Origin of the sequence: Reichenbachiella sp. MALMAid0571 (assembly GCF_040151475.1) — a bacterium.
Lineage (GTDB): Bacteria > Bacteroidota > Bacteroidia > Cytophagales > Cyclobacteriaceae > CAXBNB01.
On sequence record NZ_JBDKWG010000094.1, the window covers coordinates 1 to 57,139 of the forward strand.

The following is a 57,139-nucleotide window of genomic DNA, read 5'->3' on the forward strand; positions in this document are numbered from 1 at the left end:
CCTAAACTCAAATCTTAACCAAGTCTAAATACCTCCATTTTGTTAAATATAACTGTACCATGTCAATGAACAAACCCTCTCCAAATCCCTGCCGGATTACTTAAGGAGGCGCAAAAGTAATAGAGTTTTTATCAATTACAATGAACATCAATAAAATATCTCCCCTTATTTTCTAATCAACAATAAACCCAAAACTCAATATCCTGATACTCTATGTCTTATGATAATAAATAAAATTCTGCCTCATCAATCTAACTTATTTCAACCACACAATTACCTAAGGATAAAAGGCATGATGTTACAGTTTGTTTAAATTCGCATACGAATCATCGCCATAGCTGAACATACATGATAAAAGAATGGGAAATACCAAGTAAAGACGATAATCCTCTAGTCTCTGAGTTGGCCGAATTGCTAAATGTAAGTCCAATAATTTGTCAGTTGCTTGTTAGACGGGGTGTCAATTCATTTGACAAAGCCAAAACATTTTTCAGACCTGAGATTTCTGGTTTGCATGACCCTTTTTATATGAAGGATATGGACAAGGCAGTCGCACGGCTCAATGATGCTATATTTAACAATGAGAAGATCTTGATATATGGTGATTATGATGTAGATGGCACAACTTCAGTGGCATTGGTTTATAGTTTTTTGAGAGAAATATATGAAAACATCGACTTTTACATCCCGGACAGGTACTCTGAGGGTTACGGAATTTCAAAACAGGGAATTGACTATGCACAGGCATCTGGTACAACTTTAATCATAGCTCTGGACTGTGGAATAAGAGCAATAGACAATGTGAACTATGCAAACGAGAAATTCATAGACTTTATCATTTGCGATCATCACCTGCCGGGGGATAAATTACCTGATGCTGTTGCAATATTGGATCCTAAAAGAAAAGACTGCTTATATCCTTATGATGAACTTTCCGGTTGCGGAATTGGATTCAAATTTCTTCAGGGATTTTGTTTGCAAAACACAATAGACTTGGAGCAACTTTATAATTATTTGGATTTGGTGGCGGTGAGCATTGCTTCTGATATAGTACCTATGACAGGTGAAAATAGAATATTGGCATGGTATGGATTGAAAAAATTGAACTCCAAACCACTACCGGGATTTAAAGCACTAATAGATGTATCCGGTTTTAAGAACAAACTTGACATTACCAATGTGGTATTTGGAATAGGCCCCAGGATAAATGCTGCTGGTAGAATTGGTCATGCAAAATCTGCTGTAGAACTGTTGATAGCTGAAAACGATGAGCAAGCCAGCACTCTCGCTAAAAATCTCAACTTAAATAATATAGAAAGAAAAGAGTATGACGAATCCATAACATTAGAGGCTCTTGCTCAAATAGAACAAATCAATCAAACCGGAGAAGCCAAATCTAATGTACTCTTTAATACTGACTGGCACAAAGGCATTATAGGTATAGTTGCTTCCAGATGTATTGAAAAACATTACAAGCCAACAATAATACTTACCGAATCGAACGGATCTGCAACCGGGTCAGCAAGATCCGTCGAAGGTTTTGATATCTATGAGGCCATTTCATCTTGCAGTCATCTGCTAGAACAATATGGTGGGCATAAATACGCAGCAGGACTTACCATGCCTCTGGCAAATGTCTCAGAATTTCAAATGCAATTTGAAAAAGTGGTTTCAACCACTATTACCAACGACCAACTTATACCTAAAATAAAAGTAGATGCTGAAATAGATTTTGCAGATATAAATTTTAGCTTGTATAATATTATCAAACAAATGGGGCCATTTGGCCCTCATAATATGCAACCGGTATTTGCAACAAATAATGTCAGGTTAAAGAATAAAGCAAGAGTACTGAAAGACTTACATCTAAAGTTGTTTGTAGAGCAAGAAGGATCAGAAGTTTCCTTTGATGCTATTGGATTCAACCTCTCAGAATATAGCGACAAACTTGATTCTCCCTTTAGCATTGCTTATACCATAGAAGAAAATAACTATATGGGCAACAAAACCCTTCAGCTGGTATTGAAAGATATCAAAACGATGAATCAATAAACCCGTATCATTGTTAAATTACTACCTATATAGTAGCAAGCTATTCAGATTCTTATAGATAGGTTTTATAAACTCATTGTAAAATTTGAATTTAATAGATTAAAATTGCCAAGAGCAAGTTAATACTCAAAACAGATCGAGCACATGGAACTCCGAGCAGAAAGCCTCATAAAAAAATACAAAAAACGAACAGTGGTGAACAACGTCTCTGTCAAGGTTGAACAGGGAGAAATCGTTGGGCTATTGGGTCCCAATGGAGCTGGGAAGACGACCTCATTCTATATGATAGTCGGGTTGATCAAACCAAACGAGGGACATATCTATCTAGACAATGAGGACATTACAAACCTGCCGATGTATCGCAGATCGAAATTAGGCATTGGGTATTTAGCACAAGAGGCCTCTGTCTTCAGAAAGTTGTCTGTAGAAGAAAATATTCTTGCTGTTTTGGAAATGACAAAACTTTCTAAAAAAGAACAAAAAGAAAGAACTGAGGAACTGATGGAAGAATTCAGCCTGACTCATGTAAGGAAAAATATGGGTATGGTATTGTCTGGAGGGGAGAGAAGACGTACAGAAATAGCCAGAGCTTTGGCAATTAACCCCAAATTTGTATTACTTGATGAACCTTTTGCAGGTGTTGACCCCATTGCAGTTGAGGAAATTCAGACAATAGTTGCCAAACTTAAGAATAAAAACATTGGAATACTGATTACAGACCATAATGTACAAGAAACACTTTCTATAACTGATAGAGCATATTTAATGTTTGAAGGAAAACTACTCAAATCGGGATCTGCCGAAGAACTTGCTGCGGATGAGCAAGTACGAAGAGTATATTTAGGCCGGAATTTTGAGTTGAAAAGAAAAATTTAATTACGTGGAAATATTCAATTCAATATTGACATGGGTAATGAAGAAACGTATCCACCAGATCGAACTCTTCATGAAATATCCTCACGAAGTACAGGAAGAAATTTTTAAAAAGCTTTTGCGTACTGCAAAGAATACCGAGTTTGGAAAAAAATATGGTTTTGAATCCATTGATACTTTAGATAGATATCAAAGTCGTGTACCCGTACACCAATATGAGACGCTATTCCCCTACATAGAAAGACGAATGAAAGGGGAACAAAATTTGCTTTGGCCAACGGATGTCAAATGGTTTGCAAAATCTTCTGGAACTACAAATGCCAGAAGCAAATTTATTCCCGTATCGCAGGAAGCTCTGGACGATTGTCATTTTAAAGGAGGCAAAGATTTGATCTCTATATACGTCAATAACTTTCCTGAATCAAAAATGTTTTCAGGAAAAGGTCTTGCAATTTGTGGTAGTCATAAAATCAATGAATACGATCCAAGTTCCAATTCATACTATGGAGATGTCTCAGCAGTAATCATGCAAAATCTACCCCTGTGGGCACAGTTTGTCAGAACTCCTTCGTTAGAAGTAGCTCTGATGGAAAACTGGGAAGAGAAAATAGAAAAAATGGCAGAAATCACAGCAGATGAAAATGTAACTAATCTGTCTGGTGTTCCCACCTGGACCATATTACTAATCCAAAGAATCAAAGAACTCAAGAAAATTGATAGCATCCTGGATGTATGGCCCAACCTTGAGGTATTCTTCCATGGTGCGGTAGCCTTTCACCCCTATCGGCAATTGTTCGAACAACTGATTCCTAAAAATGAGATGAGATATGTAGAAACATATAATGCTTCGGAAGGATTTTTTGGTATTCAGGACAGGACTGATTCAGATGAATTGCTCCTGATGCTGGATTATGGTGTTTTTTATGAATTCATTCCTTATGATGAAATTCACAAAGAAAACCCTAAAGTAATAAGCCTGCCCAATGTAGAAATAGGTGTGAACTATGCCATGATCATTTCTACTAATAGCGGACTATGGCGATATAATATTGGTGATACTATTAAGTTCACATCCACATCTCCCTACCGAATCAAAATATCAGGTCGGACAAAACATTTCATCAATGCATTTGGAGAAGAATTGATCATCGAAAATGCTGAAAGTGCAATTACCAAAGCTTGTGAAGTAACCGGGGCTGTCATCGACAACTTCACTGCTGCACCTATTCACTTTGAAAAAAACAAAAAAGGCAAACACGAATGGGTAATAGAATTTAAAAAAGAACCTGAAAGTATGGAAAGGTTTGTTGTACTTCTGGATGAAAATCTCAGAGAACTAAATTCAGACTATGACGCCAAACGATTCAAAGACCTTGCTTTACAATTACCCCTGGTACATAGCGCAAAGTCCGGCACATTTTATACCTGGATGAAAAAAAGAGGGAAACTCGGAGGACAAAACAAAGTTCCCAGACTATCTAACACCAGAGAATATATTGATGAGGTATTGAAACTGTTGTAAAAGTGTCGGATTACATTTTAACAATGAATTGATCTATGTCATTAAGGGTAATCTTATTTTCATAAAACGCCTTACCAAAGACCACTCCATGAACTCCTAAATCATTCAATTTTTCAAAATCCGCAATATTACGAACGCCTCCACTTGCAAAAACATGGAGGTTCGGGAATTTTTTAATGATCTCTTCATACAACTTATATGAAGGCCCTTCGAGGGTACCATCTTTAGAAATGTCAGTAGTTTTCAAGTATTTCAATCCACGAGAATAGTAGTAATCTATATGACTGAAAAGATCTATTTTGGTTTCCTTTTGCCAGCCTCCTACTCTGATATTACCATTCAATACATCTGCACCCAAAGCAATTTTTTCTCTGCCATAAGACATTATCCAATCTTTGAAAAGCTCTTTATTGTACACAGAGATAGTTGAAGCGGTAATACTTTCCGCACCGGACTCAAAAGCCTTGGTTATGTCTCCATCTGTATGAAGTCCTCCGGTAAAATTTATATCCAGATTCGTATAGCCCGCTACAAGCTCTAGTATATGATAATTTATAATTTTTCCTGCCCTCGCTCCCTCCAGATCTACTAAATGGATTCTTTCAATGCCATGGTCTTCAAATTTTTTGGCTAAATCAATTGGACTGTCCTTATAGATAGTCTCCTTATCATGATCAGTACCCGTTAGCCTAACTATCTTTCCATTCAAAATTGATATAGATGGTACTAATAACATATAGGTAAATTGAGAAAGAAGTGAAGTATAAGGCACTCCTGTTTGCAATAATTAAGTTAAACCTAATTTACTCAATTTATTGGATTTTGACAAGCTTGAAGCCCTGGCCATGTACAGTCAAAATCTGAAGCGAATCGTCTTCTTTTAGGTGTTTCCTGAGTTTGGCAATATAGACATCCATGCTTCTGGCATTAAAGTAACTGTCATCTTTCCAGATGGATTTCAAAGCATAACTTCTATCCAAAGTCTGGTTAAGGTTTTGAACAAAAAGCTTCAGCAATTCATTTTCTCTTGATGTCAATTTGGTGTCACCAGAAGGTCCTTGCAATAACGATTGGTCATAAGAAAAAAGAAATTTACCCAATTCCACTTTTCCCGGCATACCACTTTTACTGGTGTTTTCTTTGTTCACCCGTTTGTTTATGGCATTAATCCTCAAAAGCAACTCCTCCATACTAAATGGCTTGGTCAGATAATCATCAGCCCCAATCTTCAAACCCTCAATGGTATCTTCTTTCATTGACTTGGCCGTGAGAAATACTATTGGGATTTGCTTGTCAACTTCTCTGATTTCTCTGGCTAGGGAAAATCCATCTTTTTTTGGCATCATTACATCCAATACACAAAAGTCAAAGCCTCCTTTTTCGTAAGTAGCAAACCCTTCTTCTCCATCTCTGCATAAAGTAGTTTCATGCCCCTTTAGGTGCAAATATTCTTTAAGGATTTGTCCAAGATTCGGATCATCTTCGACGATCAATATATTGAGGTTTTTCATTTCATATAAATTTAAAATACATGATCAAATGGGAGAAATATTCTGAAATTACTTCCTTTTTTCAGTTCGCTGGTAACTGCTATCTCTCCCCCATGGGCTTCTACCATATTTTTGACATAGGCAAGACCCAATCCAAAACCCTTTACATCATGGATGTTACCGGTTGGCACTCTGTAAAATTTATCAAAGACTTTGGATAATGCATCATAGGATATGCCGATCCCTTTGTCTATAATATTGATCACTATACCCTTTGCTGTATCTTGTGTGGAAATTTTTATTTCCGGTTTTTCCGGAGAATATTTATTAGCATTGTCCAAAAGGTTGACCATAATATTGGTAAGGTGCAACTCATCTGCTTTTAAAGATTGTTTTACTGCATTGAGTTCTGTCGATATTTTTCCTCCTTTACTGGAAATCTGAAAAGAGATGTTCTCCATTGCTTTTAAAATAACATTGTGAACATTGACTTCTTCCAACTTCAAATTCAAGTCTTGCCGCTCGATTACAGCCATTTGCAATACTTTTTCTACTTGCAGTCCAAGTCGTTTGTTCTCATCATTAATTATCCCAAGATAACGGTCTCGCAAACCAATAGTGCCATTTATGTCTTTGTCCCGCAATGCCTCACAAGCCAAAGAAACTGTGGAAATTGGTGTTTTAAACTCGTGGGTCATGTTATTGATAAAGTCATTTTTGATTTCAGAAAGTTTCTTTTGTCTGAAAATCGTGAATATGGCATAAGCAAAACAAAAGATGATCACCAAAATAAGTACAACGGAAGAAGTCAGTGTGAACCATATCTTTTTAAGCAAGAAGTATTGTTGTCCCGGAAAATTAATAAGTAGATATCCCGCCTCTCCCATAATATCATTGGGAAAGAGGTTTGACCTCATGTCTGTCTGTAGCAAAGCTTTTTCGCTTTCAGTTACTTTTTTTATCACCAAATCTTCTGACAGAGGATCCAATACCGCAAAGTCAAATGAAATATCGATTCCCTTATTTTTCAATCCAATATTCAATAGAGAATCCAATTCGCTAAACTCTAACCTTTTATCAACAGCCTTTTTTCCAGATAGCAATTCACGCATGGCCATTTGAACGTATTCAGATTTCTTGGCCACTTTTTTTAGTTTTTTTTCTAATGCTCTATTGGAGCGAGCAGAATCTGTTCCGTTGATGTTGACTACCTGCTTGTTGTCATCTCTAAAGTCATCTCTAAACTTTATAGAAACATTGTCCAAAGACTTGGTGTCATCATCAGACTCAAAATAAAAATTCAGGCCTAAAGGGAATTGAGAAGAATCTTTTACAAAATCTTCTATTTCTATTACTTTTTTCTCAAAAGTACTTTCAATCAGTTCGAGTTCATTTGGATTGGATTCAGACTGATTTCGCCATACAAACTGAGTGTGGAAATTATCGACTGCAATTAATAGTGCTTCCTGTTTTTCGAGCTTTTCAGAAACATTATTCAACACTTCCTGAACGTCTCGTTTAAAAGCCTGCTCATTTGCTTTTATCACATTGTCTATCCAATACAGCTGGAAAATCACCAATGCAATCAATGACAAAGTCATCAGTGCCGTAATCCAACCTATTGCCTTGTTATTCATGTATCAAATTTACGATATGACAACAACAAAAGATTTTCTTTAACTTTTTTTAACAAAACAGAGAGGCCATTTAATGCTATAAATGTAAGTTTTCAGGGAAATAGAAGTTAGATCAGAGATTTTTTCAGGAAACAATACGTAATATCTCCTGAAGCTCATATACTTCATGCATCACTTCTTCGCTATGATGAATCTTATCAGGATTGAAATACACCTGATCCAAACCAAAATCTCGTGCTCCTTTAATATCGGTAGTTAAATTGTCTCCGATCATAATAGAATGTTGCAGATTGGCATTTGTTGCTTTAAATGCAAACTCGAATATTCCACTAAAAGGTTTTTTTGCACCTGCTGATTCCGATGTGATTACATATTTGAAGAATTTGGACAATCCTGACATTTCAAGTTTCGTTCCCTGAATGTCATTAAAACCATTTGTAATAATGTGTAGATTGAAATTGCCTTCCAGTTCGTCAAGTAGCTCTAGTGCCCCGTCGATAAGATTTGGCTTTTGCGGGCACTCATGCAGATAATCATGATTAAAGCGTAAAACCTGATCCTGAGGAAATAATTTTTGATTCACTCCGATCTTTTCAAAAACCATATTGAATCTCTGAGTCCTTAAGAAATATTTACTTACCTCTCCTTTGTTGTATTGATCCCAAAGGTCTTCATTAATAGTGAGAAAAGCTTCTAAAAGCTTTTCCTTTTCCAATGCTCCTGTTGCTGAAAGTTCATACCTGTCATAAAGTTCAAACAAGGTTTGTTTGGCACTGGTATTGTAATCCCACAGTGTGTGATCCAAATCAAAAAAAATATCCTTATACCCCATAGTTTTCAATAAGGAAGTTTAATCTTATTGATAGACAATTCACGGTTCGAATTGAGAATTTCGAACGTTTCGTAATCTTTGAGTAAAACTGTGTCTTTATTTAAAAACTTAAAAATACGATCTACTATATCCAGGACTTCCTCCTTTACATGGTAAAAAACCCATTGATCCTGCTTGCGAAAGCTCAATAGCCCTGCGTGCTTTAGGTAAGTTATGTGCCTTGAAGTTTTGGTCTGAGTAAAATCTAAAATCAATTCCAAATCAGAAATGCACAACTCCTCGTTTCTATAGAGCAGGTACATTATTCTCACTCTTGATTCATCAGAAAACGACTTAAATATCTGAGTTCCAAATTGCAAATTAAAATTCTTCAGTTTCATTCTTTACCAACGATTAGTTCAATAGAAATACATTAAAACTTAATATATAGAACGTATTAAAAATCTGTAATTCCAGATTATATTTTAGAATAATCAAATCGGATCATTAGACCACCAACTCATTTTGAAAACAGTATCTCAAATTTAAAGATTAATAGTTTGTACCTGGCTGGCTGGTCATCCAGACTTGGGTTAGTGAATAGAAGTTACATTAAAGGTAATTAATTTGAGGTTATGTATTAATAAAAAAGGAGAATTTGACCTGAATAATTTACCAGTCAACTCATATTTTTAGTACTTTAGCAATGTGAGAAAACTTTTTCCTCTAATTCGGCATTGTAAAAGTAAACCGAAAACTGTGAAGCTATATTTATTAAGCCTATATATACTATTGTCACTGACTATATCTTTTGAAGCTTTTGCTCAAGGTGGCTCAAGGGTAATTCAATTCTCAGGGATTGTAGTAGGTGAAGACAGTACTTCGGGTGTTCCGGGGGTCCATATTTATGCTCCTAAAGCCGGAAGAGGAACAACCACCAACCCTTATGGTTATTTTTCTATGCCAGTGCTTGAGGGCGATAGTTTAATTATAAGTGCAGTAAGTTACACTCGCCAGTACTTAACTATACCAAAGGGAGAAAGTGAAAATTACACGGTAATAATTGAACTGTCAAAAGACACCACCTATCTGCCGGAGTTGGAAATATTTCCATACCCTACAGAAGAATTGTTCAAAGAAGCCATACTGGCACTTGAGCTGCCTAATCAAGGAGATCTGGACAACCTGCAAAGAAATCTTGATGAAGCAATGTTGAGGAAAATGTTTGCTAATACCGCTATGGGGCCAAGTGCAAACCACAATTATTTTGTACAACAGCAAATGTCAGCCTGGAACAACCGATTCCAACCCACTTCCATTCCATTACTCAATCCATTTGCCTGGAGTCAATTTATTAAGTCAATCAAACGTGGAGACCTAAAAAAGAAAAAGTAACTAAACTGCTATTCCCAGTTGTTTTTCTAAACAAAAATTCACTAGGAATTTCGAATTTTCACCCAACTCCAAATTGCCATCTTTAAATTGAACAATTTCAAGTGATTCCATTCGAATCAATTCATATTTTGCTTCCAGATTAAGACAAAATGGAAGTCTGTGTTTTGGGATGCATCCATCTTTAACCAAAGCCAACAGTACGGAGTTAAAGCTGGTATTTCTGAATGCCACATCTTTCCAAAGGTTGTTATTTGTAACTATCGTAGTTTTCATAATGCAATATCAAAATTCCATCATTTTACAATAATGATGTTAGACATTGACACAACTGATATTGATCATCTAATCCATCTCAAAAAGTCCAATAACAAGACTTATCAGGGATAAATCAATTAATGACCTTCTAAATATTAAATTCCCTGTGTACTAATAGTAATTTGAGCTAACGAAATTCGTTTTTGATAAAATTTGATTTAATTCTTTAATAGATTTACAGTTCCAACGACTACAAGCAAACCATAAAGTTGAGATACAATAATTCCTTATTATTAAGCTTACTATTTTTGATCCTATTGGGAAGTTGTGCTCCTGAAAGGAAAAACTTGATGAGCAACACTTTTCACAATACAACTGCTCATTACAACGCTTACTTTTATGCCAATGAACGAATAAAAGAAATAGAGCAGGCTATAGAAGATGGGCATGAATGGAATTACAACAAAATTCTTCCTATTTTCCCCCAGTTTGATTCTACACTAGCCACTAGCATGGCCAGCCAGATTGATGACTGTGTGAAAAAAGCATCAATAGCCATTCAAAGACATCCGGAATCCAACTGGGAAGACAATAGTTATGTGCTTGTTGGCCTGGCCAGGTATTATAGCATGGATTTCGGTAATGCCATAGAAACATTTAAATATGTAAATACCCATAGCGAAAATGACAATACCCGTCATGAAGCTTTGATCGACCTGATCAATACCTACATCAAAATGGAAGAAATGAAGAATGCCGGGGCAGTATCTGATTATCTCAAAAAAGAAAAACTAAATAAAAAGAATCTCAAGGATTTATACCTATCAAGAGCAGATCTATTTCAAAGGCGTGAAGACCTCAATTTCATGGTTCAAAACCTGACACAAGCAGAGCCTTTGATTACCGATCATCATGAGCGAGCCAGAATCAGTTTTATAATAGGGCAGGTCTATCAACAACTAGGTTTTGACGGGGAAGCGTATCAATATTACAAAAAGAGCTTGGCCAGTAACCCAACTTATGAGTTGTCATTTTATACGAAACTGAATATGGCTCAGGTAACCGAGCTGACCAAAAACAATGATATAAAAAAAGTAAGGAAGTATTTTAAAGGCCTTCTTTCTGATGCAAAGAATGTAGAATTCAGGGATAAAATTTATTATGAGATGGCCAGATTTGAAGTCAAACAAGGCAATCTCGAACAAGGCATAGAGTATTATAACTCCTCTGTTCAGGCTAGTACCAAAAACAAACGACAGAAAGCCTACTCCTATCTTAGCCTGGGTAAAATCTACTATGATAGCCTTGCAAACTATAAACTTGCAAAGTTATATTATGACAGTACCATTTCGGTTTTGCCTCAGGATGAATTAGAATATGAGTCAATTTTGGAAAGGCAAAAGATCCTTGAAAATTTTGTCAATCAGCTTACCATCATTCACGATAATGACAGCTTGATCGCCCTATCAAACCTGAGTACTGATTCTTTGAATGTATTTCTTGATACTTATATTACTCAAAAAGAAGCGGAAGAAAAGGAGAAAAAAGAAAAAGCGATAGCCAAGATAAAAAAAAGGAACAATGTTTCTCTAAACAATTCTTTCAATGATGAATTTATTCCCATAGGCAGTACAAATTTCGATGAATCTGTCTGGTATTTTTATAACAAATCAGCAGTTGAAAAAGGGAGATATGAATTTGAAAGCAGATGGGGAAACAGAAATCTTGAGGACAATTGGAGACGATCTAATAAGTCTTTGCAAACTATTCAGGAAACTACCACTGCCAATGACAACCAAGCCAAGATTAAGGCCAGCGATGATGAAAATACCAATGATGAAGAAAAACCTCTTATTGACAAAAATGAATTAATAGCAACTATTCCCTACAAGGAGGAGCAAAAGGCAAAGCTACTGGCAGAAGTAGAAGAAGCACACTATCAGTTGGGTAACATCTACAATTTCAATCTGGAAGAAAAAAACAATGCTGCCAGTACTTTTGAAAAAATGCTGGTGCGGTTTGAAGCTACTGAATACAAACTGGAAGTAATGTATTTACTCTATCTTATCTACAAAGATTTGAGTAACATTACCAGATCAGATTATTTTAAAAACACCCTGATTAATGACTATCCTAACAGTGTCTATGCCAAAATTATTATCAATCCTAACTATCGTGAAGAAAGTGAAGCTGCAAGTGGAAAACTGAAAAAAATATATGCCCAGGCATATCAGATGTATAAATCCGGAAACAACAAAGCAGCACTTGCTACTGTCAACAACGGATTGGAGATGTATCCCGACAATGACTTTGTAGATAACATGCAGCTTCTGAAGATTTTACTCATTGGTAAGATGGAAAATTTCTACACCTACCAATATGAGTTGAATAATTTCATCAGGACATACTCAGAAAGTGAATTGCTCCCCTATGCCGACTCACTGGTTAAGGCATCCGAAAATTTTCAAATTGAACTGATTAACAGTACAAGGGCCAAGTTCATTACCAACCTGAACAAATCGCATTATTTTGTATATACCTATAATAAAGATACCGAAACATACGAGCTATTATTGGAGATATTCGGTAAACTCATAGCTCAGCATGAATTAAACTTAAGCGTTCAAAGTTTGATCCTCGATGGTAAAAATTCAATGATCTTAATTCAGGAATTTAAGGACAAAGAAGCAGCAATGACATTTGACCAATTAGTCAAAAAAGTAAACCCCGAGGATCAAATCAAAAAATCAGGAATATTCCATGATTTCATTATTACCAAAGACAATTTTGACATTTTATACAATACAAAAGAGTTGGATTCATATTTGACATTTTACAGAAAAAACTACTAAATCAATGGCCAAATTCACTCGTCGTTTTATCATAGTTTTATGGACAACACTTATTCTTGGTCTAATAATCTCATTCGGTACATTTTACTCGGTCAGTATAGATGCTTTTGGATTATTTGGTGGCCTGCCAAGTTTAAAAAGTCTGGAACGGCCTGACCCTGACTTATCTTCTGAACTCATTTCAGCAGATGGTGAATTATTAGGAAAATACTACCGAAGCAACAGAACCCCGGTATCCTATCATGAACTTTCTCCAGAACTCATCCAAACGTTGATGGTTACCGAAGACGTCAGGTTTACACAACACTCAGGCATAGACCTCTTGGGTTTAGCCAGGGCTCTATCTGGAGTGCTAACATTCGAATTTAAAGGGGGAGGAAGCACACTCACCATGCAACTGGCAGAAAATCTCTATAAAACCATTACAGAAAACCGGGGGAGCTTATACAAATACCGGAAAATTGGACAGGTCATTACAAAAATCAAGGAATACATTATTTCTGTTCAATTGGAAGCATCATATACCAAAGAAGAGATATTGGCGATGTATCTCAACACCATAGAATACGGTAATAACTCCTATGGAATTCAAGTTGCAGCCAAAACTTATTTTAACAAGCTTCCGTCAGAATTGAATTATAAGGAATCTGCAATTCTGGTTGCATTAATCAATGCCCCAACCAGATACAACCCTGTAAGGAATCCGGAGGTAGCCACAGCCAAAAGAACGGAAATTCTGTACAATCTTTATAAATATGACAAAATATCTAAAGAGGAATATGATACTTTAAAAGTATCTGATCTGGGACTAGAATTCAAAGTATCTGATCACAACACTGGCCCAGCACAATACTTCAGGTCAGTCATTGGCAATTACCTAAGGTATTGGGCTGAAGAACACGGGTATGACCTCTATGCAGACGGTTTGAAGATCTATACAACAATAGACAGCAGGATGCAGCAGTATGCAGAAAATGCAGTGGAAAAACACATGAAATACCTGCATAAACTATTTATTGACCATCTCAAAGGTGATGCTCCCTGGATAGACCATGATGGCAATGAAATGATGGACTTTGTAGAAAATGCCATAAAGGGTACACCCTATTATAAATCATTGGCAAAAAAATATTCAAAAGACTCTGATTCGATAGAATACTACCTTAACCAACCTAAAAAAATGACCGTGTTTTCATGGAATGGAGAAATAGACACCACCATGAGCATGATTGATTCTTTAAAATACTACAAGCACTTCTTACAAACGGGCTTTATGGCTATGGATCCCAAGTCAGGACATATCAAAGCATGGGTAGGTGGCATCAATCATGAACATTTTAAGTACGATCATGTGAAACAAGGACATAGACAACCGGGATCTACGTTCAAACCTTTTGTATATGCTACTGCCATAGAAGCCGGATATTCACCTTGTTTTCCGGTAGCTGACCAAGCAGTAACTTGGTATCTGCCAGGACAAGATCCTCCTACCTGGACACCTCAAAACAACGACAATGGAAAATTTAGCGGTGAAAAAATGACAATCCGTCAGGCAATGGCACGATCCATCAATTCCATTACCGCCTACATCATGCAAAAAGTAACTCCACTCAAAGTGGTAGAAACTGCGAAAAGATTAGGCATAACAAGTCCGCTAGATGCAGTTCCTACATTATGTCTGGGAGCTGGAGGAGAGGTATCCGTATATGAAATGGTAGGGGCGTACTCCACTTTCGTCAATAAAGGCATTTACACCAAGCCACAATTTATTACCCGAATAGAAGATCAAAATGGAGTAGTACTCAAAGATTTTTATCCGGAACGAAAGGAAGCATTAAGTGAAAAAACTGCCTATCTTATGCTGCACATGCTCAAAGGTGCCACGGAAGAAGAACACGGTACAGCAAGAGGATTGGGATGGGAACTCCTGAATGAAAACGAAATAGGAGCCAAAACCGGTACTACCCAACGCGCTTCTGATGGTTGGTTTATGGGTGTCACCAAAGACCTGGTAGCAGGGGCCTGGGTAGGAGGTGACGATAGAAGTATCCATTTCAAGTATTGGGCTTTAGGACAAGGTGCACGAACTGCTATGCCTATCTGGCAAAATTTTATGCTAGACGTATATAATGACCCATCACTCGGAATAGAAAAAGGATCATTCCCCGACCCAACTTTCGAATTGGACGTAGAATTGGATTGCAACAAGCATTTAAATCAGGAATCCGATTCATTGAACATTGAACTGGATGATATCGGCAGTGGCGTATTTTAAGTAGCACAACAAATGGATCTCAAAGACATCCGGGAGCACAATTTCAAGTCTATACCAACAGATCCGGGAGTTTATAAATTTTACAATAAAAACTCCCTGCTGATATATGTAGGAAAAGCCAAAAATTTAAAAAAAAGGGTTTCGAGTTATTTCTCCTTATCTAAAACGAGTAGCAGAAAAACCCAAACTCTGGTCAAGGAAATTGCCAACATTAAGTTCTCCATTGTCAACTCTGAATTTGATGCCCTTCTCCTGGAAAACAACCTCATAAAAGAGAACCAGCCCAAGTACAATATTTTACTCAAAGACGATAAAAGTTTTCCATTCATTTGTATTTCAAACGAACGGTTTCCCAAGGTTTTCTCTACTCGTCGGTATAATATAAAAAAAGGAGAATTCTTTGGCCCGTACACCAATGTGAAAGCAATGAACAGCGTACTGGATCTTTTGAGGAAGCTATACAAAATCCGAACATGCAGCCTTTCGTTAACACCATCCAATATAGAAAACAAAAAGTTTAAAATCTGTCTGGAATACCATATCGGAAACTGTTTGGGCCCATGTGAAGGGCTACAAACGGAATCCTCATATCTCGATGAAATAGAACAATGCAGGCACATTCTTAAAGGCAATATTTCCATTGTTCTTTCCTATTTTAAAAGCAAAATGAAAGAAGCTGCCGAAACGCTGGAATTCGAACAAGCCAACTCTTACAAATCAAAACTGGATTTATTGGAAAAATTCCAAGCTAAATCAGTTATTGTAAACAAAAAGCTTAAGAATACCGACATTTTTTCTGTGCTGTCAGAAAAAAGTAAAGCCATAGTCAATTACATGCGAATTGATAATGGCTACATAAATATTTCTGACACATTTACGATCAATAAGAAGCTTGAAGAAACAGATGAGGAAATTCTTCCTCTCATTATTGTCAACACTCAACAAAAATACAAAAGCAGCAACCGTCTGATTATCTGCAACCGGAAACTCGAAAATTGGGATGAAAACGTCAGAGTAGTAAATCCAATAAGAGGAGACAAAAAGACCCTGTTGGATTTATCCTTAAAAAATGTGCTAATATTTAAAAAAGAACTTTTAAGGCAAAAGGGTGAAAAAGAAACCAACTGGCAAAGAATCCTGAAGCAGATGCAGCAAGATCTTAAATTAAAAGCCCTTCCGGCACACATAGAATGTTTTGACAATTCCAATATTCAGGGAACCAATCCTGTTGCTTCTATGGTCTGCTTTAAAAATGCCAAGCCTTCCAAAAAAGATTACAGGCATTTTAAAATCAAAACTGTAATCGGTCCGGATGATTTTGGATCAATGAAAGAAATAGTAACGAGACGATATAGCAGGTTGATAAATGAAAATATTCCTCTACCCAATCTGATTATTGTAGATGGAGGAAAAGGCCAGCTCAACGTAGCTGTTGAAGCTCTGAAGGAACTCGACATATACAATTCAGTTCCTATAATTGGAATAGCCAAAAGGCTGGAAGAAATATATTATCCGGAAGACACTATTCCATTACATCTTAGTAAAAAGTCTGAGTCTCTCAAATTAATTCAGCAATTGAGAGACGAAGCTCACCGTTTTGCCATTACATTCCACAGAGATTTAAGGTCTAAAAATGCACATCAATCTATTCTTGATGAAATCTCTGGCCTTGGTTCAAAAACCAAGCAAAAACTACTAACGAAATACAGAACATTAAACAAGATCAAAGACGCTGCACAAGAAGAATTGGAAGAATTAATAGGAAAAAGCAAAACCCAATCTCTATTGGAGGGCATAAAAAAAGTCCCGATTGCTCAGGACTCTTAAAATCTTTAATATAACCTTGGAAATTAGAATTCCCACAATTCATTTTCGAATTCCAGCATTTCATGTTCAATTCTTTGTGATGCCAAAATACCATCTCTACGAGATTTGTTATAGATATCAACAATTCTATTGTCCTTAGGATTAGCAAACTTAATAAGGTTAGAGCTGAAGAGACGCAAGTCAAATGCCTCGGCAAAGTTTCTATGTTCAGATGCATTCTGAACATTGTACCATATTGCTTCTCTTGGCATACTTCTAAAAACTTCTACCAAGTCTTTGTATCTGAATGATGCCAAAGGCTTTTCGAACAATGCCGGGTTTTTGTCAGCAGGAAGTAACAGCGTAATTGCCTGAATGTCATAGTACATTCTAGATCTGTTCCTGTCAAAGAACATATCTTCTTTGATCTCAACGATAGAAAAATCAGCAGTTGCAAATTCATCATTTACTTCTTCCACTACTTCCTCTTCCTCTCCAAATCCACCGAATCCACTATCTTCTTCCTGGCCAAATCCCATTGCAATTTCCTCTTCAGTCAAACCAGTCTCTTCCTGAGGGTACTTTAGACGTTCCAAAAATGTCTCTTTAGACATTCTGGTAGTCACAGAATCATTCGTATAAGGAAATAACAAACCAGCCTTAACAGCTTTGATAATCACTGTAGAAAGCTCACCATTTCTGGAATAGAAAGGCCTGTTTTGTTTCTCTTTCAAATCCATCCTCCTCCACAATGTCTTCTTAAACATCATGTAAGATTCGTGAATAGGATAAACCGAATGAGGGTTATAACCCGGGTCAACTTCCTGCGAATAGCTTACACCTAAAGAAGCTATCAACATGAATGCACTTAAACAAATTACATAACAAAACTTTTTCATAACACCTGAATTTTATTTTATCGGGAAAGAAATAATCTTTCCGCTATAATTAGTGAAATCCTCAATCTCTTTTTTGAAATTCTGACGTTGAACTTTTTTCGTTTCTATTACCAATTGATCGCCGGGCCGAGCCTGACCAGCCAATTGGGAAATGTTCAGGTTTTCACCACTGATTTTAGCAGAAGTAACTGCTCTGCCAGACCTTACTAAAGTAACCTCAGACTGAGCCACTCTGAACCTGGCATCATTTGGCAAAGATTGCTGGAAACTTTCGTCTGGGATTGCCTTCAATTTTAACCCTTTTAGTTCTCGTACTGAAACTCCTGACTTTTGACTTACAGGTCTGTTCCCATTAAATGCCTGTACTTCAGGAGCAGGAATTCTGTTTACTCCAAATTCACGGCTTCCTATCACATTACCATTACTGGAAACAGTCATGGTAACTTTAGCCGACTGTGGAATAATTGTCACAAACCCTCTTTCAGCACCTTTGATATTGCTACCTCCTTTAGTGGTGAAAACCGGATTGTAAGAAGTACCCAAAGCAGGCACCTGAACATTCAATTCGTTTCCACAATTGAGGTACAGTTTTGATACTGAAGCAGACTGAATCTCCATTACTGGCTTAGAAACATAGTACTTAATAGTATCAACAAAAGTAGTATCCCTTCCACCTGGAAGAGGCACTTTAATTGCCGCTATATAACTTTTTTGCGCAATTCCTTCCTTATCATAAGCTCCTGGAGTAGCAGTAAATTCTACTTTTCCTTTACCTCCTATTACTTCAATTTCTTCACCATTGTAAGTCATAGTAGGAGTAACAGCAGAAGAAGAAGCAGCTATAAACAGCTCTGCTTCATACTTTGTACCAGCAGCTACAATGTTAGAAATTGGTTTAACCATAGGAACAATTTGGTCAAATTTCAAATCTTCTGCTCCTACTTCGGCCGCCAATGCTTCAAGTGCCTTGGTTTCCAAAGTAATCACATCATTTTGCATTTGGCTAAGAGAAGCCAATGCTCCAAGCATCGGAGTGTTGTGACCAAAATTAAGTTCAGCAAAACCCTTTTGGTTTTGATTGGGATCATCAGCAAAAACACCAATATCTTTTGCATCCTTTGCAATGTCCTTAATTGATTCGTCACCAGTAGCTTCTTTTAGAAAATCAGAGTAAGCATTCAATTTTGATTTCAACTCATCTCCTTTTTTTTCTTTGTAGAAAATTCTTGGTGCAGTATCAATGTCTTTCTGCCCAACCAACTTACCATTTTCATCATATCCACCTGAAGCCTCAATTAGAAGTTTTTTGTACTCTTCAACTTCTCCCAGAATTTTTGATGTCTGTTCTCTAACCAGTTTTGCTTTATCTAAAACAGCAACATCCTTTTCTCTATTTCCCGCATCACTAACTGCCTTCTGGATACTTTCTACCTTATTCTGGTTTTCTCCTTGATTGTCCTTATTCGTTTCCTCAAATGCCTGATTTATAAACAGGAACTTTTCAAGTACACTATTACTTACCTGCAACGCTAATAGAGCAGTCAGTACCAAGTACATCATGCCTATCATCTTGTCTCTTGGGGATTGTTTTCCTCCGGCCATATTTTATACTCTTTAAGTTTATAAATTAATGGACATATTATTTAGAAGGAGCAGAAGGAGCACTTCCACCACCTCTCATGGCAGCAAGCATATTACCATATACTCTGTTTAGAGAAGTAATATTATTGTTCAGTTGTCCCATTTCGTCACTGAATTTCTTAGTATCTTCTCCAGCTTTTGCCATACTTTCCATAGCTGCAGTTACGTTCGAATAGAATTTATTCATTGCTTTCACATGATTGTTAGCATCTTGCAATTCCATTTCATATACTGCGTTCAATGCGCCAAGATTTTTTGTAACACCTTGTACCTGAGTATGATATTCTTTAGCATCTTTAGAAGCGTTGGCCATATCAGCCATAGCTGTTACTGTAGAAGCATAAGATTTGTTCATTTCCAATAAAGAATTAGAAGCAGTTTTTACGTTTTTAGCATAGTCATTTGTGGCAACCGCAGCATCACTCAGGTTCGCCATATTTCCTGCCGAAGTAGCCATGTTTTTAAGTCCCTTCCCTAAGCTTTCAATCAATTCCGGACCAATCTTAGCATCAGCCATCATTTTATCTAGTTTTTGAGATACGCCCGGGCCATTTGCAGCAGCAACTTGCGCTCTTGGAGCTGGAGGTCCACCTTCATAGTCATCTGCTAATTCCGGATAAACTTTAGACCAGTCCGTTTCGGGGTGTTTTGGTTCAAATGCACTTAAGAAGAAAATAACTGCTTCTGTTGTTAGCCCAATTCCCAACATTTCTCCCGCACCGGGTAAATGAAGAATTTTAAACATAGCACCTACAATTACAACTGCAGCTCCTATACCATACACTTTGGGCATTATCGTGGTAAACAACAATTCTGAAAATCCACCTTTTTTTGCGCTCATATTATTAAAGATTTTAGGTTATTAATTCGTTTTAAGTTTATTGATTAAAATTCATTTCCACCAGATCGTCCCAAATGTGTCATTGCACACCTGAATCCAATAGAAGCTCTTGTTGAATCCTTGTATTCATAAGTTCTGGTTCCTGTTTCAAGATAATAAGCAATATCTTTCCAAGATCCTCCCCTGATTACTTTTTTAGTTATTTTTTCGTCAAAATATGTAGGGTTCAAATCCCATACTAAAGGCATTGAAGAAGGGTTAAAAGCATCTTCACACCATTCTGCCACGTTACCAGACATTTCATAAAGACCGTAATCATTTGCAAAAAATGTAGCTACCGGTGCAGTATAGGCAAACCCATCATCAAAGTAGTTTCCCCTTCCTGGTTTGAAATTTGCCAACAAACAACCTTTTTGGTTTCTGATGTAAGGGTTACCCCAAGGGTATTTAGCCATATCTCTACCACCTCTTGCTGCGTACTCCCACTCAGCTTCTGAAGGCAATCTAAAGTTTGGCATTGGAAACAATCCTTTTTCTGCTCTGAATGAGTTCAAATGATCCGTTCTCCATTTACAAAAATATTTTGCCGCTTCCCAATCCACACCTACAACAGGGTAGTTGTCAAATGCCGGGTGAGACCAGTAATACACCATTAAAGGATCTCCCATATGGTGAACAAAATCTCTTGTCCAAACAGTAGAATCAGGAATTAAATCTTCAAGAACAAACCCATCAGGTAAATCTACTTCTGATCCTTCAAGGATATCTTCAGTAAACTGACGGTACTCATTGTTAGTAATCTCGGTATCATCCATGAAAAACGGACCGATTGTTACCTGCTTGTTAAAATTAATCTGGGTTGCCGGCACATCTTCATCCGCCTGTCCCATGTGAAAAGTACCTGGAGGAATGGCTACCATGCCATACGGTCTTGACATTTCCCAACCCTCTCTACCGGGAGCACCAATGAGCTCTCCGTTATCATCGAACCCTGTACCTCCGCCAAAAAGACCACCTATGATTCCGCAACCTTGCAGACCAAAAACAGCCAAAATGAGCAGTAGAGACGAGCTCTTTAAAACACCTATTTTATTCATAACACAAAATTTAAAAATCATACTTTACTATAACATCTATACCTAGAATATATTGCATGGTTCAAACCATAAATATAATCCATAGATATTAATTACATGAAATTAATTCTAAAAATTATATCAAAGACGTTTAAATATAAATTTTAGCAGCTCAAATTGTAGAAATATTATTAAATCGCAAAATTTTTTTCTCAAAATCTGAAACGCGGCGTTCTAATTATCTTTTTGCTACCCGTAGAAATATTCGGCAAATTGTATCTAATATATATCTCATGAGAAGTGGGCTGCTTGGCTTTTTGCTCGCCAACTACATAGTCGAATGCATAACCCACTCTCATCTTGTTATCTTCCAAAAATGAGTACCCCATCAACAAAATCAAAGCTTCACTATCTCTGTAAGAGACCCCTCCCCAGACCTTTTCATCGTAGGTAACAATACCACTCAAGTCAAATGAATAGTTAGTTAAGTCTGTTTTTATCAAGACCGAAGGAGTAAATACCAGATTGTAAGACACCTTATAATTATATGATCCGGATATGTTGACATTTCTCTTGATTTGATTGCGAAACTCAGCTGACGCCTGACTCAATCCAAAATCAAAAGAAGGGCTAAGCAAGTGATTGACTCCAATACCTAGCGAATAATCCTCAGTAGAATAATAAGCTCCAAAACCCATATCAACAGCCATTTGGGATTCTTTGGTTCCGGTGTTTAGAGGATCGGAAGGATCATTAAATCGAAATTGGGAAAAATCTATAGACTGAGAAATGATTCCGGGTTTTAGCCCGATACTCAATTGCCCCCGACGAACTTTTTTATGATAGGCAATCGCTACTTCCATACTCAGGTTTGAAAGCGGTGCTAGTCTATCATTAATGAAATTAAAACCAACACCAAGATCCTTTCCCTTAAACTTAATAGGAGTAGAAAAAGAAACCAACTGGCTGCTGGGTGCACCTCCATCTCCATCAAATGAAGAACTATACCCCAGCCATTGGGTACGGTGGATTGCAGAAACGTGTGATTCTCCGTCAACACCAGCCCATCCTGCGTTGTAAAATAACGGATTGAGCATATACTGACTAAATTGAACATCTTGCTGAGCCAACACTTGAACACTAAAGGCAAGAAACATTAAAACCGCTGGTAAGATTCTTTTCATTCAACTATAATTATTAAACAGAACCTAATCTCTATTTAATCGAAAAGGGAATTTATATAACCTATTCAACATTCCCAATTTTTACAGAAAATGTGATAGAGAAATATGTTTCTAAATAATCAATAGAGGCCAATACCCTTATTAAAAATCCAAAATAAATTAAAGAAGATGAGTTTAACCGAAAAGACCGACTGACTTAGCTTATGCTATTGACCTTCTTTATGTAAAGTTCCAATGCACCAGTCATTGATGGTGCATTGGGCAGTGGTGCTTCAATGTCCAAAATCAAACCAGCATCTTTGGCAGCCTGTGCAGTAGTTGGTCCGAATACGGCGATTCTTGTATTGTTCTGCTTAAAGTCAGGGAAATTCACAAACAACGAATTAATGCCGGAAGGACTGAAAAAAGCGATAACATCATAATTGACATCAGCTAAATCAGAAAGATCACTAGCTACAGTCTTATATATAATAGCCTCAGAGCAGCTATATCCATTTTCATTTAAGAAGGTCGGGATATCATCTTTTCTAATGTTAGAGCAAGGGAAAATAAATTTCTCATTTTTGTGCTTTTTCAACACTTCAATAAGGTCACTTGCTGTTCTTGAACCTGTGAAAATTTTTCTTTTTCTTATTACTATATATTTCTGAAGGTAGTTGGCTGTTTGTTCTGAAATGCAGTAATATTTCATGTCAGATGGTATCTCAACCTTGCTTTCAGCTGCTAGCCTAAAAAAATGATCAACAGCATTTCTACTGGTGAAAATCACTGCAGTATGGCTAAGAATATTTATTTTTTGCTTTCTGAATTCCTTAATATCTACAGGATCAATTTGGATAAATTGACGAAAATCAATTTTAATATTGTACTTTTCTGACAGGGCTGTATAAGGAGACTTAGCGTCAACTGGTTGTGGCTGAGAAACAAGAATTGTTGAAACTTTATTCAATCTTTTTTTATCTTCAGTTAATATACCTTCACTCATTCTTTTGGACCTTTTAGAGAAATATAATTAATTAATGCAAGAAAAATTTTAAGACTATAATAAGTGGGATAATTTCTGTGCCGCAAATGTAAGAAAATAAATGCAGATTTTTGTAACCGGATAATTTATTTAACTTAAATAAAATTAAAACAGGTCGCATTAAAAGCATTAATACGACGATTATAAGAAATGTTGTTCGGTAATCTTCAAGGTAAAATCCCCCCATTGATAAGTTGACAACAGACAACCCAAAGAATATAACTGTCAGAAACAAAGTAATCCTGAAATAGTCATAATACTGAACCAGGTGAAATTTCCTGAGCCTATATATTTCACTTACAATCCGCACCAAAAAATACTTAAAAATCATCAGGACAATCAATGCTACTGACACTCCAATTCCCAGCAATATTAAGTTCGATGTGGTATCTATTCCATATTGTTCGGAAAGTTTATCTGATAACATCAACACTATAGTCACTATTGTGAAACCGGAAGCCACACCATATAAAAGCAACACCAATAGATTGGTGGTAGAAAACACTCCTATAGAAAACAACCCTTCTGATTTGGGCTTAAAGGAAAATGATTTTTGAAATGAAAAATATTCAAAAAACACGTTTTTAAGTCCTCTTCTTACAAAAAGGACAATTGTCAATATTATCAGAATAGAAATGATAAAAAAATCATTATTGTTTAATTTCTCCCTTAAGTCAATGGTATATCCCCCTTGGTTAGAACTCCATGAAATTGGGGAATTCATATCAATAATACTCGCATCTACCTCTGCAAAATTAACATCTTCCCCATAGAGCGATATCTGTATCTTATCTTTAGAATACACACCCATGAGGCTATCAATGCTATACTTTCTTGTACACTCTCTGGTTGATACGAAAGTGATTCTATCTTCAACTAATACAGAAACTCCTTTCGGCATTTTCATATCAAGGTAGTAATCTCTATATCTGTTCAGGTCTAAAAAGAAATGAATAGCCGTTGGTTTATTCAATCCTTCCACATAAGGCAAAAATGATTTGCCTGCCTCTGTAGTAACCAACCATGATGACCGCAAATCTTCCACCTCTTCATTTTGAGAAAAAGAGCGGTTGATGTTAAGAGACAAAATCAGGATAATAAGAGCTATCCGATGTATAGTTTTTGACATGAAAAACCTTTTGTTCAGAAGTGCAAAATTAGGTCAATCTGTCAAATTCAGACTATATACTTTGGATAATAATAGAAGAAAACACAAGTCGTAGATTCAGCTATGCTAGAATTTCGCAGTATATCCGAAATGGATTTTGGACTGATCAAATGAAAATCCCTGATTCCCGGAACGCCCAAGGCCGTATATGATGCTAAACTGACCTCCATTGGAATTTATTTTCATTCCAACCCCCGCACCGGACGGTTTATCGGTGATAGCTCCCGAGTAAATTTCCCGTTCCAACAATGCCTGGTCAAAAAACAAAAACAGATACGAACTGGCCTCCAAATACAACTGCCATTCAAGATTCACAAGGCCATATTTTGAAGCATAGAAGAAATTCTCATTGAATCCTCTTATGGATTTCAAACCACCCAATCGAAACAGGTCATTCAAGAAAAGATTTTGATTTTCTAAAAGACCTCCTGAGAATTTGAAAAATAAAATGGAGCTTTTTCCAAGAGGCATGTAATTGGCAAAGTCTGCTCTAAACTCATATTGATCGGATTTGCTTTGATTGTTGGGAGCAGAAGAAGTTATGGTTTTCAAACCAACTTGAGCATTCAGGTGCGTGATGTATCCGCTTTTTGGTATTTGAATATTGTCAAGTGTATTGATTTCCAAACCAACACCATAGTTGTTTAATCCAAAATCCCCATTGTCAACTGCCAAATCTTCTAACCGGTTTCCATTTTTATTTTCATAAAACAAATTCAATCGAGTGCTGGCAGAAAGCGAATAATTCAACCCCAGAAGTAATAACCGATTTGAAAATGCAGTGTTTTCCTTAAGCTGATTAAAGGATAACCGCAGATAAAAAGGAGAACCAAAGACAAATGGATGCTCATAGCTTACATCCAGTTGCTGAGTTTTTGTGGTAATTTTTTTCCAATGAAAATCAAAATATTTCCCCGCTTTAAACAAATTCTGAAGCTCAAAATTCAACTCCCCTGTGAGCTCAGGCTTACGGTTTTCAGCTCCCGGAATCAGTCCCAGTATTCCGTCAAAAATGTTGACTTTCCTTTTCGATAGTGATAGTCCGACTTTTGCTTTTTGAAGTCCAAAATAAACACCTGGTTCTTTTTCCAATTGCAAAAAAGGCAACCTGCTCAGCCTCTTTTCAATTTCATCTATTCTTTTTTGAGAAAATGCTTCATCATAACTTATTCCTAAATACCGGGAAATGAATTTAGAATTTACCAACTGTGCATCATTGACCTGAACAGAATCAAAAGTAATCCTTCTTCCCGGATCAGCATTCAACTCACAAAGCAAACCGGAACGATCAACATCAAATGAATCGAGTTGGACTTTGGCAAAAGGGTAGCCATTGTTTTCATAATAAGAAAGCACCTTTTGATACAACTTTTGAATTTCTGTAGATCGATAATCTATTGGCAATTGGCTTTGAGATAAAGCCAATTTTTTACTATCACTTTCGGTTAAATTTGTATGAATTATACGAATATATTCATACTTTTTTCCTAGGAACAATTTGACAGTAACTGTCTGATTGCCGAATGTTAATTCATCTAAACTAGCAAGCCAATAACCCTCTGCCCTCAGTTCAGCAACTCTATTTTTCAACAGCGTTTGAATTCCCAAAGAGTCCAGACTTCTAAGGTCAATTTCGTTCTTTCGAAATACATCATCCGTATCTCCGATTATCTCTAATTGATAGTTGCTCTGCGCATTTGCCCAATAATTAACTGTGCAAAAAGCAGTAATACAAAAAATATGTTTGATCCATTTTCCCAAAAGCGATTGGTTAGATTTGCTGCTAAAATAATCATTAGTGGCTGGAATTTACATTCATATCCCTTACTGCAAACAAGCCTGTCATTATTGTGACTTCCATTTTTCAACTTACCTGAGAACTAAACCTGATTTGGTAGATGCCATCTGTAAGGAAATCAGACTACAAAAAAGCTATTTGTCAGGCGAACCAATCAAAACAATATATTTTGGTGGTGGCACACCGTCTTTGCTTTCTTCTTACGAACTGGAAAAAATCCTAAATACTATTACTGAAAATTTTTCTGTTTCTAAAAACCCAGAGGTAACTCTGGAAGCAAACCCCGATGATTTGTCCGAAGAAAATTTATACACTTTCAAATCAAGGGGAATCAACCGCCTGAGCATTGGCATCCAATCATTCAATGATAATTTTCTCCATTTGTTCAACAGAGCTCACACATCACAGATGGCAACAAAGGCTGTTAGCAAAGCTAAAAATGTGGGGTTTGATAACATAAGTGTTGACCTCATTTTCGGAGTTCCGAATCAGACCCTTCAGCAGTTTCAAAAAGATTTGGAAAAAATCATTGCTTTAGACACCCAGCACATTTCAATATACGGCTTGACAATCGAAGAAAACACCACATTTGGCAAGTGGAAGAAAACAAACAAGATTCAGCCAATCGATGAGGAAGTTGCTGCCAGCCAGTTTGAGTTGATTATGGATGTACTAGCCAGTAGCGGATTCCACCAGTATGAAATCTCCAATTTCAGCAAACCGGGATTTGAATCCCAACACAATTCCAGTTATTGGAAAGGTGAACAATACTTAGGCCTTGGACCGGGAGCTCATTCATTCAATGGAAATTCCAGACAATTCAACATCCGAAATAACAGCAAATACATTAAAGCTATTGATGACGGGCAAATTCCATGTAATGTTGAATTGCTAACTAATAATCAAAAACTCAACGAGTATATTCTAACCAAAATCCGGACTGCAAAAGGAATAAGCCTTAAAGAAATAAAAGACCGTTTCAACTTTGATTTTGCAGGAAACTATACCGATAAGATTTCTCTTTATAAAAATCAGGGGTTGATCGAATTATCAGAATACCTGATGCTTACCAGAGAAGGGAAGCTGGTAGCGGATAGCATTACTGAAAATTTCATTGTGGATTGATGCTTTGCTTATAAAAGATTTTTCATGCTTCGTAATATATTTATATTATTGTACCTTCGTTTGACTTGCACAGGTTAACACAATAATGAATACAGAACTTAAAGCCATTATGCTGTTGAAATCTTTGATCTTCCACTACCATGGACTGGATGAAGATGAAAAAAAAATTCTGGATAAATCGGCTGAAGAATTAAAAGCACATGAAGAATTGGAATGGGCCAATGGTTTCATTGCAGAAGATTACCTCTCGGCATTCGAAAGGTCACGTGACTTTCTGAACAAAATAATTGGCCACCTGCCAAAGGAAAAAAGGTTGGGTTATCTGTATTCTGTATGGCAAGACAACAACAAAAAAGGTTACCTGACAGAAATGGAAGCAACCGCCATGCTCAACCTTGCCCGTGACTGGGAAATTCACAAAGACTTGATGAATCTTATTAAAGAGTAAATACTAAAGGCTCATCTTTTCTTTAAATCTGGATGCCTGCCTTCTGCTTACTTCCACTCTTTCTCCCCCTTTTAATTGAACCATAAGTCCACCATTAAACCACGGTTCAATAGTATCCACCCAACCTAAGTTAATAATGTGTTTTCTACTGGCACGAAAAAAAGATCGACCATCCAGCTTTTCATCCAAGGCATTGAGTGACTTGTGAATCATTGGGCGAAAAGTCTCAAAATACACTTTGATATAGTTACCATCTGATTCGAACAAACGAATATTTTCCAACTTTACAAACCAACATTTCTCTCCATCTTTCACAAACACCTGATCGGATGACATCAGCTTATGTGTCTGCTGAACAAACTGGCTGGAGGAAACTGGTTCGTCTTCTTTTAGCTTGTTGATCGAATTGGTGAGTCTTTCGGCATCAATTGGTTTAAGCAAATAATCCAGGGCATTGTATTCAAACGCTTTCAATGCAAACTGATCATAAGCAGTGGTAAATATTACTTTAGGTACTTTTTCCAGACTTTCCAGCAATTCAAACCCTGTTTTTCCAGGCATCTGAATATCCAAAAAAATTAAGTCAGGATTCAGCTCATTGATCTTGTCATAGGCATCATCAGCATTCACAGCCTCCCCTATCACTTCGATTTCGGTAAACTCTGCAAGTAATGAATTCAGCTCCTTTCGTGCCAGACGTTCGTCATCAACTATCAACGTTTTCATGTGTTTCTCTTTGTTTTTCAAATGTCACATCCGGTATTTCCAGTCGGGGAATCACTATTTCCGTCAATACCATTTCTTTATTTTCGTTGGAGATCTCCAGCCTGGCAGTATCACCGTATATCAGCTCCAATCTTTTCTTTGTATTGATCAGACCATAGCCTTCATTACTTACTTTTCCATTGATGTACTGTCCGCTGTTTCTTATATTTATCACCAGATTATTTTTCAGTAGCTGAGCCTGTATCCTTATTTCTCCTCCATATTTCAACTGGGCAATACCGTGTTTGATTCCATTCTCTACCAGTGTCTGCATCATCATTGGAGGTACTTTTACGGATTTTGTTTCCAACTGGATATCATAAGTCACTTTCAGCCGTTCCTCATACCTGATAGATTCCAACTCCAGATAATCTCTAACTATGTCTATTTCCTCTTCAAAATTTATCAATTTCTTTTTATCCATAGACAAAGAATTTCGCAGGATATTGGACAATCGGGTAATAGCTGACTTTGCTTTAATTGGATTTTCATCCACTAACCCCCTAATGCTATTCAAGGCATTGAAAATAAAATGTGGATTGAGTTGAGACTTCAGGTGGTTGAGTTCAATCTCATTGATCACCGCCTCGTACTTCAGCGACTTATTGTTTTGTTGGAAATAATGAAAAGTAAAATAGATAAGCGACCAAAGAAAATACATTGCCGTTGGGCCAAGTATGCCTAATGAAATATTCACAGAATTTAACTCTACCGAAGTAATCAAAATACCAAGCAAATAGGAAACAAAAAGCAAATACAGATAATTTGCCATCCCCAAAACCAAATCAGCAAACAAAGCCATTGGTATCAGTTTAAGCGGAGTGATGGTCACCCAATTTCCCTTTTTGATTAAATACCTTAAAAAATGAGTTGAACCTATATAAAATAAAATCTGTAGGATTTCGACTAAAATATCGGCGAGGTTCAGGTGATTTCTGAGAAATGAATAGGCCAGGATATTTGCAAAACCAAACAACGACCACCCGACAATCTGGCAAACCCAATAAATTTTGATTTTTGACATAAAAGCTATTCAAAATTAACTGTGTCAAATATAATCAAAGGTGTTGGACTTAACCGATCACTTTATTTCAGCGGCAATCTCTTCTTTCAAATGGACTTGCTCTTTAGGTGACGGGGGTCTCTTAAAAGGTCGGATGATTAATCTGGTACCACGGTCATAAGTAAAGTAATTCCATAGCCAGTTGCCGAAAATCACAATTTTGTTTCTGAATTCTACGATCAAAAACAAATGTACAAACATCCAAAGCATCCAGGCAAATAGCCCTCCAAACTTCAATCCTCCACGGAGTTCGGCTACAGCTTTGTTCCTACCAACAGTAGCCATACTTCCTTTGTCTGTATAGCTGAATGCCTTCAATAGCTTGTTGTCCATAGTTCGGCTAAAGTTCTGAGCCAACAATACTCCCTGTTGCATAGCTACAGGTGCCAGCATCGGGTGACCCTGAGGAGCATCTTCTGATGCCATATATCCCATATCACCAATGGCATATATATTATCGTGATTTTTTACTTTGTTGTACCTATCCACAAAATACCTTCGATCATTGGACAGGTCAGATTTAATTCCTTCAATAATGTTGCCCTGAACTCCGGCTGCCCACACCAATGTTTGAGCGGGAATTTGCATTCCATCATTAAGGGTTACCGTTTTGCCGTCATACGCCTTTACGATCTTGCCAATAAGCACATTCACATCAAATCGCTTCAAATACTGATAAGCTTTAATGCCGGATTTTTCTGACATTCCCCCCAACAACTTGTCTTTTCCTTCTATCAGGTATATCTGCATTTTGTCCAGATTCAATTCCGGATAATCCTTGGGTAATACATGCATTTTCAGCTCCCCCAAAGCTCCTGATATTTCTACTCCGGTTGGGCCTCCACCAACTACCACATAGTTCATCAGGCTTTGTACTTCTTCCGGATCGTTTTTGATCACAGCCTTTTCAAAGTTTTGCAAAATCTGACTTCTCAGGTTAAGGGCATGAGGCACCTGTTTCACTGGGAAGCTCTTTTCCTCAAAATCTTTATTTCCGAAATAATTGGTGACTGAGCCACATGCCAACACAAGGTGGTCGTATTTGATAGATCCGATGCTCGAATGTACCAGATTGTTATGCACATCTACTTCGGTTACATTGGCCATTCTAAAGAAAAAGTCCTTCTTGTAGCTCAGAATTTTTCTAAGCGATCCGGCAATAGAATCCGGCTCCAAACCGGCAGTGGCCACCTGATACAACAAAGGTTGAAAAGTATGGTAGTTGTTCCTGTCTAGCAATACCACCTGAAACTTAGTTGTATCTATTTTTTTAACGAATTTGATTCCGCCAAACCCTCCTCCTATTACCACAATTCTTGGCTTTTCGCTTTGAGGAATTTGCATCAACTCCTCGTTTGTACTCTGTGCTACCATCTGTGTAGTTTATTAACTCATATATCTCATACGAAGTGCAAAACTATGGGTTAATAGAATGATAAGGTTTATTTTTTGTGGTTATGTTTTTATACATTCGTGATTTATGTGATAAAAAAACCGCTAAATCAATTTGTACGATAAGACTCCTTTACATTACAACAAAAAGCCTGATTACAAATCAACCCGCTCCACACCATTCAGGTCGGTAGTGAGTATCTCCGACATGTAATCGAAAAAGGGACGCATGGCAACAAAGGTGTTGGCTATTTTTAAATGGAAATATTTGCTTAGTACTTCTTTATCTGTAAAATGGTGAGTAACAATAAACTGCTTATGCCGAAGCAAGTCTATAGCAGAGTCCTCTATTGAAAATCCCTTTGGTGAGGTTTTGACTTTTTCTCCCTGAAGTGTGCCAAAGGCATCCTTAAACTTCTTCTCCTCCAGAACCGCTCTTAACGAATCAGGGTCAGCCGTGATTTGTTTTCTAATGTGCAACAAATCTTGCGGATTTGGCCCCCAAAAGCCACCTTCTACAAAAGTATTGCCGGGCTGAATTTGAAAATAGTAACCTCCTCTCAGGTATTTGGTAGCTCGCCGAAAGCCACCGCCCAGGTTGTTTTTGTAAGGCAGCTTGTTTTTAGAAAAACGCACATCCCGATAGATACGAAACAAGCTTTTTTTGCCCGATGGAGTTTCAATCTGATCGTGCTTATGCATTTCAGCTAACACTCCATCTGCCAGGCTTATCATTTCGTTGCAGGCACTTTGGTATTCGTCTTTATGAGCAGTAAACCACTCCCGGTTGTTGTTCTGGTCTATTTTAGAAAGAAAATCTAAGGTAACAGAGAGGTTGTATGTTGAAGCCATAGACTGATAAATACGCTAATATGATACTGGTATTACTACCTATTTTTTTGATCTATTAAAACAGGTGGTTTTGTTAGTTTAGTATAGCAAAATCCAAGGTAGAAAGTTCAAAGTAATGCCATAGTAAGTATTAATAAGATCAATCCATTTTTCATATTTAGTGGGGGTTTGTTGATGATTTTTAAATCCTTTCAAATATTAAGAAAATATAAATCAAAGCACCTTCACCTGATACCCGTCTTTTTTTAATATTTCTCCAACCTTTTGGCGATGATCACCCTGAATGAGTATCTCCCTGTCTTTTACATTCCCTCCAACTCCACATTTATTTTTCAAGGCTTTCCCCAACTCATTGATGTCTTTCGTCAAACCCACAAAACCGGAAACCAGTGTCACTTTTTTCCCGCCCCGGTTTTTCTTATCCAACATAACTTTGAGGTGTTGCTGATTGTTCATAAGTGTTTCCTCTTCCTGCTCTTCGTTTTCATCATAAGAAAAACTATCGTCGGTGGAATACACGACTCCAATTCTATTCTTAAAACTATTACTTTTTTTCGCCATTTAAGCCTTTCTTATTTTTCTTCAATTCTAAAAGTCCATACAGGCCTGTTACTATGGTTGGCTACATCTTCTGCTATACTACCCGATAAAAAGTGGAATACTCCCGTTCTGCCGTGGGTTCCGATAGCGATCATATCGGCTTCTATATCCTGAGCAAAGCAAATAATTCCATCTTCTTCCTGAAAATCATTGTAGATATCCATGGTATAATTCTCAAGACCTTTAGACGTAGCAAATTCCTCCATCGTCTCAAAATCCTGTCTTGTAGTCGTAAAATTATTTGGTGTATTGACTGTGACCAGGCTTAGTTTAGCCTCGAACAATGATTGCATTTCTTTGATATAGGCAACAATACCTTCACCAGGCGATTTAAAATCAGATGCAAATACAATGTTTTTTATATCATCAATACTTGTTTTAGATTTTATGGTCAGAACAGGGCACTGAGATGTCCTGATTACTTTTTCGGCATTTGACCCTACCAGTAACTCTTCCATACCTTCTGTGCCTTCTGTGCCCATAACTACCAGATCAGTCTCCGTCTTGACAATATCTTCTGTGATTTCCACAAATGGATTACCCACTACTACTTTGGTTTTGATATCAATCCCTGAAAATTCTGGCGAATTTCTCAAGTCTTCCATTTTGACTTTCACCGAATCAATCATTTTTTTAATGTAAAGATTTTCCATCGGGTCATAACCGGTAATACCCATTGAGTTAAATGTAGATACAGATGGGTGTTCGATGATATTCAGCAAAAGGATTTGACAATTGTCTCTTTCAGCTAATTGTCTGGCAAACTCAAGGGCATGTCCTGATACTTCTGAAAAGTCGGTGGGAACAAGTATTTTTTTCATATTATGAATTAATTTTAACTTTTTTTTAACGAAAAATAAAGATACGTAAAATTATATGAACTGGAAAAAACTAACAGAGGTAGAGGCTTTAGAAGAAATTAAATCCAAATCATTTGACAATCCAATCCTAATTTACAAACACAGCACAAGATGTAGTGTGAGTAGCATGGTACTCAACCGTCTCGAAAGGTCTTGGGACGATCAGGAAATGCAAAATATAGAAATTTATTTTCTGGATTTAATCGCTCATAGAGATGTCTCAAATCAAATCGAAAGTGTTTTTGGTATTTCTCATGAGTCTCCACAGATATTATTGATCTCGTCCGGTAAGTGTGTTTACAATGCTTCTCATATGGGCATTTCCTATAGAGAGTTGAAAAACGAACTTGGAAGTACCACATTGGCAATGTAAAACACCTTGTTTAAATCGACTCATCATCGGTCAGTTCAGTAATAAGCTGACCGATCTTTTCTGCTTTTTTCCCATACAAAAAATACAAAAACCAATAAAGCAGCAAAATCGCCAAAGCAAATCCCCCAAACAGGAGCACTATAAACCAACCTTGAGAAAAATACTTTTCCGAAAAAATATCCGGGTTGGCAAAATACATCCCTGTCATAAAAAGAGGCAATGCAAGTATCACATTTGCCACTTTGTAATGGGCAATAAACCTGTTGATCATACGATACACCGTATGCAAATACTCCAGCACACTATTATCAATGGTTTTCTCACTCAGTTTTTTTATCAGCCTCCTGTAGTAAATAAAATAACCCACGTCCACCACAAACAAAAACATGGCAACTTCCCATTTCAAATCAAAAGTCATATAAAATGCTATACCAGTAAGTACAACTAAGTTGATCCACATCTCCAGCTTAAGTGCTTTGACAAATTTTTGGATAATGTTGACCGACCCCCTGTCAATGATTTTCTCTACCATCTCAGCATTAAATTCTACAGATTGATCCTCTGCTTCTTGATTCCAAGCTTTTTTAATGTCTAAATCTTTCATTGATTATAGATTTTAACTGATTTTTTACTCGATTGACTTTCGCCCCCACATTCGTAATGGTGATTCCCAAAATTTCCGCCATCTCCTTATAGCTCTTGTCGTCAAGGTACAATAGTATCACAGCCCTGTCCGATTCCTTCAATAACCTGATGCCACTGTAAATTGATTTCAGGTTTTCTTCATCTGTATAGTCGGTATCGTCCTTGAAATCTAACGTTACGTCACGTACAGTAGGAATTCTCTTCTTCTTTATCCTAAGCTGTGAAAGGCACACATTGAGGCAAACCCGATAGACCCAGGTAGATATTTTTGAAGCTCCTCTAAAAGAATCGAAAGATTGCCACAATTGGACAATACACTCTTGCTGATAATCATTAAAGTCCTCAGAATTGTCCGTATAAGCCCGACAGATTTTAGTAATAATCTTCTGATTGTTGTTCAATAAATCCTGAAACTCTGGCTTCATAAAAGCAGGACGGTTTATCTAATTCTACTCCAATATCATCTATATAGATAAAAGATGTTCTAATAGACATTTATTTTATTGGCATTCTTTCAAATGGCTTTGATCTGTCGAATATATACCTGTAAGTGTGGTGTGTCTTTCCTATTTCTCCGCCGATCTGCTTCACCACAATAATCATCTTACGATTAAAATCTCCAATCCAGTTCATTTCCAAAATAGGATATCTTCTATAATCCTTCTGCACCATTTGCGCTGTAGCCATTACCAGCGCACCATCTAGTCCTTTTCCCTGATGTGCAGGAGCCACGCCAAACACCAAACCAAGCATTTTCTTATTGGTTTTCCTCCATTTGTGCCATACAAACTTGAGCTTGCCAATTAAATCCAACTTGCCATTCACATACTTAAAAATCTGATTTACTTCTGGCAGATTAATATAAAAAGCCACAGGATCTCCCTTATAGTAAGCAAACCATATTATCTTTTCATCAATGATGGGTTTCATTTGCTTCATGATAGCATCGGCCTGTTCTTCAGACATCTCTGCCACCCCATCGTGATTGGCCCAGGCGAGGTTATATACTATTCTGAAATCATTGGCATATTTTTTCAGGTTTTTAAGCTTCATGTGCTCAAAGCTATAATCCGGATCCTGATTTAGGATGTCAGCCTTTTTCATAATCCTGGGATCAAACGGATCAAATGTATTTCGAATAAAGGTGAATTGTTTGAAATATACCTGAAAACCATAGTTTTCTACCAACTGTTGGTAATAAGAGAAATTATAATTGCACTGGTAGTTTGGTTCTATATCAAATCCATCAATGAGCAGTCCCCACCACTTGTCCCTGTCACCAAAATTGATAGGGCCATCCATTGCTTCCATTCCTTTTGACTCAAGCCAGTTTTTGCAGGCATTAAAAAGAAAGTCAGCAGTCGGTTGATCGTTGATACACTCAAAAAAACCCATACCACCAGTAGGCTGGTCATTGTTTTTGTTGGCAGTTTTGTTATTGACAAAAGCAGCTATACGACCGACCGTTTTTCCATTTTCCTGAGCTATCCACCTGATACATTCTCCAAACTTGAAGGTTTTATTTATACTTGGGTCAAAAACTCCCTCCACGTCTTTATCCAATGGACGAATCCAGTTGCTTTCGTTTTTATAGAGACACACTGGCAAGCTTAAAAATTCCTGAATTTCCCCTTTTGATTTTACTTCAACTAATTCCATATATTCCGTCTGGCATTTTGCATTTAGCTGTAAAAGTAGGTAAAATCCAAATTTAAAAAATTGCGAAAAATATTGAACGTCGTTTTTAGACCTAACAAGAATCTATATGAAAAATAAATTAAAAAAATGACGATCAATTTTTGCAATTAAAATAGAGACAAATATATTTGCACTTCGAAAATCAGAACGGCAGGTTTTGATGCCAAAAATGGTCCGTTCGTCTAGGGGTTAGGACGCCAGGTTTTCATCCTGGTAACAGGGGTTCGATTCCCCTACGGACTACTTTTAACAACACCAAACAAAAGCCAACTTTACATAAAGTTGGCTTTTTTAATGCCTTAAACCCACTTTTTTAAAGGTTTACTTTACGTTCTGTTTCGTTTGTTTTTGGTAATTGTTTGCGCATTTGTTTTCAAATTTTTATTGACTAGGTTTGAAAATTATGGGCCATACAATTGTAGCATTAGTCAACAGAAGCAACCGGAAAAATAAGTCCGGCCGCTATAAAATTCAGATCCGGGTCACGCTTGACAGGAAATCAAAATATTTTTCACTCGATGAAAGCATTGAGTTGAAATATTGGTCCGGCAAATACAACAACTGGATTAAAGAAAACCACTCTCATAATTTCAAAATCAATAAGCTAATCGCTACCAAGATAAATGCTATTGAAGGCTATATTTTCGATCAAAAGAATTTTGGGTGCAGCATAAGCCTTAAAGGTATCGAAGAGTTTTGGAATAGAAGGGGAGATAGAAATATACTCAACGACTATATAGATAACTACCTCCATGACAGAAAATTCAATAGCCTTAACACTGTTAAAAAATATAAGACTCTACAGAAGCACCTTAGCAACTTCAATCCAAAAATTCCCATGAACTCCGTAAATGAAGCCCTCCTTCAGGAATTTGGGAAATACCTTACTGGGCTTGGATTGGCTGGAGCCACTGTGTTGAAGTATTTCGATCCATTAAAGAAGATATGCCGCAATGCAGTGAAGAAAGGATACATGATCCGTGACCCTTTTTATGAAGTTGTCCTGGGAATAGAAAAATCCAAACCACATAGGGAGTATCTGGAATTGGTAGAAATTAATTTTATTAAAAATGTGCAGCTCCCTACAGAACGGCCAGCACTTGCTAATGCCAGAAAACATTTCCTTTTTTGTTTTTATGCCGGTATATATTATTCTGATTTAAGAAAGCTCAAATGGGACGAAATAATAAACAGTAGTGAGGGCTATATGATAGAAGGAACACGACATAAAAACGGTGAACAATTTTATTCTCCTATATATGAATTTACTCATGCCATTGAAATTATTGAAATGCAAAAAGGCTTAGATATGGTCTATGTATTCCCCGATCTCATTAGCGAACAAAAATATAATTACCACCTGAAACAGATTGCCAGGCTTGCTGGCATTGAGAAAAACCTTACTAATCGACTGGCCAGGCATTCATTTTCCCAATATTGGCAAGGGGAAAAGGGTATCCCTGTACATTTTGTTCAAAAAATGATGGGCCATACCGATATAGCCACTACAAAAAGTTACTACGACACTACTCCGGATGAAATAATCCAGGCAATAAAAACATTAGCCTTTAAGAAATAAACCTTACCAACTCTTAACCAGGGATATCAATGCCAGGGTTGAAAAATTTGACTTCAGAAAGCTGGGCTTATAGAAAAGATAGAATGGTTTGGGATACATCCCAAATTGAGCCTTTTAAAAAAGGCACTATGGTTGTGGCAATGTGGTGTAGCTGTTTGCTGTTACTTTAGCAGTCAAACAATTTGCTTATTATAGGTTCAAGGTTAGAACCTATACCATGTCTAGCTTGGTAGAGACAAGCCTTACTGATATCAGGGTTTTCTCAAAGTTTGTCAAAATGGATTAGGATTGGTGAAGGACAGGAAGTGATTGAGAGAATTGAACTCCAGGAGTGCCAGGCTCTTCGTAAATGTGACATTACTCTATATATCTAAATTATGTCGCATAAATGAAACATAATCAGTAATATATGTGTTAAACTGTACTATCCTTATAAAACCATTGCATTATTAAAAGAGAGGTATTATGTTTACAGTTGGATAAAATTTGTTTGCTTGAACCACGAATACAACCGCCAATATACTATGGAATGTCTATCACCAAAGTCTGAAATTAGCAATACTTTTTCTGCTGTTAGAGAATTTTCATTTAGAGAGAAAAAACGTACTTATGATGAAGAGCGAATAAATTTAATATTGGATGCAATATTAGAATTTAAATCGTCATTATCTGAAAAAACGAACAAACTAAATGATCTCAATGAAAATATTGAGAAACTCACTTGGGAAAATGATTTGGATGATGAATGTTTAATGCTCTTAAATGACTTAATTTCCTCAGCCAAAGACCTCCATTCCTCATTAATAAGGCAATATGTTGGGATGAAAGAATTTAGAGCGAAGGGTATTGCAAAGGATGAAATCAAAGATTTCAAAAACTCAATAGACGACTTGAAAGAAACATACACAGATTTGGAATCTGCATTCTTTTTTCTTCCGAAAATGCCAGAATTTATTGAAACTACCAAAGAATTTGCCCTTGTCTAATGGATATTTACTGCATTGAAGAATTCAAAAAAGAATTCGAGCAGCTTATCTCCAAAAAAAATTACCGATCTCTTACAAAAGATATAATTGAATACTTCTTTGATAAGAATATTGATGGGTTAAAATCAGGCACCAGGTTAAATAACAATGATGAAACACCCTATATTAAAAAGAGGATAGGAGGTCGGGGAGGTTTTCGATTGTACTTTCTCCTCATTATTAGGAAAGAGTCCCTATATCTCTTATTTGTTCATCCGAAAACTGGGCCTGATGGGTCTCAAAATATTACTGATGAAGCAAAAGCCAAACTTTATAAAAGAGTATTGGAATGTATTAAATCTAATTTTCTTTATCGACTGGAAGTTGAAGGCAATAAATTGAAATTTGTTGATTGTAAGGTGAAACCATGACGATTTTAGCAGATCAGTCCCTTTTGAAACTCCTTACTAATCGACTGGCCAGGCATTCATTTTCCCAATATTGGCAAGGGGAAAAGGGAATCCCTGTACATTTTGTTCAAAAAATGATGGGACATACCGATATAGCCACTACAAAAAGTTACTACGACACTACTCCGGATGAAATAATCCAGGCAATAAAAACATTAGCCTTTAAGAAATAACCCTTACCAGCTGTCAACCAGGGATATCAATGCCAGGGTAGAACGGTTTGACTTCAGAGAGCTAGGGCTATAATAAAACTACCAACTCCAAAATGATAGGTGCAGCCATTTTATACTGTGGCACATCTGCCTCGATATTCTACAGACACCTTCACCTGATGATAGGTACAGCCTTTTTAGAAACTGCCCCAAAACCACAAAATTTTGAGCTAACTTAAATAATATTGTATTCAGCGAACTAGGAATTTCAGTATGGCCAGAATAAAAAAAATTTCCGTTAGACATTTTTTAAACAAACGGTTACCACCACAAAAATTTGATAATAATGTTTTGAGGTACCCACTGTATATAAGGTTACGATACAATAATAAACCAGTAGAAGTTAGAAGCATATTAGCATCTATTTCATGGCATTTGGATTCTCAAGATCACAAAATTTATAGTTTTTATTCAGAGGTTGATTTTTGGGATAAAGGGTATTTCACCGAAGAGGAATTTGATAATCTATCAGAGCGTCTAAAAACAAACCTCCAAAAGGAAATTTCGGGGTGCGAATGGCTCTTTTATCATTATCTAAATAAAAATATCAATATACTGGATTATGATACGAAGCGAATTTTGGAGATTTTCCTTAGACCTACATTTTTAGCACTTGAAGATTATTTAAAAATACTGCTTGCTTCAACATTAAATGAGACAATTTATAAACCATTTTCGTCTTGGCTAATAGCACCTAAAATTGAGTTTTCGAAAGTTTTCATGATGCTTAAACAAATATCCAATGATGGTATAAATAGTACAAATTTTTATCGGAAGATAATTAAGCCCTATGAGGAACATAATATCTTATTAGAAGATGTTTATGAGAATTTCACAAAAAGAAATCTGTCCTTATTATATGAATGTATGTTCAAAGATGATTCAAATATTCACCAGCATATTGATGCTAATTACGCTAAATTGACCGCTCAACAATACAGAACAATTCTGAAATTAACAGGTGATTTTTACTACCGGCAGTTGGGTTTTATGTTATAGTTCAATGTAATAAACAAATTAATTTCACGAAATATTTCAGGATTCGTTAAAAAGTGTTTAAATTTGAATTATGCTAATCAAAAAACATATTTCGAATGGAAACTATCATATCCAACAAGTCGGTTGAAGAATTACCTCTAAAGGAAGAGCTCAGACAACTAAAAAATAACCAAGAAAGAATTCTTGGAGCTTTAGAGTCTTATAAAATCATCCAGCCTCCAGAATATTTCACTGTATCTGAATTTATGGAGAAAGCAATGATGGGCAGATGGAAGTTCAATCAGTTAAGAAGCAACAATACGATAAAAGTAATTCAACGAGGTAAAAAACTTTTCGTACCTGCAACTGAAGTGCGTAGATACTTCGAAGGAGAAATGGAATAAAAAAGGGCACATCCTGCAAGATGTGCCCTTTTTCAATTAAGCAAATAATTATTTTTTACACTTTAAATCATATAAAGATGAACAAATCTAAGGAAAAACTGTACCCCATCAAAATTGATGGCTTGAACTCAATTGAGGATCGTGAATATTTCCACGATCACCTGCTTAAAGCATCCGATATACTCACCGATCGCATGAAAAATGACCATCGTCAGGAGTATCTGGAGGCTATCTACTTTCTAAATGAAATCCAGGAATCTTTTAGTCCTCACAATGAAGACTTACCTGATATAGTGCTGGAGGATGTAAAATCTGCCTGGGATTTACAACTTTATAACAGGGGCCTCACTACTGCTATAAGCTTCATAATTGGGACAAATCAGGGAGAAGACAAGGTAGATGTCTATGATACAATTTACTGCCTTAGCAAGCTGAACAGAGCTATTGCCTTCACCTGGGAAGTATTCAATAATCCAAAACGAATCAGTGCCTAACACTGAAAGTATATGCCCCTTGCCAATGCCGGCAGGGGCATTTTTTTTAAAAAACACATGAGCACTCTTGAACAGATATTAGCGGAGCAGAAAAACAAGCTAGCCACTGCAAGCAATGGAGAGTTAAATGAAGAATTAAACAAAAGAGAACGATCTAACTTGATTTTTCCCCTTGATGCTTTTCATCCTAAAATTAAGCCCTTTATTGAAGTTCTTGTGAATGAATTCGATATACCCAGATCATTTATTGGCCTGTGCTTATTGAGTGTTTACAGTACATCAATAGGTGCATCTTATCGAGTTGTATCTAAAATTGGAAATCCTATCTCCCTTGCTATTTGGGCATGTATGGAGGGGATATCAAGCAGTGGCAAATCTTACGCAATTGACGTAATTTCAGATCCGCTATATCAAATTCAAAAACTATATGACCAGGAATGGGAAAACGGTCAGGAAGCTGAAGAAAGAGTGAATCAAGAACTGAAAACTGTAGTGTATAGAGATTCACATATATCCACACTTGTAAGGTATGTCATGCCCGACAATCCCAAAGGGGTAGTAAAACATAGTGACGAAATAATGGAATGGCTGAATGGTATGAACCAACTAAGCCGGAAAGAAGGTACTGATGAACAGTTTTGGCTTAGTACGTGGAGCGGCCGTGCATACAGTGGCATCAGGTCTCGAAAAGACAAATTTGTACTACCAAGCCCATTTGTAAATGTAATAGGTGGAATTCAACCAACCATTACCTATAAGCTGTTTGCAAAAGACCGGGATACTACAGGCTTTATTTTTCGATTACTCTTTGCGGTTCCTGAGGAAGTAAGGGTTGCCAGTCCTAACCTCAATTATACCATGCCAGATGAACTTATGAAAATACATGCTAAATGTATTCATAGTTTATACACCGGACTGCCAGTTTATGAGAGCTACGAAGAGCCAAAGATATGCAAACTGGATTCTAATGCTATCAGAGAGTTCAATGAGTGGATCAAAATAAAAACACACAAAATCAATAGAATGGAAGATATCAGGGATAAAGAAATTCATTCTGGTGTATTGGGTAAGGTAAAAGAATACGCACTTAGGTTTTCAGCTATATTAACACTGGTTGACAGAACTTTCGAACACCAGGATTATGATGACGAAGTGAATGTTCCGCAACACGTTATGAACAGAGCTCTCAGAATGGCTGATTACTTCTATGAGTCTGCTATTGCAGTGTATGACAGGGTCAATACTACAATGACGGCACCAGTGGAAGTACTAAGAGTGGCAGCAATGATGAGATTAGGTTATAGTCAGTACAAAATAACAGAGATAGAGTATAATGGCTCAAAAGAGAGGGCTGATTACCTTAAAATGAATAGGAAAATTAAAAAATGGATTAAAGACTATCCTAAAGTGTTTAATGCAGTACCTAAATAGTAAAACTATGAATGAGACAAATTTATATTTAAACAATATCATAAAATGTGCCTTAAATGGCTTTAAAGCCACATTAATGACAATAAATGTTGTCTCATTTCTGTCTCATTTATTTTTTAACTATTTGATTATCAAATACATAAAGTGTATCATTTGTCTCACTATAATGAGACAAAACCGTCTCATTATAGTGAGACAAATTTATTTTGTATAATGCTGTATTTCAGCATGTTAAATAATTAGTGAGACAGAAATGAGACATCATAAAACCATGAATAAATGCTTGTATAGTACGTATATGCACTTTTTAAGAGATTTAGGCAATAGTTTTTTGTCTCACTTAATAAAATATTAAAAAATGAAAAAACACCTTAATAATATCCTCCGGAGTTTGGACACAAAACGATCCATATTGGAAAATGTAGTTCGTTGCTATCCTACTGCCGGCATGAAAAAACCAGAGCTTGTAAAGTCTGAATTGGATGCAAGAAAAGTAATCCTTGCGGATCTGTGCTTGTTGCAAAGCGAAGTTTGCGGGCTCCTTCATATCATCGAAATGGTGAAGGCTGATTGTGTTGCAGAACTAAATGGTACCTACTACGGGGATCGTACTGCACCATATATTAAACCCGGTATGGTTTATCAATCTGAAAAGGACAACCCATACACCAAGATACTATGGCGTAAGAAGCGAGGGTATTTTGATATGTCGATCCATCTCAGAGATTATATTGAGCGGTTCACCTCACCAGACATTTTAACAGAAAGTTTTTCTGTACCAGTCTCAGGTAAACCGGGATCCGGCAGCTGCTATGCATATAGTCAAAGTCATAGCAATGAAAAAATCGAACTTCCTAAAGTGTCTGTATTGGAACTCTACGATCTCACTATTGAACGCCTGATCCACCTGGCCGAATCAAAAGGCAATTTGGCTGAAATTATTAGACTGGTTGAATAATGCATTGAATTCGGTAGTAAACCAATTGATCATTAAAAATTGAAATGATATGAAAATATTTAAATTAATCAAAAGCCGAACATTGAAAGCTTGGAAAGTAATTTCTAATAAAGATCAAACACCTACTTTTGAAAACCAACCTCCAAAATACCCTTACCCTAAACTAGATTACGATCCGTTTACCGTTGAAAATTATGATTTCACTCTGACTGAAGGAGACTACACAAAGGAAAAACTGGCAGGAATTTTAAAAAGGCATGTCCAATCGGTATCAAATGATTTTAAAGAGTTCTGTAAAAAATATCCCTGCTATATAAAACTCGGAAAAAGACCTGTACCCCGTTCAATTGTAGCACTATTCTTTCAACATATAGGCTACACTGTTAGGTATCCCGAATCTGCTTTAAAAAAGAATCAATAAGAATCAATAAGAATCCCACTAGAATCCACAAAAATCGAAATCTACCTACTTTTTGAGTTATACTTTTGAATAAAATTTCACAAAGTATAATTTAAAAACAATGAGCACATCAGAATTAAAAGAAAAGGCAAAGGCATTATTTCTTCAGGGAATGTCCCCTGAAGAAATTCATTTAGAAATTAATGAAGAGAGATCATTATCCACGGTTTACAATTGGATAAAGGACTTCAAGAAAGAACTGGAATTAGAAAATGAGAAATCACCCTATATGTCGGTGAGTACCGAAGAGTCCAATCCAGCACTCAATGAGCCTTCAAAAACTACAACTGAAGCCTCAAAAAAACTCAGTAAACCCTATAGTCAGACCGTTGAGCCTCCTACAATGGAAGAAATAAAACTGTTGGAATTGGAATTCCAGCAAAGCAATGCAGCGATTGAGGTAAAACGAAAGAAAAGGCATGCGGTACGTATATTGAATGGTGTACTAGGCTCATTACTGGTATTCTCTCAAAAAAAGTCCTGGGACGAATCTAAAGCAAGTGAATACCTGGAAAAACTCAGGGAAGTTCAAGAGCTATCTGAAGGGGTTTGCCAGTATGATTCTGAACTTTATGAAAAGAACCTCTACTGGATCGAAGCTACTAGCCTTATCGGTAAACTGGAAAAAATTCGAAGAGATAAAAAACTGAAAAAGGAAATATCCAAAGTTGGAATTTTTAGTCTTGAGGAAAAAATCAGGTTTGAAGAAATAATGGAGCTTTCTAATTTTGAAGCAACTGGAAATATTCTAAAAAATATAAGGTTTACCTCCAAATTCAAAGCTCTGTTGATCAATGATATTCTTTCGAATGACGATAAAGATTTGAATTTGGAGGAGCTGCAATCCATATTGTTAAACCTCAATCATGTATTACAGTTTGCAACTGAAAACGAACTCCAGAGTGAGTTTACCTCTGAAATCAATGTTTTGGAAATGCTAAAACTGCAATTTGAAGAGCTTTATGAAAAAGCTGAAGAGTCGTGGATTTTCAAAAGTGAAGTTTTTGAATTGGATTCCGATCTGAAATTGCAAATTGAAGAAATGTTGGAAAACTCAGGATATACCCCTATTACAGATGAATATTCCGATGAAGATTAGAAAATTTCTTATAATGGGATCCGTCCAAGTTGGTCTCTATTATTTATTGAAATATCTAGAAAAAAAAGAAGGTAAACCGTCCAAAAGGACTCAACCTGTGAGATTATGAAAAAGCTAGCTTTAAATAAAAATCTAAATGGATCCTTCCATTTTTCAGACAAGCACCACGAATTTTTTCTGGGTGACGGTTTTTTTAATACTCTCAATGATATAAGCAGTATAGCCAGCACGGTCGGATCTGTAAAAAGCAGTTTGTCCGGAGGCTCTGGAGGTGCAGCTACACAAACTACAAGTGCATACCCCTCGACTAATTATGAGCTTGAGAAATTGAAAATGCAACTATTGGCGAATGAAAATGCAATGAATACGAAAGGTACTAAAGCCACTGACTCTAATGACAATTTGTTGTATGTTAGCATGGGAGTAGGGGGTCTTATTCTTATTGCAGTTTTGATTTTGGCATTGAAGTAAATTGATATGGGAAATCCAATAGAATTTGACCTGTCCAATGGAATCAAAGTAATCCATACCCCTTATCCAAACGGCCGTGTTACTCTGAAAGGCTTAGTAAACTGATCTATACCTGACCCAAAGGATTCTTATTAGTCTGTTTTTTTTTGCAGCTTCAGCAATGGAGCTGCTTTTTTATTTTAAAGCTGATACTCCTCTCAGGGGTATCAGGTCAATATAATAAGACCTGGTTCTACAACGTATGATAGTGATATTTAGGAGCTGCATTGTGTAAACACACAATGTAGGTAGATCTGAAGCATGACCTTATTCCAGAAAATTTCTAGGAATTTCTTAAGACCCCTCAGATAATAGTATTTATTCAAGTACTGGTAGAAGAATCAATAAGAGTATGAAACCAGAAATTACCCTATTCCAGCCCTATTGAAATCTAAAAATAGTGAAATTACCCCCCCAGATGTGAGGGGATATTAAACGGAAAATCACCTGATTTTGCAATTAGTGGTTGTGAATATGTGGACATTTATTAGTTAGAAATGTTGGCGAAATCAAATATTAAATGTTTTAAAATACCTATTTCAGAATGATTAGATTCGTAATAGCTTTTCAATAGGTTATCCTCTTTAAGGTTCAAATTTTCCGTTTCTCTTTTGTCTTTTTTCAACAATGCATTAATTCCATTTACTGTTTCGTTTATTTTACCTTCTACCAAATAACCAATTAAACTGCCATTTTCATACTTTTTAGAAGTAAAGTTGTTAATTCCTGTATTGATATATCTGCGTTTTAATGCGGAATCATTTTGTTTTAGATTCTTTGTTTCAAAAAAATAGTCATATTCATTACTTTTGGAAAATGTGGTTAACCTAAAGTCTATTCTTGGAAATTTGTCAGCAAAGCCTTTTATTTTAGAAATATTTTTTGGGATATGAGCTTCTACATTGCTTGAAACTTTCCATTTTATTCTTAATGGATTTTCTTTTATATGCTTGTGTATTTCAGAGGAAATATCGTTTTCATTCCAATCTAATTGTATTACTTTTTCATTTAATGAAGTTTGGTATGCTTCTATGATTAACTGAAAACAACGCTGTTCAAAAGCTTTTTTATAATTGATTTTGTAAGTCATTCCGTTAATTCTCGTTTAATATTTCAAGAATTAACTCAGAAGCATCTTCTATTGCCATTGATTTTGACCAAAACCTGCGTTGATTAGGACGGATAATAAAAATATCATCACCTGTTTTATAGTTCAATTTTTTCCTGAAATAGATATTTTCTGCTTTCTTCTCCCATAAATTTTTGTCAAGAGTTTTTAGCTCTTTTTCAATGCTCGCATCAGAAAGAGAAACATCATTTTTTGTTTTATCGTGAGAGAGTCTAATCATCATCAGCGGAGTAAATCTATCAATGCTAAACACTGTAGTATTTACAAATAAGTCTTGCCCTTCTAGGAATTCATTGAGTTCGTTGCTTATTATTTCTCCATACTCTTTTGTATGACTTTGTAATACAGGGTGTAATGCTACTGATTTTTCTTTTTTGTGAAATAATTCAATATTGTTTAGCAAATGCTGAATATTATACTTTTCGTTTTCAGTTAAGCAACTTAAAATTATTTCATTAATCTCATTTTCTATTGCTTTGTTTACAGTATAGAATTCCTTGTTATAAAGTTTTTCATCAAATAGCTTAACAATATGGTTTACTTGTTTTTCATCTAATTTTTCTATCAAGAATGGAGCTTCAAATAGTTCTTTGTGCTTGACTACATCTCTTTCAATACCCCAACTGGATGTTGTTAAAAAGGCGTAGTACCGAATAAAGTCTGAATTTAGATAAACAGTTAGTAATTTTAGTAAATTTGTGTCATTATTCTTTGAATAAATACCAACAATACCCTTTGAGTAAGCACTTTTGTAGTCAACAAATGAAGCCAATAATGAAAGTCGATTTTCATTAACTTTTATTCCCTCATTTAACAAAATATGAGAGGTTTTATAGGCTTCAATTTTCCCTAATCTTCTGAATTTTTCCGCATTGATTCTGTAGTTTGATGTTGGGGTATAATACTTAAGAATGTTATCAGGGGTATGAATTGGTAGTTTTTTGATTTCACTATTTGGTTTGTCAAGTGGATTACTAAGTTCAAACCCAACACCATAATCTATATTTTTTTCTTTAAAATATTCTTTGATTGTAAGGTATTCATTATTTAATCTTTGCAACAATCTCCAATCGTTAGTTCCGCCCCACATTACAATTTTCCAAATTTTTGTGTCATTTTTTTGACATTCTTCTCTGGGTAAATATTTTAAATCAGTAGAATCAATGCTCAATCCATCAATCACATTTGATTTTATAAATGTCTTGGGAGCATAATAAGCAATTTTATCACTTGGATTTTTTGGTAACTCTTTCTGATAATATACAATGCTTATTGGTCCTGTGGCATCCCCAAATAATTGGCCACCAAAGTTTTTATGGGCATTACGAAGAATAGAAAAGTTGAAAACCTTTTCTACATAACATTTATTGAATAGCCATTCTCTAAAGTTTTGATAGGTACCGCCCGTGTTGGTTAAAACTTTCGTATTAAAAATCAATGCAATTTCTCCTTTCGGTGCAAGCGTGGTGGCTTTGTGTAAAAAGGGTAAAACCATTTCTTTTGCAAAACCTTCTTTATCACAATAATTGCGAATAGATTTTGTTAATTCTCTTGTGCCAAAAGGTGGATTTCCGACAATTAAGTCAAACTCATTGGAATCTATTTCTTTGTTTTGCTCAATTGTATCTCTGCAAAACAAGTTTTCCCCTTGTTCTTTTAAAGACTTATCATTGGGATTATTGATTAGGTTAGGCAATCGGTGTTTCCTCTTTTGCCATAAAGTTTTTGGATCTAAACTATCGACCAAAGCCAAATACAAACTAAAAGCAGCTACTTTTATAGCTTGCGGATGCAGTTCAATACCAAAGATATTATCAGTTAATAATTTTTTGAGTTTATCAAAGTCAGTAAGTTTTTCTTTATGTTGATTTTCATAACGTTTTACCAAACGTTTAAAACTTTCTACCAAAAAAATTCCCGAGCCACAACTTGGGTCTAAAATTTTGACATTGTAATTTTTCTCCGTCTTGCTGATAGGCAACTTTTCATTTAGCATAAACTCTACCAATGCCGGAGGCGTGTAGTAAGTTCCTGTTTTCTTCTTTAGTTTAGGATCGGTTTTGAATAAAAAATTTTCGTAAATCTCACTTAACAATTCAATTTGAATAATGCTGAAATCAAACAAACGCCAATTTTCAAAGAGTTGAGTTTGCGGAGTATTGTCATTGCCACTAATGAAACATTTTTTTATGAGTTGGAGTTGGTCAGCAGATATTTGTTCGTCTCTTTCTACGGTAAATATATTCCCATTAAAATCCTCTTCTAATCGTTCAAATAATTTATATGTGGCTTCAGTATCATCTAAAATATTGAAATATGAAGTTGCGCCTTTTTTATAAAGAGAATATAATTTTTTATCTGTAGCTCCTCTGTCTTCAAGATATAATAGGAATAGTGAACGAAGTATAATTTTATGAATAAAATCAATTTTTAAACCTTGTTGTTCAAGTTTATTAGCGGTGTTAACCAAACTTGAAACAAGATATTTATCAACTCTTCGTTGAAGTTTTATTTTATCTCTGATGAACTGAGCTTCTTCTAATGTCCAAACAATACCTGAATCAATTGCAACTCTTGAAAAGAGCTTATTTAGTTCTTCAAGTTGTTGTTTATCTGAAAATTGATACGCCTTTATTTCGACTTTTTGGAGTTCTTTCTCAAAATCGAAATCCTCTTTACTTTTAATAAGCGGTTTTTCTGAACAGTTGTAAATACGGATTTCGGTATCAGAATACACATAAAGAAACAGCACTTTTTTATAATTCCATACTTTTCTATGTATGTCAGCTATTTCCTCTAAAGTTTTTTCGTCAAACAAGCTAACTTTTTTCAGGAAAACAGCAGGGAAACTGTTTCCATTGTTATCAGTATTGAAGTAAATCGAATCAATTTTAAATGATTTCTCATTAACTTCATCCAAGATAATAGACTCGCTTTCCAAAAGATTTTTTCTTTTGGATGTTACAGATTTTGCTCTATCTAAACCGATTAACTCTATTACTTCCTGACCTGTCATTATATTTGTTTGCTTATACTAACTTTTTGCCTAAAATACAAATTTAAATCAGTAAAGGTAGCTGTTTTACCACTTTTTTGGAGCTCTTTGATCCTAAATTTAGACTTTATCAAAAGTTAAACCAGCATATAAGGAGATAATAGATAGTGTAATACTTGCTAGAAAAGGAAAGCATTAATCTCAGTAATACGATTGACAGCTTATTCGCTAAAATCTAAATTAAACTCTTTTGCAAGTTTAGGTTTTCCAAATGAGCTTATTTATACAATCGTTCCTACTTTCGGGTAATTAAATCTAGTAGTAAGGTATGTTATATTTTTTATTCTACAATTGTTTGTCAACCAGACTTGACAGAAATTTAGCAAACGGCTTGATGTCCTGGTTTACACTCGCTTGCTCCAGAGCATTCATATAGGTATCCCTTGATTCTACAGGAATAATAGTCCACGGATATCCTCCGGAAGCTAATGTTGCATTATACACTTTCAATTAATGTAACCCTGTTTTTATGAGACTAATCCTTTTTGAAATGCCTTCAGTATGGAATAAGCATATTTTATTTCCCAATCCTTTTTTCTTGCCCATTCCCGGGCAATAGCAGATTTTTCTTCTTCTTGTAAATTTTCGTGTACGACACTTAGTATTCTTGTTGAAAGTGTTTCTGATTTATTAAGGTATTCTTTGGCTTTACTACCTAAAACTTCAGCAGCTATTCTTAATTGGTCAAAACTGTCATCTTCAGGGAAAGTAGTGTAATACTTCTCCGTGATTTCATCAAATTCCAATTCGAAATAATGTTCAATAATTCTCAGGATGTCTGAAAGATCATTATCACGCTCTTCGGGACGGTCACTCCATGCCACCAATTTTAAGATTATCATTCCCGGAAGTGGGGGGATTTGAACTATTTTCTCTTCAATATAGATTGCTTTGGCATCTTGCAGTACCTCTTTAAAACCTAAGACATGTATATCAGAATATCGTTCATTAAATCGGATAGTATCATTTTCTTCAATTTCACCAAATGGAAGAATATCTATGGCAGCATCGTATTCATCTGAATAAAATGTCCAAGGTGCTTTTACTTTGTTGAATCCTTTAGAAATTAAAGATTCACTAAGATTATCATATTCATTTATTGATGAAATCATGATGGCAAAATCAATGTCTTTGGTGCCTCGATCAGGTTTTTTGCCGTCTCGTAGTAATTCCAGGGCAATAGCACTAACACCTATAAGATAATAAGGAATATTGTACCTGATCATTATCTCATCAATTGTTTCAAAGACTTCTTTGAAGTATGGTATTGCCAGCTCTTTATAACTTTGGTTTGATGTATTCATTAAAAATTTTCTCTGCTGTTTCTTTGTTTCGTTTTCCTCCTTCCAGTATCAATTCGGTGTAAATCAATAATGGGGGGGCTGTTGTCTCTTCTGGTTTTTGCTCCCAAAACATTTCGTAAACGGTAAGTTCTCCATTCTCTTCTGGTAAAAGCTTGTATTGGCGGATTAGATCAACCTGATTTTCTTTTGTGTATAGGATGAATTTCTCCGGACGAAGGTGGTTGGTCAGGATATCAGCGGCCGGTTCCCCTCCCCAGGTGGTTAGTCCTTTGCTTAAATTAATGTCCTTCCAGGGGGTTTTCAACCTATACTTTGTTTTTGTAATGGCTGGTCTTAATGTTGTTTCGTAATCCGTTATCCATCTGTTTAATAGTTCTGCTCTGTTTTCCCAAGTATAGTGCTTTTTATCCAATTGAAGTAAGTACCCTGTTTCCTTCAACCCGTTAATGATTTGAGGAATATTTCCTAAGCCCACTCCCGTTATTTCAGCAATCTCTCTTTGTGGTTGATTGACCAACTCTTGATCCATTAAAAAGTTAAATACTACTTTCAGTCCGGTTTTTGTGAAGGCTCGATTTCTTGTTTCTTTTTTTCTTAGGCCTGGTTTATTGGTATCAATTAATAAAAAAAAATCGGGTAAGTTTACATAGATGTTGCCGTTTTCTTCCAAATAAGCAATTTTCCTTTCTCTTAATTCCTCTTTTGCTTTAGGAATTATTCGTTCAGCTACAATCATCATTTGATGGTTTACCGGGCGATCTTTCATGATTTGATTGATGTGATGCTGACGAATTTCTTTCTTTATTTCAGTGATAAAAAAAAATGTTCTAAAATCCTGTTTAATTGTCAATTCCCCATCTAATGGGCCATTATTATTCCAATGAGCATTTAGTTTAATGCCTTTTTGTAGGTTTTTAAGGGCAGTATCTATTATTTCTCTTTCCATTTGTTCACAAATATACAATGTTCATGTTACATGAACAAATAAAAAACGTGAACAAAACAAATGAGATAGAAATGTCTAAGGGCAGTTAATCATCTACATGAAGCTATTTAACACTACATTAGGATAGAGGGAAATAAGGAATATTGTTTTCAAGTTTGTTTGCAATAAAATATTTACAAACTGATTATCAGTAAGTTATAGTTTCCCCTACGGACTACTTTTAACAACACCAAACAAAAGCCAACTTTACATAAAGTTGGCTTTTTTAATGCCTTAAACCCACTTTTTTAAAGGTTTACTTTAGTTCTGTTACTAATAAACAAAAACCCTCCATACTTTACATATGAAGGGCTAGTGGTCGGAGTGACTGGATTCGAACCAGCGACCCCCACGTCCCTAACGTGGTGCGCTAACCGAGCTGCGCTACACCCCGAACTTTCGGATGCAAAACTATAATTATTTTTCTGTAAATAGAATATTACTTGAAAAAGTAAAAGCCAATAAAATACAAATTCATCATCAATGCAGAAATAAAGTTGAGGTTCATTGTATTGGAATAGTTGACATTATTGACATTTTTTCTCGATCTTAAATACCAATAGCCAAAATAGAGTAAAACCGGCGATAAAAACAGCATGTAAAGAGAGGCATGAAATACGGAATAATACTGACTGTAAAAATAGAAGAACCCCATGGTAGCAATAAAAAAGGCAACCGCAGTAAAATGAAAAGTACCTAAAACTCCTAATCTCAAACTAATCGTAATGTCCCCTCTTTTTCGATCTTCATTATGCTGATATATCTGGGTCATGGGATAACTACCCCATAACAGCATGGAACTTAATAATGCCGGCAATTGGATGTTTAGGCTGGTAATCTCTTGGAAAGAAATATTACCCAAGCCAACACAAACCATGATAAAAGTGAAATAGCCCTGAAAAAAACCTGCCACAAACCATCCGGCAAAAGGCATTTTTTTTAGCCTAATAGTGGGATGGCTGTAAGCTTTGGAAACCAGCCCATAGATAAGAAGCATTACCGTAAATTGCCAATTGATAAAAACACCAATTGCTATGGCTAAAAAATCAAATAGAAGTGAATACCAATATAATTCTTTGGAAACCGTTGGAGGTTTTTTCAATCCACCAATACTTTCCTCGTCTTTGTCGAAATATGAATTGTATCCATTGCTGGCCGGATAAAGAAATAAATGCAATACTATCCCTACTAAAATAAGGTTGACCAAAGGAAGTTTGCCTGACAAAGAACATGCAAAAAGAAAAACTGGTAGCAGGTAAAATGAAAATGGAATCCTCAGGTGAAGCAGTGTTGACTTGGTCATATACGCAATAATACAGATTAGAACACTTTTACAACTTTACGACTTACAAATATTTCAAATATATAGCACTCAAAACCTGAACTGATCCGATTTTTTATTTTTCATAGAATGATTAAATGAGTACTTTAGAGCGATAGAAATTATGGGTGCATACATTACATCATTTGGAACCGCATTGCCAAAGTATAGGATTTCCCAAAAGGACGTTGTGGGTTTTTTATTGAATAATCTCAACCTGAGTGACGAGAAGAAAAAAGAAACCGAAATCATATTTCGTGCTTCCGGCATCAGCCACAGACACAGCGTGTTAAAAGATTACACTACATCATTAGGTGGTTTTGAGTTTTTTCCAAATACCAACAATCTCGAACCATTTCCAGGTGTATCGCAGCGAATGCAGGTTTATAAAAAGGAAGCCTTGGTGCTATCTTTAGATGCCGTAAAGCAATGCATTGGTACTGATGACCCGAAAAATTTCACACACCTGATCACCGTCAGTTGCACTGGCATGTATGCTCCCGGCCTTGATTTTGACCTGGTAAAATCTTTAGGACTTTCCCATTCCATCAAACGAACAGCCATCAACTTTATGGGTTGCTATGCGGCTTTCAATGCCTTGAAAGTTGCCAAAGATATTTGTACGGCAAATGCAGGATCAAAGGTGCTGATCGTATGTGTTGAGCTTTGCAGTTTGCATTTTCAAAAAAACCTCGATCAGGAAGATACTATTTTGGCCAACGCCTTATTTGGTGATGGAGCTGCAGCCATTGTTGTGGAAGGCAACCCTTCAGTTCATCAGAGTCTGTCGATTGAAACCTTCTATTGCGACTTAATGATAGAAGGAGAGCAGGATATGACCTGGAGTATCGGAGATTTCGGTTTTGAAATGACCCTATCTTCGTATGTACCTGATCTGGTAAAAAAGGGGATCAAATCCCTAATCACCAACTTGTTTAGCGAATTAAAGTTAAACACCAGCGACATCAGTCACTTTGCCATTCATCCCGGTGGAAAAAAAATACTGGAAGTGATAGAACAAGAGCTGGACATTTCAAAAGAAAGTAATGCATCAGCATATACGGTATTGAAAAACTACGGCAATATGTCGTCACCCACTATTTTGTTTGTATTAAAATCCATATTCGAAAAACTGGAAAAGCATGACAAGGAGTCTAAGATTCTTGGGCTCGCATTTGGACCGGGACTTACATTAGAAAGCATGTTGCTTAAAGTTTGTTAAGATGGTCAGCCTAAAAACCAGATCGTCAGAAGAGGAAATCATGGATGATTTTTCCCAATCAGGCGAAGTAATCAAACAAACGCTAAAAGAACTTGACAGAATAAACACTTTGCTCGGGGGCAATCAGGTTTCAACCAGTGGCCTCAAAAAATTACTCTCTAAAGAAAAAAGCAAAATCTTTCATATCGCAGATTTGGGTTGTGGAGGCGGTGACCTGATGGTGGAAATGTCGAAATGGGGTAAAAAAAACGGATACGATTTAAGCTTTACTGGCATAGATGCCAATACCTCCATTATCGACTATGCAAGGGAAAACACCAAAAGCTACAGAAACATTAACTACAAAGACTTGAACATATTTAGTTCTGAATTTAAGGAAATGAAATTTGATGTGGTGCATTGTAGTTTGTTTACCCATCATTTCACTGACGAACAACTGTCAATATTGATCAAACAGCTACTGACACAATCAAAAGCAGGTATCGTCATCAATGACTTGCACAGACATATCATTTCTTATTACTTCACCAGGTGGGTCATTAGCGCATTGTCAAAATCTGAAATGGTCAGGTATGATTCGATTGTATCAGTCGCCCGTTCATTCAAGCGAAAAGAGTTGTTGTCTATCCTGGAAAAAGCAGAAGTCAGTAATTTTTCTTTGACTTGGAAATGGGCTTATCGGTGGCAGCTTATTATTTTTGGGTGAGTGTTGAGAAGTTCAATTATATAATAGTGACATCCGCTTAAAAATGTGATTAGATTTAATCTTCTTGGAAAAATACAATAGTGGAGATTTGACTCTCCACTAAAGTTTATGATGTTTGAGTTACCACACTTAGACATCATGAGTAAAGATAGAAATTTGACCGGACAACCAGTAATTTGCCAATTGTTGTCTTTTATACCACGAGATTTAGTTGAACGTGTTGCCACTAAGCATCAAAGCGACCATTATTATAAGACAATGACGACTTTTCGTCAATTGGTGTTTATTTTATATGGCGTTATATCAAGGTGTCATTCACTGAGTAATCTTTGCAAGTCCTTAATATTTTTAAACAAAAGGCTTCAGTATTTGGATATAACCAAGTTGCCAAGTAAAAGCACTTTGAGTGATGCGAACATCAATCGAAGCAGTGATGTTTTTGGTGATCTGTACCATCAATTGTATCAGCATTATAGAAGGTATCTCACCCCCAATCACATTGGATGCTTTATCAATGATGAAATTGATCCGAATTGTGTTGATATTTTTGATTCGAGCACCATTGGTTTGTTCACAGATGTATTCAAAGGAGCAGGACGACTCCCACTTGAAGGTAGAAAAAAAGGTGGGTTGAAGATCCATGCAAAACTTCCATTGACTGGCTTTGTCCCTGATTTGATCTGTTTATCAGAAGCACGTAAAAATGATAAGGATTTCCTCGGACAGCTCAACGTGGAACCAGGTAAAATATACCTGTTTGACAAAGGCTATGTCAATTACAAAAAGTGGAAACAGATTCATCAAGCAGGTGCTTATTATTTAACAAGGTTAAATAAGAACGCTTCTTATCAAATTTTACTCGGACAGCCCAATCATATTAGTGAATATGCCAATGGTGGTATCATTGCAGACCAAACTGTTGCTTTTGACTCCATTCAAGCAAGAGTGGTTACATACAAAGATTTTGAGACTGGGAAGGTATTGAAGTTCGTGACCAATCTGATGGACTGCCAACCAGAAACCATCGCATATCTTTACAAGTGTAGATGGTCGATAGAATTACTTTTTAAAAGGCTAAAACAAAACTTTGAACTTAATTATTTTTACTCTGATAGTTGCGAAGGAATAAAAACCCAAATATGGATAGCGCTGATTGCCAATTTGATATTTACCGTTATTCATCGACAAGTCAAAGAATGCGAATTATTCACTACAATAGTTTCAATGGCCTCCGCAAATTTGGGTTCATATATGTCTCTGGTCAAAGTTGTGAAAACTTCGCCGTTGACCGATCATAGCAGAAACCTACAGATAGTACAACTCAACATGTTCGATCCTACAAGTGGGGGTGTTTATGAGAACCTAGGAAAAGATCCTTAATTCAACTTCTACAAGACCTTTTTGTGAAAAATAGAATTTAGTCGGATGTCAGTAATT

General features: G+C 36.2%; 54 protein-coding genes and 2 tRNA genes. 26 read left to right on the forward strand and 30 right to left on the reverse strand.

Translation table 11 applies throughout. The features are described 5' to 3' along the window. The first annotated feature begins 348 nt into the window (after positions 1-348). From recJ to AAOP42_RS03350, 3 genes are all read left to right on the forward strand, one after another. Entirely contained in the window at positions 349-2,052 is a 1,704-nt protein-coding gene (recJ, locus tag AAOP42_RS03340) for a single-stranded-DNA-specific exonuclease RecJ (protein ID WP_349527043.1), read from the forward strand. 144 nt (positions 2,053-2,196) lie between these two features. Next, a complete protein-coding gene (gene lptB / locus AAOP42_RS03345; RefSeq protein ID WP_349527044.1) occupies positions 2,197-2,928 on the forward strand; it encodes an LPS export ABC transporter ATP-binding protein in 732 nt (243 codons plus the stop codon). A 4-nt stretch (positions 2,929-2,932) separates the two neighbouring features. Then, on the forward strand, positions 2,933-4,447 hold the full coding sequence (locus AAOP42_RS03350) for a GH3 auxin-responsive promoter family protein (protein WP_502947645.1): 1,515 nt from the start codon (positions 2,933-2,935) through the stop codon (positions 4,445-4,447). Between the two features lie 10 nt (positions 4,448-4,457). On the opposite strand, the gene AAOP42_RS03355 is transcribed toward AAOP42_RS03350, so the two are convergent. From AAOP42_RS03355 to AAOP42_RS03375, 5 genes are all read right to left on the reverse strand, one after another. Further along, positions 4,458-5,183 carry a 1-(5-phosphoribosyl)-5-[(5-phosphoribosylamino)methylideneamino]imidazole-4-carboxamide isomerase gene (locus tag AAOP42_RS03355; RefSeq protein ID WP_349527046.1) on the reverse strand — a complete coding sequence of 242 codons (726 nt, stop codon included), beginning with the start codon at positions 5,181-5,183 and terminating at the stop codon, positions 4,458-4,460. Positions 5,184-5,259: 76 nt separating this feature from the next. Continuing rightward, on the reverse strand, positions 5,260-5,958 hold the full coding sequence (locus AAOP42_RS03360; RefSeq protein WP_349527047.1) for a response regulator transcription factor: 699 nt from the start codon (positions 5,956-5,958) through the stop codon (positions 5,260-5,262). An 11-nt stretch (positions 5,959-5,969) separates the two neighbouring features. Beyond that, positions 5,970-7,574 carry a sensor histidine kinase gene (locus AAOP42_RS03365; RefSeq protein WP_349527048.1) on the reverse strand — a complete coding sequence of 535 codons (1,605 nt, stop codon included), beginning with the start codon at positions 7,572-7,574 and terminating at the stop codon, positions 5,970-5,972. A 124-nt stretch (positions 7,575-7,698) separates the two neighbouring features. Continuing rightward, positions 7,699-8,406 (reverse strand): YjjG family noncanonical pyrimidine nucleotidase, encoded by a 708-nt coding sequence (locus AAOP42_RS03370; protein ID WP_349527049.1) that lies wholly within the window; start codon positions 8,404-8,406, stop codon positions 7,699-7,701. Positions 8,407-8,411: 5 nt separating this feature from the next. Next, positions 8,412-8,786: an ArsR/SmtB family transcription factor gene (locus AAOP42_RS03375; RefSeq protein WP_349527050.1), complete on the reverse strand. Its 375-nt coding sequence runs from the start codon at positions 8,784-8,786 to the stop codon at positions 8,412-8,414. A gap of 358 nt (positions 8,787-9,144) precedes the next feature. Here AAOP42_RS03375 and AAOP42_RS03380 point away from each other — a divergent pair, with 358 nt between their 5' ends. Further along, positions 9,145-9,780 (forward strand): carboxypeptidase-like regulatory domain-containing protein, encoded by a 636-nt coding sequence (locus tag AAOP42_RS03380; protein WP_349527051.1) that lies wholly within the window; start codon positions 9,145-9,147, stop codon positions 9,778-9,780. On the opposite strand, the gene AAOP42_RS03385 is transcribed toward AAOP42_RS03380, so the two are convergent. Then, entirely contained in the window at positions 9,781-10,053 is a 273-nt protein-coding gene (locus AAOP42_RS03385; protein WP_349527052.1) for a hypothetical protein, read from the reverse strand. A 299-nt stretch (positions 10,054-10,352) separates the two neighbouring features. Between AAOP42_RS03385 and porW the strand changes: the two genes are divergently transcribed. Genes porW through uvrC form a run of 3 tightly spaced genes read left to right on the forward strand, consistent with a single transcriptional unit; the run spans position 10,353 to position 16,989 of the window. Then, positions 10,353-12,887, forward strand: a complete 2,535-nt coding sequence (gene porW, locus AAOP42_RS03390; protein WP_502947646.1) for a type IX secretion system periplasmic lipoprotein PorW/SprE — start codon at positions 10,353-10,355, stop codon at positions 12,885-12,887. 4 nt (positions 12,888-12,891) lie between these two features. After that, a complete protein-coding gene (locus tag AAOP42_RS03395) occupies positions 12,892-15,162 on the forward strand; it encodes a transglycosylase domain-containing protein (RefSeq protein WP_349527054.1) in 2,271 nt (756 codons plus the stop codon). Positions 15,163-15,174: 12 nt separating this feature from the next. After that, the gene (uvrC, locus tag AAOP42_RS03400; RefSeq protein WP_349527055.1) at positions 15,175-16,989 is read left to right on the forward strand and encodes an excinuclease ABC subunit UvrC; all 1,815 of its coding nucleotides are present in this window, start codon (positions 15,175-15,177) and stop codon (positions 16,987-16,989) included. 23 nt (positions 16,990-17,012) lie between these two features. Here the strand turns inward: uvrC and porN are convergent, their stop codons facing one another. The 8 genes from porN to AAOP42_RS03440 all read right to left on the reverse strand — a co-directional run bounded on the left by porN (position 17,013) and on the right by AAOP42_RS03440 (position 26,562). After that, complete coding sequence (gene porN, locus AAOP42_RS03405; RefSeq protein ID WP_349527056.1) at positions 17,013-17,867, reverse strand: type IX secretion system ring subunit PorN/GldN; 855 nt, start codon at positions 17,865-17,867, stop codon at positions 17,013-17,015. A gap of 12 nt (positions 17,868-17,879) precedes the next feature. After that, positions 17,880-19,469, reverse strand: a complete 1,590-nt coding sequence (porM, locus tag AAOP42_RS03410) for a type IX secretion system motor protein PorM/GldM (RefSeq protein ID WP_349527057.1) — start codon at positions 19,467-19,469, stop codon at positions 17,880-17,882. Positions 19,470-19,506: 37 nt separating this feature from the next. Next, positions 19,507-20,349, reverse strand: coding sequence for a type IX secretion system motor protein PorL/GldL (gene porL, locus AAOP42_RS03415; protein ID WP_349527058.1), 843 nt, complete (start codon positions 20,347-20,349; stop codon positions 19,507-19,509). A gap of 44 nt (positions 20,350-20,393) precedes the next feature. After that, positions 20,394-21,446, reverse strand: a complete 1,053-nt coding sequence (gene porK / locus AAOP42_RS03420) for a T9SS ring complex lipoprotein PorK/GldK (RefSeq protein ID WP_349527059.1) — start codon at positions 21,444-21,446, stop codon at positions 20,394-20,396. Between the two features lie 191 nt (positions 21,447-21,637). Next, positions 21,638-22,609 (reverse strand): PorP/SprF family type IX secretion system membrane protein, encoded by a 972-nt coding sequence (locus tag AAOP42_RS03425; RefSeq protein ID WP_349527060.1) that lies wholly within the window; start codon positions 22,607-22,609, stop codon positions 21,638-21,640. Between the two features lie 196 nt (positions 22,610-22,805). Continuing rightward, entirely contained in the window at positions 22,806-23,594 is a 789-nt protein-coding gene (locus AAOP42_RS03430; RefSeq protein WP_349527061.1) for a uroporphyrinogen-III synthase, read from the reverse strand. Between the two features lie 31 nt (positions 23,595-23,625). After that, positions 23,626-24,762, reverse strand: coding sequence for a DUF4271 domain-containing protein (locus tag AAOP42_RS03435; RefSeq protein WP_349527062.1), 1,137 nt, complete (start codon positions 24,760-24,762; stop codon positions 23,626-23,628). A 105-nt stretch (positions 24,763-24,867) separates the two neighbouring features. Continuing rightward, complete coding sequence (locus AAOP42_RS03440) at positions 24,868-26,562, reverse strand: BamA/TamA family outer membrane protein (RefSeq protein ID WP_349527063.1); 1,695 nt, start codon at positions 26,560-26,562, stop codon at positions 24,868-24,870. 37 nt (positions 26,563-26,599) lie between these two features. Here AAOP42_RS03440 and hemW point away from each other — a divergent pair, with 37 nt between their 5' ends. Beyond that, positions 26,600-27,724, forward strand: coding sequence for a radical SAM family heme chaperone HemW (hemW, locus tag AAOP42_RS03445; protein WP_349527064.1), 1,125 nt, complete (start codon positions 26,600-26,602; stop codon positions 27,722-27,724). Positions 27,725-27,809: 85 nt separating this feature from the next. Beyond that, the gene (locus AAOP42_RS03450; protein ID WP_349527065.1) at positions 27,810-28,172 is read left to right on the forward strand and encodes a hypothetical protein; all 363 of its coding nucleotides are present in this window, start codon (positions 27,810-27,812) and stop codon (positions 28,170-28,172) included. Between the two features lie 3 nt (positions 28,173-28,175). Here AAOP42_RS03450 and AAOP42_RS03455 read toward each other — a convergent pair whose 3' ends face one another. The 6 genes from AAOP42_RS03455 to AAOP42_RS03480 form a co-directional block, all read right to left on the reverse strand. Then, positions 28,176-28,898 carry a LytR/AlgR family response regulator transcription factor gene (locus tag AAOP42_RS03455; protein ID WP_349527066.1) on the reverse strand — a complete coding sequence of 241 codons (723 nt, stop codon included), beginning with the start codon at positions 28,896-28,898 and terminating at the stop codon, positions 28,176-28,178. Then, positions 28,879-29,961 carry a sensor histidine kinase gene (locus AAOP42_RS03460; protein WP_349527067.1) on the reverse strand — a complete coding sequence of 361 codons (1,083 nt, stop codon included), beginning with the start codon at positions 29,959-29,961 and terminating at the stop codon, positions 28,879-28,881. The genes AAOP42_RS03455 and AAOP42_RS03460 overlap by 20 nt, the downstream gene beginning before the upstream one ends. 57 nt (positions 29,962-30,018) lie before the next feature. Then, complete coding sequence (locus tag AAOP42_RS03465; protein WP_349527068.1) at positions 30,019-31,374, reverse strand: NAD(P)/FAD-dependent oxidoreductase; 1,356 nt, start codon at positions 31,372-31,374, stop codon at positions 30,019-30,021. A 174-nt stretch (positions 31,375-31,548) separates the two neighbouring features. Beyond that, positions 31,549-32,244: a DUF2461 domain-containing protein gene (locus AAOP42_RS03470; protein ID WP_349527069.1), complete on the reverse strand. Its 696-nt coding sequence runs from the start codon at positions 32,242-32,244 to the stop codon at positions 31,549-31,551. A 213-nt stretch (positions 32,245-32,457) separates the two neighbouring features. Continuing rightward, positions 32,458-32,805, reverse strand: a complete 348-nt coding sequence (locus AAOP42_RS03475) for a translation initiation factor (protein WP_349527070.1) — start codon at positions 32,803-32,805, stop codon at positions 32,458-32,460. An 11-nt stretch (positions 32,806-32,816) separates the two neighbouring features. Then, positions 32,817-33,665, reverse strand: a complete 849-nt coding sequence (locus AAOP42_RS03480; RefSeq protein ID WP_349527071.1) for a universal stress protein — start codon at positions 33,663-33,665, stop codon at positions 32,817-32,819. Between the two features lie 55 nt (positions 33,666-33,720). Between AAOP42_RS03480 and ytxJ the strand changes: the two genes are divergently transcribed. Further along, positions 33,721-34,077, forward strand: a complete 357-nt coding sequence (gene ytxJ / locus AAOP42_RS03485) for a bacillithiol system redox-active protein YtxJ (protein ID WP_349527072.1) — start codon at positions 33,721-33,723, stop codon at positions 34,075-34,077. Positions 34,078-34,087: 10 nt separating this feature from the next. Here ytxJ and AAOP42_RS03490 read toward each other — a convergent pair whose 3' ends face one another. From AAOP42_RS03490 to AAOP42_RS03500, 3 genes are all read right to left on the reverse strand, one after another. Further along, positions 34,088-34,681 (reverse strand): hypothetical protein, encoded by a 594-nt coding sequence (locus tag AAOP42_RS03490; protein ID WP_349527073.1) that lies wholly within the window; start codon positions 34,679-34,681, stop codon positions 34,088-34,090. Then, positions 34,662-35,147: an RNA polymerase sigma factor gene (locus AAOP42_RS03495; RefSeq protein ID WP_349527074.1), complete on the reverse strand. Its 486-nt coding sequence runs from the start codon at positions 35,145-35,147 to the stop codon at positions 34,662-34,664. The genes AAOP42_RS03490 and AAOP42_RS03495 overlap by 20 nt, the downstream gene beginning before the upstream one ends. Positions 35,148-35,217: 70 nt before the next feature. Next, on the reverse strand, positions 35,218-36,381 hold the full coding sequence (locus AAOP42_RS03500; protein WP_349527075.1) for a hypothetical protein: 1,164 nt from the start codon (positions 36,379-36,381) through the stop codon (positions 35,218-35,220). A gap of 210 nt (positions 36,382-36,591) precedes the next feature. On the opposite strand from AAOP42_RS03500, the gene AAOP42_RS03505 reads away from it, so the two are divergent. The 13 genes from AAOP42_RS03505 (at position 36,592) to AAOP42_RS03565 (ending at position 45,941) form a co-directional block, all read left to right on the forward strand. Beyond that, positions 36,592-36,663, forward strand: a tRNA-Glu gene (locus AAOP42_RS03505). Positions 36,664-36,823: 160 nt separating this feature from the next. Beyond that, on the forward strand, positions 36,824-37,999 hold the full coding sequence (locus AAOP42_RS03510; RefSeq protein ID WP_349527076.1) for a phage integrase SAM-like domain-containing protein: 1,176 nt from the start codon (positions 36,824-36,826) through the stop codon (positions 37,997-37,999). Positions 38,000-38,523: 524 nt separating this feature from the next. After that, on the forward strand, positions 38,524-38,985 hold the full coding sequence (locus AAOP42_RS03515) for a hypothetical protein (protein WP_349527077.1): 462 nt from the start codon (positions 38,524-38,526) through the stop codon (positions 38,983-38,985). After that, positions 38,985-39,395, forward strand: a complete 411-nt coding sequence (locus AAOP42_RS03520) for a hypothetical protein (protein ID WP_349527078.1) — start codon at positions 38,985-38,987, stop codon at positions 39,393-39,395. Before AAOP42_RS03515 ends, AAOP42_RS03520 begins: the two co-directional genes overlap by 1 nt. Beyond that, positions 39,392-39,607, forward strand: a complete 216-nt coding sequence (locus tag AAOP42_RS03525; protein ID WP_349527079.1) for a tyrosine-type recombinase/integrase — start codon at positions 39,392-39,394, stop codon at positions 39,605-39,607. The genes AAOP42_RS03520 and AAOP42_RS03525 overlap by 4 nt, the downstream gene beginning before the upstream one ends. Before the next feature lie 252 nt (positions 39,608-39,859). Beyond that, the gene (locus AAOP42_RS03530) at positions 39,860-40,645 is read left to right on the forward strand and encodes a hypothetical protein (RefSeq protein WP_349527080.1); all 786 of its coding nucleotides are present in this window, start codon (positions 39,860-39,862) and stop codon (positions 40,643-40,645) included. Positions 40,646-40,740: 95 nt separating this feature from the next. Further along, positions 40,741-41,028 (forward strand): hypothetical protein, encoded by a 288-nt coding sequence (locus AAOP42_RS03535; RefSeq protein ID WP_349527081.1) that lies wholly within the window; start codon positions 40,741-40,743, stop codon positions 41,026-41,028. Between the two features lie 77 nt (positions 41,029-41,105). Beyond that, positions 41,106-41,522: a hypothetical protein gene (locus AAOP42_RS03540; RefSeq protein ID WP_349527082.1), complete on the forward strand. Its 417-nt coding sequence runs from the start codon at positions 41,106-41,108 to the stop codon at positions 41,520-41,522. 57 nt (positions 41,523-41,579) lie between these two features. After that, a complete protein-coding gene (locus tag AAOP42_RS03545; RefSeq protein WP_349527083.1) occupies positions 41,580-42,953 on the forward strand; it encodes a DUF3987 domain-containing protein in 1,374 nt (457 codons plus the stop codon). Between the two features lie 358 nt (positions 42,954-43,311). After that, the gene (locus tag AAOP42_RS03550) at positions 43,312-43,911 is read left to right on the forward strand and encodes a hypothetical protein (protein ID WP_349527084.1); all 600 of its coding nucleotides are present in this window, start codon (positions 43,312-43,314) and stop codon (positions 43,909-43,911) included. 49 nt (positions 43,912-43,960) lie between these two features. Continuing rightward, positions 43,961-44,332 carry a hypothetical protein gene (locus tag AAOP42_RS03555; RefSeq protein WP_349527085.1) on the forward strand — a complete coding sequence of 124 codons (372 nt, stop codon included), beginning with the start codon at positions 43,961-43,963 and terminating at the stop codon, positions 44,330-44,332. Between the two features lie 100 nt (positions 44,333-44,432). Next, positions 44,433-45,470: a helix-turn-helix domain-containing protein gene (locus tag AAOP42_RS03560; RefSeq protein WP_349527086.1), complete on the forward strand. Its 1,038-nt coding sequence runs from the start codon at positions 44,433-44,435 to the stop codon at positions 45,468-45,470. 105 nt (positions 45,471-45,575) lie between these two features. After that, positions 45,576-45,941 carry a hypothetical protein gene (locus AAOP42_RS03565; protein WP_349527087.1) on the forward strand — a complete coding sequence of 122 codons (366 nt, stop codon included), beginning with the start codon at positions 45,576-45,578 and terminating at the stop codon, positions 45,939-45,941. Positions 45,942-46,467: 526 nt separating this feature from the next. Here the strand turns inward: AAOP42_RS03565 and AAOP42_RS03570 are convergent. The 7 genes from AAOP42_RS03570 to AAOP42_RS03600 form a co-directional block, all read right to left on the reverse strand. Beyond that, entirely contained in the window at positions 46,468-47,070 is a 603-nt protein-coding gene (locus tag AAOP42_RS03570; RefSeq protein WP_349527088.1) for a hypothetical protein, read from the reverse strand. Positions 47,071-47,074: 4 nt separating this feature from the next. Further along, positions 47,075-50,125, reverse strand: coding sequence for an HsdM family class I SAM-dependent methyltransferase (locus AAOP42_RS03575; protein WP_349527089.1), 3,051 nt, complete (start codon positions 50,123-50,125; stop codon positions 47,075-47,077). A 324-nt stretch (positions 50,126-50,449) separates the two neighbouring features. Next, positions 50,450-50,614: a hypothetical protein gene (locus tag AAOP42_RS03580; RefSeq protein WP_349527090.1), complete on the reverse strand. Its 165-nt coding sequence runs from the start codon at positions 50,612-50,614 to the stop codon at positions 50,450-50,452. A gap of 17 nt (positions 50,615-50,631) precedes the next feature. After that, a complete protein-coding gene (locus AAOP42_RS03585; RefSeq protein ID WP_349527091.1) occupies positions 50,632-51,468 on the reverse strand; it encodes a hypothetical protein in 837 nt (278 codons plus the stop codon). Further along, positions 51,443-52,414: a type IV toxin-antitoxin system AbiEi family antitoxin gene (locus AAOP42_RS03590; protein ID WP_349527092.1), complete on the reverse strand. Its 972-nt coding sequence runs from the start codon at positions 52,412-52,414 to the stop codon at positions 51,443-51,445. The genes AAOP42_RS03585 and AAOP42_RS03590 overlap by 26 nt, the downstream gene beginning before the upstream one ends. A 355-nt stretch (positions 52,415-52,769) precedes the next feature. After that, positions 52,770-52,847: transfer RNA gene (locus AAOP42_RS03595), tRNA-Pro, on the reverse strand. A 45-nt stretch (positions 52,848-52,892) separates the two neighbouring features. Next, on the reverse strand, positions 52,893-53,756 hold the full coding sequence (locus tag AAOP42_RS03600; RefSeq protein WP_349527093.1) for a UbiA family prenyltransferase: 864 nt from the start codon (positions 53,754-53,756) through the stop codon (positions 52,893-52,895). A 142-nt stretch (positions 53,757-53,898) separates the two neighbouring features. Here AAOP42_RS03600 and AAOP42_RS03605 point away from each other — a divergent pair, with 142 nt between their 5' ends. From AAOP42_RS03605 to AAOP42_RS03615, 3 genes are all read left to right on the forward strand, one after another. Further along, positions 53,899-54,996, forward strand: a complete 1,098-nt coding sequence (locus AAOP42_RS03605; protein ID WP_349527094.1) for a type III polyketide synthase — start codon at positions 53,899-53,901, stop codon at positions 54,994-54,996. Position 54,997: 1 nt separating this feature from the next. Continuing rightward, the gene (locus AAOP42_RS03610; protein ID WP_349527095.1) at positions 54,998-55,702 is read left to right on the forward strand and encodes a methyltransferase domain-containing protein; all 705 of its coding nucleotides are present in this window, start codon (positions 54,998-55,000) and stop codon (positions 55,700-55,702) included. A 138-nt stretch (positions 55,703-55,840) separates the two neighbouring features. Further along, positions 55,841-57,082, forward strand: a complete 1,242-nt coding sequence (locus tag AAOP42_RS03615; protein WP_349527096.1) for an IS4 family transposase — start codon at positions 55,841-55,843, stop codon at positions 57,080-57,082. The last annotated feature ends 57 nt before the right edge of the window (positions 57,083-57,139 follow it).

Bases quoted from the DNA above. Each gene is read 5' to 3' on its own strand.
- AAOP42_RS03570 (WP_349527088.1), bottom strand. From the start codon at position 47,070: ATGACTTACAAAATCAATTATAAAAAAGCTTTTGAACAGCGTTGTTTT.
- AAOP42_RS03555 (WP_349527085.1), top strand. From the start codon at position 43,961: ATGAAAATATTTAAATTAATCAAAAGCCGAACATTGAAAGCTTGGAAA.
- AAOP42_RS03395 (WP_349527054.1), top strand. From the start codon at position 12,892: ATGGCCAAATTCACTCGTCGTTTTATCATAGTTTTATGGACAACACTT.
- AAOP42_RS03560 (WP_349527086.1), top strand. From the start codon at position 44,433: ATGAGCACATCAGAATTAAAAGAAAAGGCAAAGGCATTATTTCTTCAG.
- AAOP42_RS03510 (WP_349527076.1), top strand. From the start codon at position 36,824: ATGGGCCATACAATTGTAGCATTAGTCAACAGAAGCAACCGGAAAAAT.
- AAOP42_RS03585 (WP_349527091.1), bottom strand. From the start codon at position 51,468: ATGAATACATCAAACCAAAGTTATAAAGAGCTGGCAATACCATACTTC.
- uvrC (WP_349527055.1), top strand. From the start codon at position 15,175: ATGGATCTCAAAGACATCCGGGAGCACAATTTCAAGTCTATACCAACA.
- AAOP42_RS03495 (WP_349527074.1), bottom strand. From the start codon at position 35,147: ATGAAGCCAGAGTTTCAGGATTTATTGAACAACAATCAGAAGATTATT.
- porM (WP_349527057.1), bottom strand. From the start codon at position 19,469: ATGGCCGGAGGAAAACAATCCCCAAGAGACAAGATGATAGGCATGATG.
- ytxJ (WP_349527072.1), top strand. From the start codon at position 33,721: ATGAACTGGAAAAAACTAACAGAGGTAGAGGCTTTAGAAGAAATTAAA.
- AAOP42_RS03425 (WP_349527060.1), bottom strand. From the start codon at position 22,609: ATGAAAAGAATCTTACCAGCGGTTTTAATGTTTCTTGCCTTTAGTGTT.
- recJ (WP_349527043.1), top strand. From the start codon at position 349: ATGATAAAAGAATGGGAAATACCAAGTAAAGACGATAATCCTCTAGTC.
- AAOP42_RS03500 (WP_349527075.1), bottom strand. From the start codon at position 36,381: ATGGAATTAGTTGAAGTAAAATCAAAAGGGGAAATTCAGGAATTTTTA.
- AAOP42_RS03520 (WP_349527078.1), top strand. From the start codon at position 38,985: ATGGATATTTACTGCATTGAAGAATTCAAAAAAGAATTCGAGCAGCTT.
- AAOP42_RS03450 (WP_349527065.1), top strand. From the start codon at position 27,810: ATGAATACAGAACTTAAAGCCATTATGCTGTTGAAATCTTTGATCTTC.
- AAOP42_RS03490 (WP_349527073.1), bottom strand. From the start codon at position 34,681: ATGAAAGATTTAGACATTAAAAAAGCTTGGAATCAAGAAGCAGAGGAT.
- AAOP42_RS03430 (WP_349527061.1), bottom strand. From the start codon at position 23,594: ATGAGTGAAGGTATATTAACTGAAGATAAAAAAAGATTGAATAAAGTT.
- AAOP42_RS03355 (WP_349527046.1), bottom strand. From the start codon at position 5,183: ATGTTATTAGTACCATCTATATCAATTTTGAATGGAAAGATAGTTAGG.
- AAOP42_RS03535 (WP_349527081.1), top strand. From the start codon at position 40,741: ATGGAAACTATCATATCCAACAAGTCGGTTGAAGAATTACCTCTAAAG.
- AAOP42_RS03575 (WP_349527089.1), bottom strand. From the start codon at position 50,125: ATGACAGGTCAGGAAGTAATAGAGTTAATCGGTTTAGATAGAGCAAAA.
- AAOP42_RS03385 (WP_349527052.1), bottom strand. From the start codon at position 10,053: ATGAAAACTACGATAGTTACAAATAACAACCTTTGGAAAGATGTGGCA.
- AAOP42_RS03360 (WP_349527047.1), bottom strand. From the start codon at position 5,958: ATGAAAAACCTCAATATATTGATCGTCGAAGATGATCCGAATCTTGGA.
- AAOP42_RS03545 (WP_349527083.1), top strand. From the start codon at position 41,580: ATGAGCACTCTTGAACAGATATTAGCGGAGCAGAAAAACAAGCTAGCC.
- AAOP42_RS03525 (WP_349527079.1), top strand. From the start codon at position 39,392: ATGACGATTTTAGCAGATCAGTCCCTTTTGAAACTCCTTACTAATCGA.
- AAOP42_RS03470 (WP_349527069.1), bottom strand. From the start codon at position 32,244: ATGGCTTCAACATACAACCTCTCTGTTACCTTAGATTTTCTTTCTAAA.
- AAOP42_RS03365 (WP_349527048.1), bottom strand. From the start codon at position 7,574: ATGAATAACAAGGCAATAGGTTGGATTACGGCACTGATGACTTTGTCA.
- AAOP42_RS03515 (WP_349527077.1), top strand. From the start codon at position 38,524: ATGGAATGTCTATCACCAAAGTCTGAAATTAGCAATACTTTTTCTGCT.
- AAOP42_RS03480 (WP_349527071.1), bottom strand. From the start codon at position 33,665: ATGAAAAAAATACTTGTTCCCACCGACTTTTCAGAAGTATCAGGACAT.
- lptB (WP_349527044.1), top strand. From the start codon at position 2,197: ATGGAACTCCGAGCAGAAAGCCTCATAAAAAAATACAAAAAACGAACA.
- AAOP42_RS03550 (WP_349527084.1), top strand. From the start codon at position 43,312: ATGAAAAAACACCTTAATAATATCCTCCGGAGTTTGGACACAAAACGA.
- AAOP42_RS03610 (WP_349527095.1), top strand. From the start codon at position 54,998: ATGGTCAGCCTAAAAACCAGATCGTCAGAAGAGGAAATCATGGATGAT.
- AAOP42_RS03590 (WP_349527092.1), bottom strand. From the start codon at position 52,414: ATGGAAAGAGAAATAATAGATACTGCCCTTAAAAACCTACAAAAAGGC.
- AAOP42_RS03600 (WP_349527093.1), bottom strand. From the start codon at position 53,756: ATGACCAAGTCAACACTGCTTCACCTGAGGATTCCATTTTCATTTTAC.
- porL (WP_349527058.1), bottom strand. From the start codon at position 20,349: ATGAGCGCAAAAAAAGGTGGATTTTCAGAATTGTTGTTTACCACGATA.
- AAOP42_RS03605 (WP_349527094.1), top strand. From the start codon at position 53,899: ATGGGTGCATACATTACATCATTTGGAACCGCATTGCCAAAGTATAGG.
- AAOP42_RS03435 (WP_349527062.1), bottom strand. From the start codon at position 24,762: ATGTCAAAAACTATACATCGGATAGCTCTTATTATCCTGATTTTGTCT.
- AAOP42_RS03370 (WP_349527049.1), bottom strand. From the start codon at position 8,406: ATGGGGTATAAGGATATTTTTTTTGATTTGGATCACACACTGTGGGAT.
- porK (WP_349527059.1), bottom strand. From the start codon at position 21,446: ATGAATAAAATAGGTGTTTTAAAGAGCTCGTCTCTACTGCTCATTTTG.
- AAOP42_RS03460 (WP_349527067.1), bottom strand. From the start codon at position 29,961: ATGTCAAAAATCAAAATTTATTGGGTTTGCCAGATTGTCGGGTGGTCG.
- AAOP42_RS03375 (WP_349527050.1), bottom strand. From the start codon at position 8,786: ATGAAACTGAAGAATTTTAATTTGCAATTTGGAACTCAGATATTTAAG.
- AAOP42_RS03465 (WP_349527068.1), bottom strand. From the start codon at position 31,374: ATGGTAGCACAGAGTACAAACGAGGAGTTGATGCAAATTCCTCAAAGC.
- AAOP42_RS03540 (WP_349527082.1), top strand. From the start codon at position 41,106: ATGAACAAATCTAAGGAAAAACTGTACCCCATCAAAATTGATGGCTTG.
- AAOP42_RS03565 (WP_349527087.1), top strand. From the start codon at position 45,576: ATGAAAAAGCTAGCTTTAAATAAAAATCTAAATGGATCCTTCCATTTT.
- AAOP42_RS03530 (WP_349527080.1), top strand. From the start codon at position 39,860: ATGGCCAGAATAAAAAAAATTTCCGTTAGACATTTTTTAAACAAACGG.
- AAOP42_RS03455 (WP_349527066.1), bottom strand. From the start codon at position 28,898: ATGAAAACGTTGATAGTTGATGACGAACGTCTGGCACGAAAGGAGCTG.
- AAOP42_RS03475 (WP_349527070.1), bottom strand. From the start codon at position 32,805: ATGGCGAAAAAAAGTAATAGTTTTAAGAATAGAATTGGAGTCGTGTAT.
- AAOP42_RS03615 (WP_349527096.1), top strand. From the start codon at position 55,841: ATGAGTAAAGATAGAAATTTGACCGGACAACCAGTAATTTGCCAATTG.
- porN (WP_349527056.1), bottom strand. From the start codon at position 17,867: ATGAAAAAGTTTTGTTATGTAATTTGTTTAAGTGCATTCATGTTGATA.